Here is a 57,671-nt window from a genome sequence, read left to right on the forward strand (position 1 = left end):
GTACGTAAAAAACGGCAAAAGGCTCAATATAGTACGCCGAAAATAGCAAAAGTGAAGAGTGGTACGCCAAAAACAGCAAAAGTGATCTTGATTCACCTAAAAAAAGGGAAAAAAATCACTTCTCTGATCGCTGTAAATAACACAATGAATTTCAATAGTACGTCAAAAATGGCAAAAGCTATTTTTAGTACGTGAAAAACGTCAAAAACGACCTGGTAGTACGCTAAAAACAGCAAAAGTTATCGTTTGGTACGTTAAAAATGGCAAAAGCTTTATATATGCTGCGAAAAAAATAAAAAATGGGGTTTGAAAAGGCAATAACAAAGGGAAAAGCAATGTTTAGTACGCAGAAAACGGCAAAAGTAGTGAAGGAGTACGTCAAAAACGGCAAAAGGTAGGATTGTTTTACGAAAAAAAGAGAATAATTAACAATTAATAAGTGATGACGAGTAAATAAAATGAATTTAGTACGTCAAAAACAGCAAAAGAAGCAAAGTAGTACGTCAAAAACAGCAAAAGACAGTAATTAGTACGCAGAAAACGGCAAAAGTAGCGGAGGAGTACGTAAAAAACGGCAAAAGCTTTTGTGTAGTACGTTAAAAATGACAAAACTTCCAAACTATGAAATGAAAATAGAGGGAGATTTTGTATCAAAAAGACGAAAATGGCAAAATGTCAAATAAAAAAGGAAGGGAATGATTTACCCTTCCAATGTTTCTCTATGTTCTCCTCCAAAATAGTCTTGAATTTCATAATTTTGAAGAGGAATAAAAGAGATTTCAAATCCTTGAAGTTTTTGCTGATAACTTTGGATCAGTACTTGATTGCTAACAAATTCTGCTAGAGATTCATTAATTAATTTTAGGTTTACATCAATTTTCTTTGAACGAAAACGAACTTTTGAAGCAAAATATTGATACGGGTAAAAATGAGTGTAAGACTTTTCTTGTAAATAACAGTCTAAACGCTCTTTTTGAAATGCATACAGCAGCAAAGAAGACAGCGAGTTATCTTTAAACTTTTTAATAACGTCACTGTAAATTTGTACAAACTGCTGATTTAAAAAGCCTTGATGCGTATCATCGCTAAATACAATCGTTGCATATCGTCTGCCCGTTACTTCATCGGTTTCAATAACAGCCTTTTGAAAGAAGTTGATCGCAAATTTTGTATCTCTGGAATTTTTCTTCTTTGCTACACCTTCTACGTGATATCTGGCAATTTTCATAATGCGGGCTTCAACGGCTTCATAGTTTTTTACACCTTTTGAATTATAAATTTCTTTCACGATATCCGCTAAATCAAGAGTCACCGTTTTTTCTTTATAAAACATCTCGTCGCGCTGTGAAAGAGCAAACTGGATAATTTGGGAATCCTTTGGGTCTAAAACCATATTTCGTTTGGAAAGAACCGTTTGATTATCATTCACAGGGATAATGGTGCGAATGAAATATTCTTCATCAACTTTATAGTCATTATATAAAACGACTTCTTGGGAGTTTGTTTTAACTTCCATATTGGTTTTAAGAGAATGACTTTCGTTTGAGAAGATAGGGGCCTCTACCCATGAATTTAATCGTTTATCAATCCAGTTACTCAGATTTCCGTTGTATTTTTCTAATATGATTTCAGCAATTAAAAAAGTAAAGTCCGTGTGAAATGCTTTCTCTATTTGATAATTCATTTTTGAATCTAAATAAGGAAAATCGGTAATGTTTGTTTTTTTACTTTTAGCCCATGCCTCTACTTCTTTTAACTTTATCTTTAAAATATCTTCAGGTTTTTCTACGCCAAACAGCTTTTTTAAGTGTTCGGTATCCACTTTTTTATCCATCACCTTTTTGGCCAATTCAATGTCTTCAAAAATAGGATTAGGCTTTTGTGCTTTAATATCTTTTTTTAACGTTTGCAGCCAGTTTTTCTTATTTGATTGTCTTCTTTTGTAGGCTGGGTTTCGTATTTCCTTAGGATTTATTAATTTATTCTCTAAAACAAACGTATCTTGCAATATATTTAAAATGTAGTCTTCTATAAAATCTTTTTCATTCGAAAAAAACGAATGAGAATCATATAAAAAGTCTATGCACTTTGCTTTGATATTGTCATCGATCGCATCGCTGATTTGTTTAATAAGATAAGGAGAAAAATTGGATGGTTCGTTCATGTTGACCTCCTCTGTATGTATTTAATCTGTAACACTCTTATTATATCTTTTTTGAACGATACTCTAAAGGCTAAAAGGAAAATTCGTTTGTGTAAGTACTTTTTTATAAGTTATATAACTTTTAAAAGATGCTTTATTTTTGTGAAAAAGCTAGAAGATATAAGCCAAATAGTATCTCAACAAGCGTGCTTAATGAGGTATGAAATAGGGGTTAATTGGTAAACATCAGTTGTTTAAACATGAATGATTAGTAGAGGACAAGTAAACTTATATAAAGAGGTTAAAAATCACTAATTGATTTTTAACCTCTTTTTTTTTGACATGATGTAAATGAAAAAAGTGCATAAAGAATTGCGCATAGTTGGTTAAGAGCCTGAAAGTCGTGATGCGACAAAAAAGATAAGATATGTATAAAGGTATTTTTATAACAATTTAATCTATGGAATAGCAATGCAGAAAGGAGTTGTAACACGGGTGCAACTTGGGATAATAGCAAAGCCAACAGAAGAAAATTTTCAAAATGCACAGCAAAAAGAACTGGATTTTGTAGAGCTATGTATAAATGAAGGTCATGACGTAGAGGAGTTTTATCGAAATAAAAAACAATTAGCACAATGGAAGGATAAATACGGTGTTAACGTTGGATCAATTGGAAGATGGAAGTCGATTCGAATCAATCCACAAGGGCGTGTAATTGAAGATGAGCTTCAAAAATGTTTTAAGTTAATTGATGTGGCAAGTGAACTAGAGTGTGCTAATTTTGTTAGCGGTTGTAATTATGTAGAAGAGCTTTCTTACTATGAAAATTGCTCCGCTGCAATCGATTTTTTCTCTATTTTAATTGAATATGGTAAAACAAAAGGCGTGAACATTTCATCGTATAATTGTCGGAAAGTAAATTTTGTGCATAATCCGGAAGTTTGGAAGACTGTTCACGGGCATTTAAAGAATTTAGGTATAAAATTTGATCCGTCACACAGCCGTTATTTTGGTGGAGATTATCTTCAAGAGACGTTAGAGTGGGGGAAACGCTTTAACCATGTGCATTTAAAAGGATCTCTTATAGTGAACGGTAAGCGCGTAGATGATCCACCTGCAGGTTTGGACCAAACTGATTGGAAAACGTTTATATCACTACTAAGAGTGAACGGATACACCGGTGGATTAAGTATTGAACCACATTCACCAGTATGGACAGGAGACTTAGGAGAAAAAGGTATTGATTACACGATTAGCTACATGAAGAATTTATTATTTTAACAATAGGAGGGAGAAAATGAAATGGCGAAGAGAAAGTTAAGGTACGGGTTAATTGGTGCAGGTAGTAATGCCGAAAAGAAGCATCTAAATAACTATATGAATCTTCCTCATGTTGAAATTGTTGGGATTTGTGATGTCAATGTTAATAATGCGAGAAAGCTAGCGAATAAATGTCAGATTACGAAAGTATATACGAGCTACGTAGAAATGATTCTCACAGAGAATTTGGATCTTGTGAGCATATGCACGCCTAATTCTATTCATGCTGAAATTGCGGTTTATGCCTTATTAAATGGAGTCAACGTTCATTGTGAAAAGCCTTTGGCTGTCAATGCAGTTGAAGCGCAGAAAATTGTGGATGCTAAAAATCAATCAGGTAAAAAAGTGATGGTAGGACTTAATAATCGCTTTACGAATCAAGCTGTGTATTTAAAAAAATATATTGATGCAGGATACTTGGGGACGATTTATCAAGCAAAAGCCGGTTGGGTTAGACGCAGTGGAATTCCAGGCCGTGGCACTTGGTTTACGAATAAAAGCCTTGCAGGTGGAGGTGTAATGATTGATTTAGGTGTTCATTATTTAGATTTAGCACTTTACCTTATGGGAATGCCTGAGCCTTCTTATATTACGGGTTCTATACATCAAAATTTTGATCAAACAACTACTCGAAATCGAAACGGATATAAAGGAGACCCACATGGCATTTTTAATGTAGAGGATAGTGCCACTGGCTTTATTGGACTTCAAGAAGGGGGAACTGTACACTTTGAATTTAGCTGGGCTTCTAACATTGAAAAAGATCAAACATATATTGAAATTCTTGGAACAAAAGGTGGGGCAGTCATTCGTAATGGAGAACTAAAGATTTATTCTGAAATGCTGGATACATGTGTTGATATCGTGCCAGACCTGAATTCGGCTTATCCGATTATGAATGAATTTGAACATTTTACGAATAGCATTCTTTATAATAATGACTTACTAGCTCCAGCTGAGCACGGAGTGTATATGATGAACATTATTGATCATTTTTATCAATCAGCTAATAACTGTGCTCCAGCATTTTTTCAAAAAAACAAAACAACTCTTTCATTACTATCAAATTGCTAAGTTTATATATTCAACTAGAAAAAAAGGACGTGGTTCTATGAAGCTAGGATTTAACAGTGCTATTTTGGAGGGGTGTACGTTTGAAGAAGTAATAGATTTTGCTGCTGACAATGGTTTTTCCTGCGTCGAACTATGTGCTTGGCCAAGAGGAAAAGCGCTTCGTAAGTATGCCGGAGTGACGCATTTAGACGTTGATTATTTAGATGTCGACTATATTAAAAATTATACCGAAGAAAAAAGAGTAAATATTTCAGCTATTGCATATTATCCTAACCCCTTAGATAAAGATACAGAAGGTAGCTCCCTTGCTATTGCTCATATTAAAAAGTGTATTGAAGCAGCTCATAGGCTCAATATAAACTTAGTTAACACATTTATCGGTAGAAATCAGCATAAAACAATTGAAGAAAATCTCAATACAGTCCAAGAAGTTTGGAAACCTATTGTTGAATTTGCAGAAGACTTAGGTGTGAAAATAGCTATTGAAAACTGTCCAATGCTTTTTACTTCAGACGAGTGGCCGGGCGGGCAAAATTTAATGACAACACCAGCTATTTTTAGAAAAATATTTGACTTAATTCCAAATCGGAATTTTGGACTAAATTTTGATCCGTCGCATTTTGTGTGGCAGCAAATGAATTATATAAAGCCTATTTATGAATTTAAAGAGAGAATTCATCATATTCACTTTAAAGACATTAAAGTCTATAAAGACCGTCTGGATGATGTTGGGGTAATGGCAACGCCCCTAGAGTATATTTCACCTAAGCTACCGGGTCTTGGTGATGTAAACTGGGGACAATACATATCAGCACTGACTGATATTGGCTATTGTGGCTATGCGGTAATTGAAGTGGAAGATAAAGCATTTGAAAGCTCATTAAAAGCACGGAAAGACTCAATTAACCTTAGTAAAAATTATCTAAGGCAGTATTTCCCTATTTAACAATGATGAAATTTTCAAGATGCAATAAATAAATTTGTAGGGGTGTCACTCAAATAATTTGTTGAACAACAAGCAGGAAATGGTGAGAGAGATGGAGTAATAAAAATAACTATAAGAATAATAGAGCGCTTACTTGAACTAAAGAGCTATGCTAAAGAAGGAGGAATAGATAATGTTTGAACAATACATGATTTGCGAAGATGGGTTTAAAAACGTAGAAGAAAATAACGAAATTATTGGCTTTGAAATTCAGCTTCGTATTCCATACTATAGAGGAATTGCGCTTTCACTAATCAATAGCATCGATTTAAGCGTGGATGATATCGCCATTTCGCACAGCGATCTTATTTTTAAAGTAGAAACAGGTGAGTTTCTATATAGTGAGCTGCCGACTGTAATTAATAATCGGTGGGAATTTGGAGAAAAAGCGCGTTTATTTGTAAATAAAAAAGGTGGATTAACTGAGGGAAAGCATAAGGTGAATGTTAATATGAGTTTGCGAATTTCATATTTACCTTGGCCAAACGTAGGAGAAGATACTAAAGAGCTTGTTATTGCTGGATAAAACGTGAGATGGGGGAATTAAAATGAGCGAAAAAGGAAACATCAAAAGAGGAGTTTCTTTATACAGCTATCAAGAAGAGTTTTACAAAGGTGAGCTAACACTTGAACAATGTATTGCTGAGGTGTCTAAAACTGGAGCGACTGGTATCGAGTTATTGCCTGAACAAATGCTGAAAGGTTTCCCAAAGGCATCAGATGAATTTGTTGACCAATGGTTTGGCTGGATGGATCAATATAGAGTAGAGCCCGTAGCCTATGATGCATTTCTAGATAATAAGTTGTTCGCAAATCGCTTGCTTACTTTAGAAGAAAATGTGAACATGATGGTACGAGATTTAAAATTAGCTAATAAGCTAGGGTTTAAAGTATTAAGAACGCTCGTGTCAACACCACTTGAAGTAATTGAGCATAGTTTACCTTATGCTGAAGAATACGGCGTAAAAATTGCTCTAGAGGTTCATGCGCCTTTTACGTTTGGTACTCCTTGGTTTGAAGAAAGAATGGAATATATCATAAAAAGCAGAACTAAATGGTTTGGGATTATGCCCGACTTAGGAATCTTTGTGAAGAAAATGCCGCCAGTGATGGAAGAACGTTACATCCGGGACGGTGGCACGCCTAAAATTATTAAGTTTGTAAGCGAAAGTTATGCTAAAGGTGTTAACAAAGATGAAACGTTTGAAGTTGTAAAAGGGATGAAAGAAGCTAATAGTGTGGATATCGCTTATGCTGAGCTAGCAAGACATATTATTTACACAGATCCTATTATACTAAAGCAATATATTCCTTATATTATGCATGTTCATGGTAAATATTACGATATCACAAAGGATTTCCAAGAGCCTAGTATCCCATATAAAGATATTGTTCAAGTTTTACAGGACGCTGGTTATAATGGATATATTAATAGTGAATATGAAGGAAATCGACATATTCAAGATTTTAAAAAGGTAGACAGTGTGAAACAAGTCAAGAATCATCAGCAATTATTAAAATCCCTTGTTGGTTCATAATACTTTATTCAGAACCTGTTTGCTAATGAGCAGGTTCTCTGTTGCTTTTAAGTATATAAAGAAGAAGTTTGCTGGAGGTATTCTATGATTATTACTCAACTATTTCAAACACCTATCGATGCAAAGCTTATTGATATTTTTACCATGCAAGAGAGAAGTACTTTAAATCATGCACATAAGGAAATTGAGCTGATTTACCTTATAAAGGGTACTTTACGCGTAAAAGTGAGGGATGTAGCGTATCAATTAAATAAACAAGATTTTCTTATCATAAACTCAAATGAACCACATTCTTTTGTATCCAATGCAGATAACTTGTTTATTATAATTCATTTTAATTACCTCCAATTATCTTCTCTCTTGTCTCAAGAAAATATTATATTTGCGTGTAATTCAAGTGAAGTTCGCCAAGCAGAAAGCGAGCAGCTGCGAAGGGGGATTGAAGAGCTACTTTCGGTATACTTAAAACAGCCTCATTCTTCAGTCGTAGAGGTGTTGGAGAAAGCTTTTAAATTAATTTCGATTCTGCAATCTTTTTATCTAAAAAGTCAAAGAAATGTAGCAGTAAATGTAGCAGTAAATGTAGACTCTTTAGAAAGAGGAAATAGTCAAAGGCTAAATGAAATACTTGGGTATATTCAGGCTAATTTTCGAGAGCCACTGTCGTTGGAAGAAGTAGCGAGCGTTCAGTACATTACTGTTCCATACTTATCCAAATTCTTTAAAAAGCAAACGGGAAAGACTTTTTCTCAATATGTCAATAAAGTTCGACTAGCCTATGCAGTTAACGAGTTAGTGACTACAAATAAATCCATTACGCGAATTGCTTTAGACAACGGTTTTCCTAATTTAGCTGCGTTCAATCGAGTTTTTAACGATCATTATCAAGAAAAACCGGTTGAGTATCGCAAAAAGAAAATGCAAGTATTAAAAAGAGAAGAGAATTCTGTTATAGAAGAGGCGGCATATGAAAATAATGAAGTTTTACAAGAGTTGCGCTACTATCTAAAACAGACAGAAGCGCAAACTGTCGTGTTGTATAACATGGAACCAAATAGAGAAACGCACATAATTAAAATGGGTAAAATGAAAGCCTTCACAAAATATTGGAACAAAATGATCAATTTAGGCTATGCAACGGATCTGTTAAGTTCAGATATGCAAGAACAGGTCGTGCTTTTACAAAATGAGCTGGGTTTTACATACGGTAGATTTTGGGGTGTATTTAGTGATGAGATGCATATCGAAGATTGTTCTGGAGAAAGCATTAGCTACAATTTCTCGAACGTAAATAAGGTATTAGATTTTTTAGTAAATCATCGATTAAAACCTTATATAGAACTTGGACCAAAGCCTAAAATTCTTTCAAAGAAATTTAATCATTCCCTCTTTTTACAAACGAGTGGCAAAAAGACACTAGCAGAGTGGAGAGGGTTAATAAAAGCTTTTCTATTGAACTGTGTTGAGCGGTATAGTGTAGAAGAAGTTGAAACGTGGTATTTCGAAATTTGGAGTCCGGAAATGGACCCTATGCGTGAGCAAAGAGACGAGGAGCAAAAGCGTTCGAGTAATCGTCATAATCCTGGTCAGTTTGAAGAATATTTTACTCTGTTTGGCTGCTTAAAAACCGTAATAAGTGAAATTGTTCCAACTGCTAAAGTGGGTGGATGTGGTTTAACGATGGATTTAGAAAAAGACCGGCTTGAATTTTTTCTTAAACAGTGGAAAGAAAAAGATGTACATCCAGATTTTCTTTCTGTTTATTTATATCCCATTGAACTTGATTCCAATAGCTCTAATATTAAGAAAAAAAATGTGCTGTCTGTAAATCCTGATTATATTCAAACTAAATTAAAACAAGTGACAAATGCTTTAGAACACTCAGGATTTGAGAACCTTGAGTTGAACGTCACAGAATGGAACATATCAATTTCTAATCGAGAGCTATTAAACGATAGCTGCTTTAAAGCTACTTATATAGCAAAAAATATTATTGATAATTTAAACGGTTACGTGAATATGATGGGATATTGGACGTGCTCCGATATTTTTAGTGATTTTAAAGATGCAAAAAGCTTAATTTACGGGGGGGCCGGACTATTAACAAAAAGCGGTATCCGGAAGCCTAGCTATCATTCTTTTATGCTACTAAAGCAGTTAGGAGAAATTTTAGTAGCGAAAGGTAAGAATTATATCGTTACTAAAAAGTCTGGGGATCGCTATCAAATCATTTGTTTTAATTATAAGCATTTTGATTATGCATATTATCTGTATCCAGAAGGAACTGTCAACGTTAATGAACAGTACGATATTTTCGAAGATAATGAAGAGCTAAGGCTTTCACTAGAAATACAAGGGGTTAGTAATGGAAAGTACCGAATAAAAGAGCGAAAAATTAATCGTTGTCAAGGCAGCGTGTTAGATGAGTGGCTGAATTTTGGCTCTGTCGATGATATAAAGCCTGATGAAGTCAACTATTTAAAACAAAAATGTGTCCCTTATATGAAGGTTGATCATGCGGTGGTCGATAATAATTCCGTTATCTTAACAGGAGAGTTACAGCCACACGAGGTACGGCTGTATGAGTTGACTTTATTATTTAGAGGTTAAAATCTGTTTGCAAGATTTTAACCTCTTTTTGCTATTTAAATACTGCTGTTGTTTTGTATTAAAGGTTAAAAATCACGCGTTCTTTTTTAACCTCCTGTTTAATCGTTAGAAAAAGCTCTAAAAAAAGGCGAAAATCCAATGTTTGAACATTAAAAACAAAAAAGAAAAAAGAGAAAATAAAAGTTAAAATAAAAATTGTAAACGGATTCAATATAAATTAAAGAAATGGAGTGTTTGTATAATGAAAAAATTACGAATTGGTATTATTGGCTGCGGGGGCATTGCACATCAAAAACATTTTCCGGCTTTATCTGGGTTAAAAGATACGTGCGAAATGGTTGGCTTTTGTGATGTAGTCGTAGAGCGAGCACAAAAAGCGGCACGTGAATTCGGATCTGAAGATGCGAAGGTATACGAAGATTATCAGGAGTTACTCAAAGATGAAACGATTGATATTATACATGTTTTAACGCCAAACGTTATGCATAGCCCAATTACAGTTGCTGCGTTTGAAGCTGGTAAGCACGTCATGTGTGAAAAGCCGATGGCGCATAATACGGAAGCAGCACAAAAAATGATGGACGCATGGAAAAAATCAGGAAAAAAATTTACGATTGCGTATCAAAATCGCTTCCGTGAAGAAGTCCAGGCGCTACATAAATCGTGCGAAAATGACGAGCTAGGTGACGTTTATTTTGCCAAGGCTCACGCAGTGCGCCGCCGTGCTGTGCCGACATGGGGTGTATTTCCGGATAAATCGCAGCAGGGTGGCGGTCCGCTAATTGATATCGGTACACACGCGCTCGATATCACGCTTTGGATGATGAATAATTACAAACCAGTGTCAGTAACTGGTTCCGTATTTCATAAATTAGGTCACTTACCGGAAGCGACAGAAGGAAATCTGTTTGGTGCGTGGGATCCTGAAACGTTTGAAGTAGAAGACTCAGCATTTGGCTATATCAAAATGGAAAACGGGGCAACGGTTTACTTAGAATCTTCGTGGGCTCTTAACATATTAGACGCTAAAGAAGCGGCAACAACGCTTTGTGGAACAAAAGGAGGAGCAGAAGTTATTTCTGGAATGGGCTTTAAAGACCGTGAGCTAGTGTACAACTCCTCTCATCATGGACGATTAGTGGAAGAACGCAAGTCACCGGTCGGCAATATTGCTTACTTTGAAGGCGGAAGTAATTCACCAGAGGTATTGGAAGCGAAGCAGTGGTTAGAAGCGGTAAGAGAAGACAAAGATCCGCTTGTGAAGCCAGAGGAAGCGTTCATTGTAACCAAGATTTTAGACGCGATTTACAAGTCAGCGGAAACAGGTAAGGAAGTCGTGTTTGAACAAAACAAAAATATTGCAGTATACAAGTGAAGAATTGGAGGAAAGCTCATGACTTTTGTAATGAGGTTGGATTTTGTCGATACGGTTTGTGATAATAGCTTAGTTAACACATATATAAACGACAAAAAGTTGGGATATGAGTTTCAAGTTCGCCTTAGCTACTATCGTGGACATTACCTATCTTGTATTGAAGAACTAACAGTAGTTGTAGATGGTAAAAAAATTGATTCGAATGATATGACTTTTTGTTTAAACGATAAAGAATTTACAATGGCTCAAATTCCATATTTAATTTCAGAGTTTTGGAATGTAAACGAAGCAGCAACTATTAAAGTATATAATCCAAATGGACTGGACGACGGGGAGCATACGATTGAAGTAACTCTTTTATTAAGAAATGCTTATATGTTTGTTCCTGGTAATACGCCGCAACATAACTATGCTGTACTAGATTCTTCTGGTAGTAAAACGCTATCGGTAAAAGATGCGGAAGGGAGTAGAAGTAGATGAGCCCAATTAAGCTAGGAGTTTCGCTATTTAGTTTTTCAACGGACTTCGTAAAAGGCAAGCTTTCACTAGAAGACTGCATTGCTTCAGCTGCTGAAATTGGCGCTGAAGGGTTTGAACTTGTTGGAGCAACGATGCTACGATCATATCCATATGCTACTGATACAGTCATTAACGAATTTAAAGCGATGACAAATCATTACGGAATTAATTTTGTATCTTATGGAGCGAGCACGGATCGTGGAGTCATGACTGGAAGGGACTTAACAGATGATGAGTTGGTACAGTCAGCTATTCTGGATTTAAAAACAGCTAATAAACTAGGGTGTAAAATGATGAGAGCACAGCCTCATTTATCACCTGGTGCAATTGAAAAAATAGCTCCGTACGCAGAAAATTACGGAGTAAAAATAGGTGTTGAGATTCATAATCCAGAGCTCCCATCGTCTCCAAAAACGCAAGCATATGTGGAAATGTTTGATAAAGTTGGTTCTGACTATATCGGTTTTGTTCCTGACTTTGGCTGCTTCGCTACAAAACCAAATAAAGTATATTGGGATGAAGCGTTAGAAAAAGGAGCACCTCTTGAGCTCCTAGAAATGGCTGCAGGCTTACGCTATGATGGTGTTCCTAAAGATCAAGCAATGAAACGTTTAATTGAAGAGGGTGCTAATGAAGCAGTTATGGGAGCTTTTCAAGGAATGTATGGATTCGTCACGTTTTCACGTGAGCCAGATTTGCAAGGTCTTAAGAATATTATGCCATATGTTGTATATTTTCACGGCAAGTTCCACTACATGTTTGAGCACCTTGAAGAAGCAAGCATACCTTATGCTGACATTTTACAGGTAATTAAAGAAGCAAACTTTAATGGATATATTATGTCAGAGTATGAAGCATCAGATAACGCGGTTGAGATGACAAGACGCCATTTGCAAATGGAAAAAAAGCTATTAGCAGAACCATGCAAGCTATAACGTTTAGCTCTGCCAATCTACTTAATAAAAGCAGATTGGCAGAGCTTTTTTAGTTATTAAAAAATAAAAGCTAGTGTGTAAGAGCATTATATCAATTATTAATCTGCTTTTTGAAGACGGAAATGGTAACAGGTTAAATATTAGTCGTTATCGGTGTAAGAAATATATATCGAGGGACTATTAATCTATATACAATGAAATAAAGAAAGCGTTTTCTTTTTTGGGAAAACGAAAGGATTTAATCAAAAATTGTTATTGTGGGTTAATTACAAATAAGGGGTGAGGGGAATGGAAAGCAAATTAAATACGAGCAGTGTGATAACGGAAAATATTTATCCAGAGTCTGCTGTTGTTTCAACTGAAAAGTTATCATTTTCGACAAAGGTCAGCTATGGGTTAGGAGATTTTTCTAGTCAATTATTCTGGACATTTAGTGGAACTTATTTGACAATCTTTTATACGGACGTTGTGGGATTTACACCTGCAGTTGTAGCAATGATTATGCTGTTTGCGCGAATACTAGACGGGGTTAAGGATCCTGTAATTGGAATGATAGCGGATCGTACAAAATCAAGGCATGGACGGTTTAGACCATATATATTATACGGTACACCGCTTTTAGCTTTGTTTAGTGTCTTAACTTTTACCGTACCGAGCTTCGGAGGTAATATGGAAGCAAAAATTGCTTGGGCAATCATTACTTACATTGGCCTTGGTGTTTTGTATACCGTTGTCAATTTACCTTATGGCTCGTTAGCAGCTGTCATGTCAAAAGATCCAAGTGAACGAACGGCACTTAGCTCTTTTAGAATGTTCTCTAGTAATTTAGGAACGATTTTATTAAGCACTATTTCAATGCCTTTAATCATCTTCTTTAGTTCAGGAACTGGAGAAAAGGTTACTGCACGTGGTTATACAATGACTGCGTTCATATTAGCCGCCATTGCTATTCCTCTATTTTATCTCGTATTTATTAAATGTAAAGAAGTCGTTCAACCTGTTCATACTGGAAAGATTTCTATTAAGCAGTCTATTTCAGCTATTATAATGAGCAAATCACTTATTTGCATTTTCCTTATATTATTATTATCGTTAACTGCGTTTTTTGGTAGAATTGGGGTTCAAATCTACTATTATCTATATGTTATTAAAAGAATGGATTTAATTTCTCTTTTAATGCCCCTACCAGCTATTGGTGCAGCCATAGGAATCGTTCTTTTTACACGCCTTGCTAAAACTTTTGGAAAAAAGAAAATGCTTTATTTTGCTTATACAGGTTCAGCAATAGCGCTAGGTTTCTTATACTTTATCGATTATAGTAATTTACCACTATTATTCATTGGTACGTTTGTGTTCGGCTTAATGCAATATTCAACACCAATTGTTATTGCTATGGTGCCAGACGCTATCGATGAAATCGAATGTCAAAAAGGTATTCGACTTGATGGAACCGCTTATGCTGCAACAAGTATATCTACCAAATTTGCTAGTGCATTAGGAGGAGCTGGAACTGTAGCTCTCCTAGGTTATTTTGGATATGTCGCAAATGCTGAGCAAACGGCAGAAGCAATCCATGGAATTAACATAGTTGTGAATATTGCACCAGCTGTTCTGTATCTCTTAGCTATTATCCCCGTTATGATGTATAGCTTAACGGACGAGAAAACAAAAGCGATTCGCGATGAATTAGACCAAAAACAAGTTCTAAAATGATGCTTACTAATTAAATAGTTGATCTTAATAATACACGCCTCTTTCTCTTTACGAGAGAAAGAGGCGTGTATTACTTCACGAGAAGTACAGGTTAAAAAACAATGTGAATTTTTAACCTGTGCTTTTTTTGTTGATAATGGAAGACAAAAATTCACGTTTATTTTTAAAAGAATAAGAAAGTTATTTATTTAAAGTAGGAGTAGAATAAATGAAAGACGGGATGAAAAAAATATATAGGAGTTGATTAAATGAATAAACAAATTACAGATCCTTCTTACAATAGGCCGTTGCTAATGATTATTTTACTAACAGGCGTATTTTTAGCTTTATTGAATCAAACAATTGTCATAACGGCGCTACCACAAATCATAGGTGATTTTGGTATAGAAGCTAGCAAAGCACAGTGGCTAATTACATCGTTTATGCTTGTTAATGCCATTATTGTGCCAATATCAACTTTTTTTATCGCTAAATTTTCAACTAGACAACTATTCTTTGCAGCCATTAGTGTTTTTTTAATTGGTACAGCGCTTGGAGGAGTTTCGATTACCTTTTCAATGTTGTTAGCCGCACGTTTTATTCAAGCGGTTGGAGCAGGTATTATGATGCCGCTAGTATCAAATATCATTCTATTAATCACACCTCCAGAAAAGCGAGGGAGCGCAATGGGGCTAATGGTTCTTGTTATATGCTTTTCACCTGCAATTGCTCCTACATTAGCAGGCAGTATCGTCGATGTGTTATCATGGCGCTATCTTTTCTATGGTACTATTCCGCTAACTATAGCTGTTTTTATCATGGCGCTATTTACGTTGAAAAATGTTACAGAAACAAACCAAAATGAAAAGCTGAATTTCGTCTCCATATTTTTGTCCACGCTAACGTTTGGTTCTATTGTGTATTCTTTAAGCCTCGCAGGAGAATTAGGTTGGACGAACGGTACAACGTTAATCTGGGGATTAGTGGGTATTATTGCGTTAATCTTACTAATTGTAAAACAGTTAAACTTAGCGCATCCGATGCTTGAGTTTCGAGTTTTTAAGTATAAAATGTTTACTTATTGCTGTTTATTACTAACCGTGGCATTTGGAACAATGCTGGGAATCGAAACATTAATTCCGATTTATACGCAGGAAGTAGAAGGTGTTTCAGCTTTTGAGTCTGGTTTAATTCTCTTACCTGGTGCGGCGCTGATGGGGGGGATATCTCCATTTGTAGGACGCGTTGTAGATAAAATAGGAGCTAGACACCTTGTAGTATTAGGCTTTATTATTATTGCAATTTCCACGATTCCATTAGCTATTATGACAATTCCGTTATCTATTGATTTACTTGTAATTTTATACACGCTTCGAATGGTAGGGGTTGGATTGGTTATGACACCACTACAAACAGCAGCTATGAATGCTATTCCTCAACATTTAATTTCCCATGGAGTAGCGGTATATAGCACTGTAAACTCCATCGCAGGATCAATTGGAATTTCCCTTATTGTTAGCGTATACACGAATATCTCTAATAAATCAACCGTTATTACTGGGTTATTTCCGGAAAAATATGCTATAGGAATCACATTTATTGTGATTACAATTGTTAGCGGTCTAGCAGCGATTTTAGCCTTTAAACTAACGCAAGAAAATCGGAAATCTGTGTTGCAGTCTGAAACAGTGAGTGGAAAATAATACAAGGTATTAGCTATTTTAATAGATTCTATTACAAAAAGAAGAGGAAAAAGGGTTTGCATGTATATATGTAAATCCTTTTTTCTCTAGAATAAGTCGTGGGTAGAATTATATTTAAAATCGGAGGAATCAGAATGAATTACCCGTATGAACAAGTAGTTGTAAACGAAGATTTACCCGCATTTACGCTTATGACTACCGTTAAATATGTCGCGAAACATTGGCACGATCGAATTGAGTTTTTGCTTGTTTTAAAAGGGACGGTACACGTGTTTATAGGAAGAGAAAAATATAACTTATGTGAAGATGATTTGTTACTAATTAATAGTAACGAAGTGCATGGAGTGGAAGGTGATGGAAATAACAAAATCTTAATAGTTCAAATTCCAACTCTATTTATTAGAAAATGCTATAAAGAAATCGACCAGGAAAAATTTGAATGCAAATCCTTTCTTTATGAAGATCAAGAGCAGTACGGTAAGATAAAATCCCTGCTGTCCCGCTTATATTTAACGATGAAAGAAAAAAAAGACCATCACGACTTGAAAGTTCATTCCCTTTTATTGGATATTATTTATCAATTAGTCAGTCATTATAAACTAAAAAATGGTCAACAGCCTAAACCTAATAATAGGAAAAACATTGAACGTATGAGCAGAATAACAGAATATATTCAAAAAAATTACATGCATCCCCTTACACTTGAAGAACTTGCAGCAATGGAACAGTTAACGTATCCATACTTATCAAGATATTTTCAACAACATATGGGACAAACATTCCTGAAATATGTGAATGAAATTCGCCTTGAACATTCTCTCCATTATTTAATAGAAACAGATTTACCTATTATCCAAATTGCTATGGAGTGCGGTTTTACGAATTTAAATACATTTCATAAATTATTTAAGAATACATTCCACACAACACCACATCAATACAGAAAAAAACAGTCAAAAACAGTGAATTTATCACAAAAGAAAAAAGACATGAAGGACTATGACTTTATAGAGGAAAACGATAGTAGCCATGTATACAAATATTTGTAAAAAGATAAAAATCGATATGATTTATCTTAAAAAAGTAAACGTTTTCAAAATGAACCTTCTCTATAATTAAGATAAGTACAACGCTTGTTAAGAAAAAACTTATTATTGGAGGAGAAACCTATGTATAAAAATCCACATTATTTTTCACACCTTGCTCATGTTGAATTAAAGAGCCCAAAGTTAGAAGAGTCAGCTGAATTTTTTAAAAATGTAATTGGTTTAGAGGAATCTGGACGTCAAGGAAACTCCGTTTATTTTCGTGCTTGGGGAGAACATTATCATCACAGCTTGAAAATTACAGAAGCCTCTGAACCTGGACTTGGTCATATAGGCTGGCGGGCGGATAGTCCCGCGGCTTTAGAAGAAGCAGCGGCTCACCTTGAAAAACTTGGCCAAGGGATTGGCTGGATTGAAGGAGATTTAGGGCATGGCCGTGCGTATCAATTTCAATCGCCTGATGGGCATTTAGAAGAGATTTTTTGGGATGTTGATATTTATGAAGCGCCTGCAGTGCTGCAAAGTAAATGGAAAAACCGTCCGCAAAAAAATCCAGGACGAGGCATTTCGCCTAGGCGTCTCGATCATATTACACTTCATAGCAATGATGTCGCAAAAGATCGTGAATTCTATCAAAATATAGGATTTCGTTATAATGAAGGAATCTTTTTAGATGCAGAAGAGCCAGGGAGTCCAGAAATTGGTGCATGGCTTTCAGTTACGAATTTATCTCATGATATTGCATTTTTAAAAGCACATAATGGCAAACCGGGCGGATTTAACCACGTTTGCTACGCAGTAGAAAGTAGAGAAGAAGTGTTGTTAGCTGCTGATCATATTATGGAAAGTGGCTACGAGTTAGCCATGGGTGGACCGACACGTCATGCACTTGCCGAAGGATTTTTCTTTTATGTGGATGAGCCCGGCGGAAATCGTTTTGAACTTTATGCAGGAGCACATCTTGTGTTTGCACCAGACTTTGGTCCATATCGATGGAGTCTTCAAGAAAATCCAAACGATGCTTGGAGTCGTGAAATGCCTTGGGATAAGTCTGGAAAAATCATTAAATGATTCAAATACAGAAAAGAAAGGATAGATATCAATGTGGCGTTTTTTTCCTGAAAACTATATGTGGTCTTATCAAGTTGTAAGAATGATTAGTCAATCGTATTTTGGAGGCGGTGAAGTGAATGAAATTTTAGATGCTGCCGGCCGAATGAAGCTAGGTGATTTTGATAGCTTTCATCATGAATGGATGAATCTTGGGTATAAGACGTTGTCTACAGCAAACGATGCGATGGATAAGGGTCATAAAGAAACGGCTCGTTCAGGGTATTTACGAGCAGCCAACTACTTTCGTACAGCGGAGTTTTTTCTACAGCCAGACGACAAAAGAAAACTTCCTACGTATTTAAAGTCAGTTGATTCATTTAGAAAAGGTGGAGAATTACTTGATAACCCACCACAAGCAGTTAATATTCCATTTGAGCAAGCTTCGCTTCCGGGCTATTTTTTTGAAGCACCTGGTCAAAAGAAAGGGCCGATGATGGTAATGTTTGGTGGATTAGACTCAACGGCTGAAGAATTATACTACGGCCCTGCTCAATTCTTGAATGAAAGAGGTATTTCGCTTCTAGCATTAGATGGACCTGGGCAAGGAGGGGCACTTCGTCTACATCATATTCACTCTCGACATGACTATAATGTAGCAGGAACGACTGCATATGAATGGGCAGTTCAACATCTAGATGTTGATCCTCATCGTATTGGGGTAATGGCCGTATCCATGGGAGGATACATGGCTGCAAGGTGCGCAGCTTTTGAACCAAGATTCAAAGCGTGTGCCATTTGGGGAGCTGTTTATGACTATAACGACGTATGGGAAAAGCGTCCGGATCATCATCCGTTAGCTGAAATTTTGCAGCACATTTTTGGTGTAGAAGATATGCCTGCTGCCAGAGTGAAGCTGCAGCACTATAACCTAAGAGGCGTAGCTGAAAAAATTCAGGCTCCGACTTATATTGTTCATGGTGAAGACGATCATCAAAATAAAGTGGACAATGCTTATAATGTCTATAATGATCTTACTTGTCAAAGAAAAATGAAAATCATTCCAAAAAGTAGTCCTGGTTCAGCTCATTGTCAGGTAGATAATATTACGGAAACCTATGAAATGTACGATTGGCTAAAAGAACAATTAATGAGCTAATCAGGAGGTAAAGACATGAAATTCGTTACTTTTTACAATCTAGAAAGGGAAGTGCGTGCAGGATGGTTGAAGGATGGAAGGGTCATAGATATGGCCCTTGCCTCTGAAGGTTTTTTACCTAATAATATGGCTGAGTTTATCAAAAATGAAGCGAAATACATGCCGGTGGTTCAGGATTTAGCAAATCAGACAAACCTTCCTTTTTTATCGCTTGGACAAGTTCGTCTAACAGCTCCTTTACCTAACCCGGCAAACTTTCGGGATTTTGTTGCATTTGAAACACACGTGAAGAATGCGACAAAACGATCAGGAGATAAAGTGGCACCTGAATGGTACGATATGCCGATTTTTTATTTTTCAAACCCGAGTGCTATGAAAGGACCCGAAGAAGTGGTAAAACGTCCTTCTAACTGTGTGCGTCTTGACTATGAACTTGAACTTGCTTGTGTCATTGGAAAACAAGGAGAGAATATACAAGCCAAAGAAGCAGAGGAATATATTTTTGGATACACAATTTTAAATGATTGGTCGGCGCGTGATATTCAAATGAAAGAAATGAAGGTACTTCTAGGTCCTGCCAAAGGAAAAGATTTTGCAACGTCAATAGGTCCCTATATCATCACAAAAGATGAGCTTAACCCTTATAAGGTAGAAGATAAATTTGACTTGGAAATGTCCGCTTCTGTTAACGGACAAGTTCTTTCTAAAGGGAATTTTAAAGATATTTATTATAGCTTTGGTGAAATGATTGAACGAGCATCCAAAGACGTTACGCTGTATCCTGGAGATATCATTGGGTCAGGTACAGTAGGATTTGGCTGTATTATGGAGCTTGGTCAAGAGGTACACCGCTGGCTTGAGCCGGGCGATGAAGTAGAACTAAAAATAACAGGACTTGGCACTCTGAAAAATACAATTGGTTAGAGGGGGAGTCTATATGCCTAAAATAGTAGATTTGAGTGTAGCAATTGAAGAGGAATTAAAAGATCCTCTTCCATTTTCTATTCGCTACGAAACGCATGAAGAAGGGGCTGAATTTGGAGCCAAGCTAGTTGGGGTTACGCCAGAAGATTTCCCCGAAAGGAAGGGGCTGGCCGGTGAATTTTTAACGATAACGAGTCATGCCGGTACACATGTCGACGCGCCGTGGCACTACTGGCCTACATCAGAAGGGAAACCTTCTCGTACAGTTGATGAGCTGCCCCTCGAATGGTTTTTTAACGATGGAGTAGTTCTTGATTTCTCAGACAAGCCCGCCGGTTATGCGATAACAGTGGAAGATTTACAGGAAAAGCTACAGGAAATAGATTATCACCTGAAGCCTTTTGATATCGTTATGATTCGTTGTGACGCGGATAAAAAAAGGTACGAATTAAATTATAGCGAGGTTCATGCAGGAGTTTCAGCTGAAGCTACCCTGTGGTTAATCGAGCAAGGTATTAAGGTAATGGGGACTGACGGATGGGGATGGGATACACCACTATCCTTTCAAGCAAATGACTATAAACAAAACCCTCGTTCTGGAGTACTTTGGGCAGCTCATTTTGTTGGAAAAGAAAAGGAATACTGTCAAATTGAAAAACTAGCTAATTTAAACCAATTGCCGAATTTCGGATTTAAAGTATCTGTTTTTCCAGTGAAAATTAAAGGAGGAAGTGCCGGCTGGACGCGTGCTGTTGCTATTATCGATTGAATTATTTTTCAGTATCGAGAGGAGATTAACATGACAAATCAATATGTGAAAAAAGTTTTGATTGTAGGAGGCGGAATTAGCGGCTTAACAGCAGCCATTGCTTTGAAAAAAGCAGGAATTGAGGCAGAAATCGTTGAAAAGGAAAAAGAGTGGAATGTGTACGGAGTCGGGATCATTCAGCCGCCTAATGCACTTAGAGCACTGAATGAAATCGGGTTAGCGGATGAGTGCATAAAGCAGGGTACGCCCTACTCAGGATTTGATTATTACACCGGAGAAGGGCATTTTCTATATCATGGCGTTTCTCCTACAGTTGAAGGATATCCGGGTGTAAACGGCATTTCTAGAAGGAAGCTCCATTATATTTTGCTAGAGTCGGTTCAAAAAATAAAAACAAAAATTCATATGGGGACAACTATCAGCACACTGAAGCAAGTTGCAAATGGTGTATCGGTGGAGTTAAACAGTGGTACCTCTCAAACATATGACTTAGTAATTGGGGCAGATGGCAGCAATTCAAAGGTGCGGGAGCTGATTATTGGAAGTATTGATCAGCAGTACAGTGGCCAAGGTGTTTGGCGCTACACTCTTTCTCGTCCTAAAGATTTAGAAAATGGTATTTTTTATTACGGGAAGAAGGCGAAGGCTGGATTAGTTCCAATGTCTGATCGTGAGATGTATCTGCTTGTAACTACATATGAACCCGGCAATCCTAAACTTCCTGCCGACCAGCTACATGTACTTTTACGTGAAAGGCTTGCAGAATTTGGCGGAGCCATTGCTGAAGCAGCTAAGCAAGTAACAAATGCGAATGAAGTCGTCTATCGACCTATATTTACTCATCTGATACCAAGTCCATGGTACAGAGGAAATGTACTTCTCGTTGGCGATGCTGCGCATGGGACAGCTCCTCATCTTGGCCAAGGTGCCTCAATAGCTATTGAAGACGTTATTGTATTAGCGGATATTTTGAAACATAATCTTTCTATCTCTGAAACGCTGAAAGCCTTTATGGAAAAGCGGTTTGAACGCTGCAAATTAATTGTTAAAAACTCAGACCAGCTGGTTGAGTGGGAATTGCAAACTTGGAATAGCGAAATGAAGAGTGACGTGAATATTGGTATGTATGTTAAAGAAACATTGGAAAAAATGAACGAACCTTTTCTAACAGAATTAAACCTCCAATAAAAGTGTTGTACAGACAAGAAAAGCCAAAGAATTTGAGTATTCTTTGGCTTTTCTTGTCTGTACATAAATAGGGCGGGGCTTGGAATAGCTGTCCGAGGTTGCGTTCATACCTTTTTACTTTCAATCATAAAAGTTGAATTTTTCAAAGGCATACTTTTACCTAATTAGAATGAATAAATGTACAAAGGAGGTAGAGTATGAAGGGAATAAAAATATTACAATCATACTGGGAAGCCAATTTGTCTTTCAGCTAGGAATATGGTTTGGAACCATTGGGAATTTACAGTTTCTACAAATTCATGTGCCCTCTCACATGCTTCAAGCTTTCTATTTGGTAAGTGGAGGCGTAGTAGGTGTTCTAATCGGACCTTATGCAGGTCGTTATATAGATTTAACCGCTAAAGTAAAAGTATTAAAATTAGTTGGATTAATGAGGATAGGAGCAGTTTTTGCTATGCTAATAGCTATCTGTACAGGCTCTATCTATTGGATGTTAATCTACAGCATAGGAATTGGCTGTTCTACTGCTTTTTTATGTCTGCGATTCAAGCAATTTTACCTTTGTTAGCAGATAAAGAAAACTTAATTACTATAAATGCCATCAACATTGTAACGTTATCGCGAATCTTTGGAGCAATTTTAGCCGAGCTTCTACTTACTGTAGCGTCCTTATATGCCTTATTTCTAGTAGCTCTATTTGCTTATGTGATTCTATATGTATTCAGCATTTATTTAACTGTTCCAGAAATAGTAATAAATAAAAAGAAAACAAAAGCACGTTTTAGAGAGATTTTTCCTATTATCTCAAAAAAACGTTCGATCAACATGATTCTAGCTATATCTATGATTCCTTTATTATTTATTTCTGGTTTTAATTTGTTTGTGATGGAAATAGGAAAAGGAAAAGCGGATTGGTTTATAGGTATGCTGTATTTTATAGAAGGAGCAAATGTATTATTAGCGGGTATGGTGGTTAAAAAAGTATTCAAAAAATATAAAAAGCAAATAAAGGTTTTATTAGTAACTTGGGGAGTTATGGGAATTGCTCAACTATCCCTTTCGTTCTCAACTCTCTACCTAACCGCTATAGGATTTAGTTTATTTGGTATCGCATATGGAATATTTAAACCGTTGTTGTATACATACTTTCAGCAAAAGGTTCCTCCAGATATTCACGGGAAATTTTTTGCGTTTAAGAAGATGATTGATCGCACAATTATGCAAATATGCTTAGTGTTAATAGGTGTATCTCTTGATATGATTGGATATGAAAGGTTAATGATAGGTCTCGGTATCTGTATGTTGCTGGGAGTGTGCGTAGTTTTATTTAGCTTTAAAAATGAAGAGATAAGAGAAGAGGATGTGTCAAGTATTAGCTGAAAATGTTTATATTTACTTACCTTTAAAATAAATGGAGTAGATATTACTTGATTTAGGTAGTAGATAAAGAAAGAATAATAAAGTGGTACATTCATTGAGTTTGAAAATGGAAAAGTTTATACTTGCCAAGTACACTCTTTTTACAAATAGGGGGAATAAATATGTTGTTAAAACCTAAAGCAATTTTTTTAGATATGGACGGTACGATATTAAATCGCTCCAACAAAGTAAGTATTCAAACAAAAGAAACCATTGACGAATTACGAAAACAGGGAATTTTTGTTTTTATTGCTACGGGAAGAGCGTTTGATGAAATAGAAGAGTTAGTTCCTGAAGGCTTTCAAGTAGATGGATTTATCACATCAAATGGTATGGCAGGATACGTAGGAAAAGAATCAGTCTTTCAGCATTCGCTTTCGCTTCAATTGGTGGAAACTATTATTGAAAAAGCAAGAGCGAACAAGGTATACTACGAGCTTTTCCCGTATGGCACACCTCGCGTGACGTTAAAACAAGATCAGTCCTATGTGGAAAATGAAATTAGAGAGCCGAAGCCAGACAGTGTGGAAATTAACGAATGGCTTTCTCGTAAACAAGCGATTAAAGAAGAAATTGACTGGAAAGATTCCGTAGAAGGAAGCGAATTTTCAAAGTTCTATTTCTTTGCAAGAACGCACGAGCATATCGATAAATGGAAAGAAGAGCTTGAAAAACTCAAGCAAGAAACAGACTTTACAACTTCTACTTCATCTAAACACAATGTCGAAGTGATGGTGGCAAACGTAAATAAAGCAACGGGAATTCAGCAAATGCTAAAACATTTTAATTTGCCCGAGCAAGACATTCTAGCAATTGGCGACAGCAATAATGATTTACCAATGTTTCAGTTTGCCAGCTATGCTGTAGCGATGAAAAATGCGCCGGATCATATTAAAGAAATTGTCGATGACGTAACGGAATTTAACTGTGACGAAAACGGCGTATCCCATTATCTTTCTAAATTTTTATTGCAAAAATCTACTAGAAGTAATCCCGTTTTATAAAAATTAATCTATTTCACCACAATGCATTATAACCAGCTCTTCAAAACATCGTCTTTTAGGCGGTGTTTTTAGTATACATAAGATGAAAAGTAAACCGTTCATTATTTTTATTTATAAACAACATAATTATATAACTATCCTCGTAACTATCCCTGCAAAACACCTCTCAGCCCTGATGAGTCCCGCCATGCCAAAGCATAAAACATTTTAAAATCTAAACTTTTTCTTTCTTTAAACTTTTTATAAAATGCGCAGAAAAGGGATTGTATCTCCGTATATTTAATGCTAATATAACATTTAATGAAAATAGTATAACATATTTAGTTTTATTTTATAATTAGTATGACATAAATGTTGAGTTCAATCGTTTTTTTTGAAGTGTTTATAATCACAGTTTCCACAATATTAGTCCACTCATTACCAATAAAATATGTATCTTGCAAGCTACTAAATGATAGTTGAACAAAAAATGCTAGCGTTATTAAACTATTAAAATCAAAGAATAGGAAGATTTAATGTGAATAAAAGAAAAATTGTCTATATAGTTTCCGACTCATTAGGTGAAACGGCTGAGCTGATGGTAAAAGCAGTTTTAACTCAATTTAGTGGAGAAGATATTGAAATTCAAAATACTTCTTACGTAGAAGATGAAGGAAATATTGATAATATCATTGCTGAAGCAAGGTATAATGAGGCCATCATTGCGTATACCATCGTCATCCCATCTTTAAAACAGTATCTTGACCAAAAAGCACAAGAAGAAAGAATTGTAGCCATTGATTTAATGACTCCTCTTATGAGTGCCTTTAGCCAAACCTTTAATAAGGAACCTAATCTTCAACCGAGATTAACGAGAAAATTAGACGATAACTATTTTCGAAGAGTAGAAGCAGTTGAATTCGCTGTTAAATATGATGATGGACAAGACTTCAGAGGCATCAAGCGAGCTGATCTAGTGTTGATTGGTGTTTCGAGAACATCTAAGACGCCACTTTCTATGTATTTAGCTCATAAAAGTCTTAAAGTAGCGAATATACCGTTAGTTCCAGAAGTGACTCCTCCTGATGAACTTTTTACTATTCCGAAAAATAAATGTATTGGTTTAGTTATTACACCGGATAAGCTCAATGAAATCCGAAAAGAACGATTAAAAAATTTAGGTTTAGCGTCTCAAGCCAATTATGCCAATGTAGATCGAATCCTTGAAGAGCTGGACTATGCTGAGAAAATTATGAAGCGCATTGGCTGTCCTATTGTTAATGTCTCAGGTAAAGCAGTTGAAGAAACCGCTGAAGTGATATTGAGCATGTTAAAAAAGGACAAAATGAAAGGGTATGTATAAAAATGCCTATTATGTAAGACAGATAACTTGTCAGACATACTTAATCTGTAGAGAGTCAGGTAGAACAGGCGTGTTGCTAAAAGGTGCTTTTTAAAAATATAAAAGATAAGGAAGATTGTGATGAGCAATGTATATAAAAAAACAGACGTTATCTTAATTGGGGCCGGAGTGATGAGCGCAACGTTGGGATCTTTACTAAAAGAGTTAGCGCCGGAATGGGAAATCAAAGTATTTGAGAAACTCGCAGATGCAGGAGAAGAAAGCTCGAATGAATGGAATAACGCAGGGACTGGCCATGCTGCACTGTGCGAGTTGAACTATACATCTGAACAAGCTGACGGATCTATAGATATTACGAAAGCAGTGCAGATTAATGAACAGTTTCAGCTTTCAAGACAGTTCTGGTCGTATCTTGTAAGCAGTAATTTAATTCATCATCCGCAAGAGTTTATTATGCCAATCCCTCATATGAGTTTCGTACAAGGAGAAAAGAACGTATCCTTTTTGAAAAAACGTTTTGAAGCGCTATCAAATAATCCATTGTTTCAAGGGATGGAATATTCGGATCGTCCTGAAAAGCTAAAAGAATGGATGCCGCTTGTTATGAAAGGCCGTACATCGACTGAAGCAATTGCGGCAACCAAAATCGACTCAGGGACGGACGTGAACTTTGGAGCTTTAACTCGTATGTTGTTCACACATTTAAAAAGTAAAAGCGTAGAAATAAACTATAACCACAGCGTTGAAAATCTGACACGTACCGCAGATGGCTCGTGGAAAGTAAAAGTACATAATATTCATACCGGCAAACAGGAATATCACACGGCGAACTTTGTTTTTATCGGAGGAGGAGGCGGAAGTCTGTCTTTACTCCAAAAAACGGGTATTCCTGAGTCCAAACATATTGGAGGGTTTCCAGTAAGCGGATTATTTATGGTATGCAATAACCCCGAAGTTGTAGCGCAGCATCACGGGAAAGTGTACGGAAAAGCAAAGGTTGGCGCTCCGCCGATGTCGGTTCCGCACCTTGATACACGCTATATCGACCGCAAAAAAACACTGCTGTTTGGACCTTTTGCCGGATTTTCACCAAAGTTCTTAAAAACGGGTTCAAATTTGGATTTAATCAATTCTGTAAAAACGAATAATATCTTAACGATGTTAGCAGCAGGCGTTAAAGAGCTGGGCTTAACGAAATACTTGATTCAGCAGGTGCTGTTGTCCAATGAAAAGCGTATGGAAGAACTTCGCGAGTTTATTCCAAACGCAAAAAGCGAAGACTGGGATATCGTCGTAGCGGGTCAGCGTGTACAGGTAATCAAAGATACGGAAGCCGGAGGTAAAGGCACTCTTCAATTTGGTACAGAAGTTGTGAGTTCAGCTGATGGTTCCGTTGCTGCATTGCTCGGGGCCTCGCCAGGTGCTTCGACTGCCGTTCATGTCATGCTTGAAGTGCTGGAAAAGTGTTTCCCGCAGCATATGAAGAAATGGGAATCAAAAATAAAAGAAATGATTCCTTCTTACGGCTTGTCACTGGTAGAAAATCCAGCGCTTTTTAACGAAATTCATGCTTCTACAGCACAAACGCTTGATTTAAGTAAAAAAGAACTTGTGTACCGATGATTTTAGGAAGCCTTTGACACATATGCTTTAGATTAAAAGAATTTTTTAGATAGTTAAAGCATTTAAACGACATGTGAAATCTATAAGAAAAAATGAGGGAAGTTCGTTATATAACGGACTTCTTTTTATTTATTTCCTTTACTAGCAGAATTTACTTCGTATTCATGATATAATTACTTATTAGTAAGCGTTTACATATAATGGAGTGGGAAATTGGAAAATAGCTATTTCGAGGAGCCGATAAAAGATGATTCTAACTAATACATCTTTACTAACGAAAGAACAAACGATTTTTAACCATACAGGGAATAAAATTAAATTAGAAGACAGAGAGATTGATATTGTTGCTCGATTTGAAGAGCCTCTTGTTCTAGTTTTAGGAAATGTCCTAAGTAACGAAGAATGTGACGAACTTATACAGCTATCCAAAGATAAAATGCAGCGATCAAAAATTGGTGCTGTACGTGAAGTAAACAGTATTCGAACGAGCAGCGGCATGTTTTTTGAAGAAAGCGAAAACGAGCTTGTACATCAAATCGAAAGACGACTTTCTAAAATCATGGGACCATCTATTGAATATGCTGAAGGTCTTCAAGTTTTAAAATACTTGCCTGACCAAGAATACAAAGCACATCACGACTATTTCACTTCTGCAAGTAAAGCATCTAAAAATAACCGTATCAGTACATTGGTTATGTACTTAAATGATGTGGAAGAAGGAGGAGAAACTTATTTTCCTAAGCTGGGTCTTTCCGTGTCTCCGACAAAGGGAATGGCCGTGTACTTTGAATATTTTTATAGTGATGCTGAACTTAATGACCGTACTCTCCACGGGGGAGCTCCTGTTATAAAAGGAGAAAAGTGGGTCGCTACCCAGTGGATGCGCAAACAAAAAATTCGATCGTAAAAACAAAGGTTTGAAGAGCCCTATTAGCTATTGTTAATGAGGGCTCTTATTTATGTTACAAAAAAATAGCAATCATGTTAGCCAGTTATTATATTGAAATATTCACACTTATTCTATTTGTGCGGCTATTCCTTATTCTTATAAGGCGGTAGACGATAAATGTATTTGTAGTGTAAAATATCCTCATGATTAAAAATCTGGATACACGAAAATGAAAAATGTGTTCGAGAGATAAAAATAAAATAAATGCTATTTAAAATAATGACTTTAAAACAGGTAACCAATTTTTATAACAGTTGCACGAAAAAACTCGTGAAAGGTATTTTCACGAGTTTTTGTTTTTAGGTGATTTACACTATTTATAAAATCATTTTACTTTTATATAGTAGATAGGGAACGTGTTAAAGGAGGACCCGGGTTTTGAAAGAAATAAAAGCAATTATTTACGCGATGCTCGCGACGTTTATGCTGCTTCTTACTGGATGCAGCGATGAGCAGGCAAGTCATTCAAGCACATCTTCTACCGATACAAAACAAGCAGTTCAAGTAGAAGATTCATCAGATCAAGAAGACGATCATAGTCCTTCTAAAGCAAATCGTGAAGATGTAGTAGGTGAGGCGGCTACGGTAGAAAGAGTAGTGGACGGTGATACGCTTAAAGTAAAAATGCTGAACGGAAAGAGAGATCGCGTGCGATTACTTCTTGTTGATACCCCCGAAACAAAGCATCCCAAACTAGGCGTACAGCCCTTTGGTCCAGAAGCATCTGCTTACACAAAAAAAAGGCTAGAAGGACAGGAAATCACCCTTGAATTTGATGTGCAAGAAAGTGATCAATATGGACGTTTGCTTGCTTATGTATGGATAGACAATGAGCTGTATAATGAAGAGCTGCTAGCAAAAGGGCTAGCCCGCGTAGCGGTATTTCCTCCTAACACAAAGTACGTAGACGAATTTAAGAAAATACAGGAGCAGGCTCGAAAAAGCGAAAAAGGCATCTGGAGTATTGAAAACTATGCCCAAGAAAAAGGATATAATACGGATGCTGTAAAAAATCAGTCCTCTTCTAATCAAAAAGATACTCAATCTGCCACAAGCTGCGAAGGTAAAATAAAAGGAAATCAAAACTCTAAAATTTATCACGTGCCAACAGGGGCACACTACAATCAAACAATGAACAACGTCATTTGGTTCTGTACTGAAAAAGATGCACAAGAAGCAGGATACAAAAAGGCAAAGAACTAACAAAGAAATTCAGTAATTGCTGAGTTTCTTTTTTTATGAGCTCACTAAAGATTTGTATAGGAGTGGCTAAATACCATCCAACAAAGAGCGGCCGATCCGTATAAGAAGACGCAGTGGCCATATGAGCAGCTGAGGCACTTGAAAAAGAATTTCTGCTAAAACTCCCCATCCACTCACTGTATTATCTTTCTGCTGACGGCTTTTTTTCATAGTCATCATCCATTCATTTGAAAATATACATTAATTATACAATGAAAGGAAGATTAGGAGTTAATTTTTTCTTTCTTTTCTTTTTCGTGTTAAAGTAGATAGGTAAGAAGTTTTGCTACAAATAACGCAAGCGAAGAGAATAAAGGGAGTTTGAAAATCGTGAAAATAAGGAAAGCAAGAAAAGAAGATGCTTCTGCTGTAACGGAATTACTTTATGACATGCTTGGCAGTATTGCACGCTCTCATACGGCGGCTACAACGAATGAAGAAGCGCTTTTAAGACTTAAAGCGTTTATTCTGTCTGAGAAGAATCGCTATAGCTATCATCATATTACAGTCGCAGAAGTCGATGAGAAGGTAGTTGGACTTATGCTTTGCTACGAAGGAAGTATGTTACAAACGCTTTATGAACCAGTTAAGCGTTTTGTACGTGCGAAACTTAATAATCCAGCGTGGGAAATTGATATAGAAACTGAACATGGAGATTATTATATTGACTCTCTATGTGTAGATGAAGCTTACCGCGGAAAAGGGATAGGAACGGCTCTTTTAAATGTAGCTAAGCAAGAAGCCAAAAAGCGTAAGATGTTTTTATCGTTAAACGTTGAATATAATAACGTAGAAGCCAAAAAATTGTATCAGCGTATAGGCTTTCAAGAGCATAAAACCATTTTTATTGATAAAAAACCATTTTTTTATATGAAGACTGCCTGATCATCTTTACGGTAGTATTTTTTGTGATAAAATGGATATATAAGTAAAATAATAAGAACCAACAGCTCAGCACTTTTGCTGAGCTTTCCTGTAAATCGTGTAAACGTATCAAAATGGAAAGAATCCTACATCCAATGGACCATAAGCAAGCGGTCATGAAAGTATGTTTGCTGATGTGCCACATGAAAGGAGCGTGCATGAACATCAGAGATCTTCCGTTTAATATGAGTTATCGATTTAATGAACAGCTTCGAGAAGTTCCGGTTAACCCACACCAAATGAAGCAGGGAATTATCTATTTAAAGAAACGAGCTCTTGAAGAAGAAGATGAGTGTGCCGCTGCTAAAACATATGGACATATTGGTGTATATGAGCGCATACTTGGAGAATTAACGAGCAGTGAAAGACACTTGCAGCTGGCCATTTATCTATATGACCGACATGCTGATACAATAGGTGAATTTTTGAATACAATCCGGCTTGGACATACATATCACTGGCAAGAACAGTGGGATAAAGCGAATGAAACGTTTCAGCTACTCATTGAACAATTAAAAGCGGATGAAGACCTTCACAGATATGAAGACTTTGTCTATCAGCATTATGGAAAATGTTTACTTGATCAGCGGATTGTTTCCAGAGCACATCACTATTTTCAACGCGCGTTAGAAATTCGATTGAAAAAAGGCGATAAAGAATTGATTGAGTCGACTAATTCCTGCATCCGTCTTTGCTTAAATAAATTAAAACATTCCTAGTATACATAAAAGATAAATGACTCATAGCCTTGGTTACACATAATGCATAAACTTTCCGTTTGACAAACGTATGTGAACATATTATAGTCATACATGGCAATTTAAGAATACGTAATATAAAAACTAAACATAAGCGTCTCTTCTCTTTTGGAGAAGGGGCTTTTTTATGTGAATTTTTATGCCGAGGAGGGTTTAATCGATGAGTAAAACAGTAAAAGATGTCATCTTTTTATTAATAGGTTCGTTTGTATTTTCACTTGCCGTTAACATGTTTGTCATTCCAATAGGACTAGGTGAAGGCGGCGTTACGGGTATATCCATTATTTTATATTATACAACGCATCTTTCAACGGGCGTCACTAACTTTATTCTAAACGGTATCTTGCTTATCGTAGGGTATAAATTTTTAGAGAAAAAAACGATCGTCTATACGATGATTACGATTATCGCTACATCTATTTTTCTTCACGTAACTGAAGGCTGGGGTCTTCATCTTCATGAAGAGCTCATTGGCATGGTTTTTGCCGGTGTACTGCTGGGCGTTGGAATTGGGATGATTTTGCGCGTTGGTGGAACAACAGCAGGTTCAGCCATTATTGCTCGAATTCTAAATAAGTTTTTAAACTGGAAAGTCAGTCATGCACTTTTAATGGTTGATTTACTGGTGGTATTGGCTTCTTATTTTATTATTGGAATTGAAAAACTACTATTTACCATCGTCATGCTTTATATTACAACAAAAGTAATTGATTTCGTTATTGAAGGATTCGATGCCAAAAAGGCCGTTACCGTTATTTCAAGCAACAAAAATGAAGTAGCGGATCAAATCAATGAACAGCTTGATCGCGGAGTAACGATTCTAAACGGTCGAGGGAACTATACAAAAGAATCAAAAGAAATCTTGTATGTGGTCATTAATAAACAAGAGCTTCTTAAACTTAAAAAGCTGATTAAAAAAATTGATGATGAAGCATTTGTGATTGTACACGATGTACGAGATGTAATTGGAAAAGGCTTTCTAAGCGCATAATGCTGTAGTTCTTGGCAATTTTTTCTGACGTTGGTGTTCTGCGAAAAAGTATGATATAAGTGTGTCTAGAGACAATTCAATATACGAAAGGAAGAACCCATATGCGTAATAAAAGGCATGTAAAGCGTCTTCTTCAACGTCGAATTCGTTCTTTACGATACGTTGTCTTGATTTTATTTACGATACTGATCTTAAAGTACGTTAGTGAAATTATGTAACTTTTTTGTATGAGTCTTACCGCTCATTTGGAGTGCTTTTTCTTTTAAATTAGTAAACCAATTTGTATAATAGGTTTTAAGAAGGAGGAGTTCCATGAGCATTCCCAAACCATTAGTTCAGCTTAATCAACTCTTTATCGTTATAACGGTTTTGATCGCTTTACTTGCGGCAAAGTGGCTTTTACTTTTGCCTTTTCTCTTTGGAGTAGTCACACTTGCAACAAAGCGGAATCCTGTAATTATGGCAGGGAAAACTCTTCTCCGAAAGCCTGCTTCTTCTTATCAAATGGAAGACCGGGCTCAGCAGCTTTTTAACCAATGGATTGCAACGATATGTATGGGAGTTGCTTTCATTTCCTTTTTAATGGGTTATACGCTTGTCGGCTATGTATTTAGTATAATGGTGATTCTTGCTGCGGGTGTAGCGCTGATGGGGTATTGTATAGGCTGCACGATTCGTTATCGATATATGATGTGGAAATATAAAAGAAAAAAACACGCTGCATAAACAAAGCCTCGCGAAGGCTTTGTTTTTTTTTGCTCATTTGTATACGTTATCAATAAATTCAATCATCATAACGGGTGAAAACAAGTGTTAGAGCGTCTATATCCTTTAAAAACCTTTGTTGACAAAGTAAGGTAAACAAATTAAACTTTTTATGATAATAATAATCGTTACGATTTAAAGGAGGTAAGTTATAGTTAGAGACAGTACATAAAAAAGGATAGCTTTTAATAAAGGAAGGGTTTATATGAGAAAAAAGATAAGTCTGCTATGCTTAACGCTTGCTACGATAGGTATGCTAGCGGCATGTTCGAGTAAATCCGCGAGTACCGGACAAGAGAGTGAAACGAAATCACTTACTTTTGTATCAAATTTTCCAAGTGACACGCTCGATCCACAGCTAAATTACACAACTGTACGAGCCGGCATTGCCGAAACACTAGTCAAAGTGAATGAGCAATTACAGATTGAACCATGGCTCGCAAAGAAATGGAAAACAGAAGATAATGGGACGACCTGGATATTTGAGATTAGAGACGGGATTACGTTTCAAAATGGCAAAGTTCTGAATGCTGAAGCCGTGAAACATTCGTTAGAAAGAACGATAAAAGAAAGCGAAGCAATGAAAAGTGCACTTAAAATAAAAGAAATGAAAGCCAGTGGCCAAATCTTGACCATTACAACAACAGAGCCGCTTGCCACGCTGCCTTCTGAACTTGTTCATCCAAACACGGCAATTATTGATGTAAATACTTCAGATATAAAAAGTAAACCAGTGGGAACGGGACCATTTAAAGTAGCTTCGTTTAAACCGGATAATGAAATGAAAGTAAAAAAATACAAAGAATACTGGGGCGGGGAACCAAAATTGGATGAAGTTGTGTTAACATTTAATGATGATGAAAATGCACGAACGTCCGCTTTGCAATCGGGTGAAGCTGATATTGTATATCGTCCGGCAATTGAAAGCTTAAATACATTAAAACAAGATTCGTCTATTGTAGTAGATATACAGCCGAGCCTCAGAAATCAAATGCTTTTCTATAATTCAAAGCAAGAAGCGTTTAAAGATAAAAATGTGAGAAAAGCGTTTGATGTATTACTGAATCCAAAAGATGTTGTGGACACAGCGCTTGCAGGTCAAGGGTCACCAGCAAAAGGTCCATTTTTAAAGAGTTTGGATTTTTCGAACGATCAAAAAACGAAAACCTACGGACCAAGTGAAGCTCAAAAATATTTAGAAAAAGCCGGTTATATACTCAAGGATGGAAAAGCAATAAAAAATGGAAAACAGCTTTCTTTTAAGCTTGTTACATATCCTTATCGTCCAGAGTTGCCTTTAATGTCACAAATGCTTCAGTCAGAAGCCAAAAAGATTGGTGTAAAAATAGATATTCAACAAGTTGAGAATATGGACGAATATATGACGACAAAAGATGATTGGGGAATCGTTACATATAGTCTAGTAACCGCGCCGCGAGGAGACGCAGGATATTTCTTTAATGCTCTTTATATGGAGGGAGGAGCATTTAATGTTGGGCATTTTCATGAACCAGCATTAACTTCCATTATTAATGAGCTTAATAAAACCGTTGATCAAAAACAGCGCAATAAGTTAGCAAGACAAGCCGGAGAAATAGCAGAAAAGGAAACGCTGCACTCTTCGATTGTTCACCCGAACAATTTTGTAGCCTATAAAGACAATGTGAAAAATTGGGTTACAACCAAAAGTGAATACTATGTGATAACAAAGGATTTAGATGTGAAGTAGATATGAAATTAATTGGTAAAAGAATAATAGAATTACTCATCTTTTTAGTTATCCTATCGTTTCTCAGCTTTGTTTTAATGAAACTAGCTCCAGGAGATCCGGTTAAGCAAATGCTTCGCGTAGACGACGTGGCAGTGTCTGAGGAACAAATAAATAGTTTGAGAACAGAGCTAGGGTTTAATGAACCCGTATATATTCAATATCTAAAATGGCTGACGCGTTTTTTTCAGTTTGATTTAGGGTCTTCGTATATGACAAAAGAGCCTGTCATCGATGAATTGGTAGAGAAGTTTCCGGCTACGCTGAGCTTGACCGCTGCATCTTTGGTTGTGATGCTGTTAATAGCTGTGCCGCTCGGAACGCTATCAGCACTATATCCAAATAAGTGGATTGATTACCTCAGCAGAAGTATTTCCTTACTTGGAGCGTCTATTCCAAGCTTTTGGCTCGGTCTTTTGTTTATACAGCTGTTCTCTGTACGTCTTCAATGGCTTCCTTCAATGGGTACAGGCACAGCAGCTCATCTTGTGCTGCCTTCTTTAACGCTTGGTTTTGCCATGTCCGCTGTGTATATGCGAATGATTAGAGCTAGTCTGCTAGAAGGATTGAAACAAGATTTTGTACGATCCGCTCGAGCAAGAGGAATCAGTGAAAGCCGCATTTTTATTTTCCATGCGTTTCGGTATAGCTTAACACCCATTCTTACCATTTTAGGGACGAGCTTAGGCAGTTTACTTGGAGGAACGGTTATTATTGAAGTGCTTTTTGCTTATCCTGGAATCGGAAAACTAGTTATTGATGCGATTATGAATCGTGATTATCCTGTGATTCAAGGGTATATTTTGTGGATGGGCCTGTTTGTTGTTTTAATTAATTCACTTGTGGATTTGAGCTACAAATATGTAAATCCCCAGCTCTATGTAAAGGGAGGGGATAAAACGTGAAAAAACCGCAGCTTCCTTTTGTAGTAATAAGCGTTTGTGGTATTGCGCTTGTTTTATTTTGTCTGTTTGGAAGTCAGCTAACACCAATGGATCCCACACAAGTCAATATGCAAGACCGGCTTCAAAAAGCCACCAGTGATCACTGGCTAGGGACTGATCACTTAGGCAGAGATCTTTTTTCACGAATCGTAGCTGGAGCCCAGACTACGATTGGAACTAGTTTTCTTGTCTTAGCACTCTCTCTTTTGATTGGAGTCCCGGTTGGTTTAGTTTCAGGGTATATTGGAGGAAAGATAGACCGCTTTTTAATGAGAATTGTAGACGCTTTTTTAGCTTTTCCTGATTATATTGCAGCCCTTGTCTTAAGCGGGCTGTTAGGGCCCGGATTATTTAACTTAATTGCTGCAATGGTTATTGTAAAGTGGGTTAGTTATGCAAGGGTAGTGCGGAGTATTGTGCTTCAAGAAAAGTCAAAAGAATATGTGCTGATTGCTAAATTAAACGGAGTGGGAACACTGCCTTTAATCCTTCGCCACTTTCTTCCTCACGTCGGGGGACATATTCTTGTTCTTGCTACGCTGGATATAGGGAAAATCATTTTAATGATGGCCTCATTATCCTATATTGGACTAGGGACTCAGCCGCCTACTCCGGAATGGGGAACGATGCTAAATGAAGGCAGGGCTTACTTTTACAATGCTCCGCAGCTAATGTTGATACCAGGTGTGGCCATTATTTTATTTGTGCTGACGTTTACAGCTTTAGGTGAATATATTCGAGGGAAATATCAAGTTAATCGATAAAAGAGGTGATCGTCATCGTTTTAGAAGTAAAGCATCTAGCCATTTATAATAAAACAAAACAAATCATAAAAGACGTTTCTTTCACAATCGAACAAGGACAGTGGATGGCGCTCGTTGGAGAAAGCGGAAGCGGGAAAAGCATCACTGCTGCTTCGATAGGAGGACTGCTGCCTTCAGGTGTAACGCTTAAAGAAGGCTCTATCACCTTTAAACAGAAAGGAGAGGCTCCTATCCTTGGAAAAGATATTTCGTATATCTTTCAAGATTATCGAAGCGCTTTTACGCCTTTTTTAACAATTGGAAAGCAGTTTGATGAAACGGTTCGTACTCATAGTGAGCTGTCTAAAAAAGACAGGAAAGCCGCCATTTTTCAGGCTTTAAAAGCGGTGAATTTACCTAATGAACGCGTGTATAAAAGCTATGCTGCTCAGCTGAGCGGAGGACAGCTTCAGCGAGCAGCGATTGCTTTAGCGCTGGTGATGAAGCCTGCCTTGATTATCGCAGATGAACCAACTACGGCTTTAGATAGCGTGGCAGCAGCTGAAGTTCTTCAGCTGCTGTATAAGCTGAAAGAAGAAGCTGGCTGTGCCATTCTGTTTATTACTCATGATTTGCGTCATGTGCGGAAATATGCGGACCGGGGAGCCATTATGCTAGCAGGAGAAATCGTGGAAGAAAACAGTATCGAATCTCTGCTTCACACTCCGCGTCATTTTTACACAAAAAAACTGTTTAACGCCATTCCTTCTTTACGGAAAACGCCTGATCGATTGTTAGATACGCAGAAAAAAGTGTTGATATAGGAGTGAGATATGAAAGAAAAAAATATATTACGCGTCACGCAGCTTGTAAAACAGTATAAAGACGTTAAAGCGCTAAATAATGTTTCCCTGCATATTGATAAAGGGGAATGTGTAGGGATTGTCGGAGAAAGTGGAAGCGGAAAAAGTACGCTTGTAAAAAGCGTGCTAAGGTTAACAGAGACTCAGCAGGGAGAAGTATGGTTTGCAGAGAAACCTCTTCACCGGTTAAAAGGGAAAAAACTGCAGCAAGCTCGTCTAGGCATGCAAGTGGTATTTCAAAACCCCGCGGCTTCTTTTAATCCGAAAGTGAAAATCATCGATTCTTTGCTCGAGCCTTTGCGGCAGCAGCGAACCGTTCCTTCATTTTTATCTCATGTGAGCAGAAATGAAAAAGAAATCGCTTTTTATTTGTTAGAAAAAGTCGGGATTAGCGCAGAATATGCGTTGAATTATCCTCATGAACTCAGCGGAGGACAGCTTCAGCGTGTAGCGATTGCGCGTGCCATTAGCGTAGGTCCGTCTCTGGTACTGTTAGACGAACCAACAGCGAGCCTTGATGTTACGGTACAGGCAAAGATTTTAAATTTATTAAAAGATTTGCAGGAGACGCTTCAGCTGTCTTATCTTTTTATTTCGCATGATTTAGCAGCAGTAAAATTTATGAGCAGTCGCATGATGGTTATGCAGCAAGGCGAGGTTATCGATCAATTTGACCGTTCACAGCTATTTGATAAAAACAGGCATCCCTATACAAAAAAGCTTGTGCGTTTATTTGAATAGAAAATAAACGCACAAGCTTTTTTATACATGAGAATGAGACAAAGTCACGGACGAGGCGGTGGAGTATGCATATGGATAAAGTGATAGCCTGCTTGGCAAAGCATGATAAAACTAATGGTGAGTACAACGAGAGGAATTAGCTTGTTTCTTCCTCGTTCTTCATATAGTCCGGCTGCGCTTAACAGGAAGCCAATAGTAGCTAAAGGAGGAGAGGCGCGAAAGAATAAATCTGCAGCGGTAAACGCTTGGTTTGTATATTTATAATAAAAAAATAGACCTGTAATCAATAAAAATAGTCCAATCCAAAACAGCGTAAGTTTTCCAAAAAGGGTTTTAGGCACTATGATCTCACTCCTTTTGTCAGTCAAGTACCATAAAATACTAGCATAAAACGTTTTGGTTTGCATTAGAGAAAAAGAACGTGAATTATACAATAAGTGTAAAAAAACAGATTTGAAGTAGGAGGAGATGAAGTATTCAAAGCGCTTCATGTAAAAAAATACATATCGTTTGATCTGTTGGAAGTGGAAAAACAACTCTTGCTCGATTATTATCCCATGAATTAAAAGTTCCTCACTACGAACTCGATAATATTATGTGGGAACGAACATATGAAGGAGATAAAAGAAGAAGTGAAGCGGATAGAAAAAAGTGTTTACATCATATTTCAGCTTCACAAGGATGGATCATAGAAGGCATACACTATACGTGGGTGAATGAAAGCTTTAATGAAGCTGACCTTATTATTTTTCTCGATATCCATTATCTAAAAAGAATATGGTTTATTATCAAAAGGTATGTTCTGCAAAAAGCTAAAATCGAAAAAGCGAATTATGCACCCACGTTTTCTATTTTCATTAAAATGGTTCAGTGGAATTCAGATTTCAAAAAGCAAAGTAAAACTGAAATTTTGCATATCCTTCGTACGTCATATAGCGATAAACTTATAATAGTGAAAAAGAGAAAAGAGATAGAGCATTTTATATCGTAAGAAAAAGTCGCTCAGTTGATGAGCGGCTTTTTTTGGTTTTTATTCTATCAACATAGACCCGCATTTTTTTTTCACAAGCTTTTGCAAGGTTTTTGAGAAGCTGATTAAGAAACTCTTTGTCCATTTTAAGCCACTCTTCCTTTTGCAGTCCTTCTACGATATAGGAAGAAAAAAACCACACGTCGTTTTTGATGGCAGAGCGATTTGTTTCAGCGATTACAGTTAATGCCTTAATGACAGCAGATATCACGGAAACATCTTCTTTTCCATAATGGCGAATTTGATAGAAAGCTCCCGTACCATGATTTAATAAGTTCGGACTTCTTTTAGTATGAAGAAAAAAGTTAACCATACTTATCCACCTATTATTACCCTCACCTGCATGTGAAAAACTTCTTTAAGAAAAGTTTTATCATTCATTTGTAAAGGGTAGAGATCAAAAAGGAGGGAAGAGCCGTGGCATTTGATTATTCACTTGACTTTGAACATATCGATTTTAGAAAACATCCTGAAAAGTATAGAGTAGGAAAAGGAGAACAAGGAGTTCTCCTTGTTGAGCCATATAAAAGTGAAATTCTTCCTCACTGGCGTTTTCGTACACCTGACATTGCTGAGGAATCCGCCGACGCCATCTATCAGCTTTTTTTAACCTACAAAGAAAAAAGCGATTTTGTTGGAATGGACATGGCCCGGAAATTTCTCCAAATGGGATACACGCGATCGAGGCGCTACGCGAACTATAAAGGCGGAAAGAAATACAGCAAAGACGGCGAGCGTAACGAACGGCAAATTGATGAACAAAAAGCAGAATCGGCATCAATTTTTATGGGAAAATGGAAAGAGGTACGAGAGAATAAAGAGTACTTGAAAATGAAAAAAGAGCATCAAAAAAAGTACGGATAATCAGCTGGGATCCGTACTTTTTTCCTTTGTTATTTCGATTCGTTTAATATGGTGATGTTCAATATCAATGACTTTAAATGAAAAACCTTCGTTTTTGATGCTATCACCTTTAGCAAGATCAAACTTTTCGGTCAGCATCCAGCCGCCAATGGTATCAACGTCTTCTTGTTCAATAGTTGTTCCGAGTAAATCATTTACTTCTTCAATCAACACCTTCGCATCTAGTACGTAGTGATTTTCATTAATTTTGTGTACGTCCGGTATTTCATCATCATCAAATTCATCACGAATTTCACCAACAATTTCTTCTAAAATGTCTTCAACCGTTACAAGCCCCGTTGTTCCTCCATACTCGTCTATTAAGATGGCCATATGAATTCTGTCCCTTTGAATTTTAAGCAATAAGTCGTAAATAGCGATGGAATCAATGACTTGAATGATGGGTTTCATATACGTTTGCACGGTACGTGGTTTGATATCATCTTCTTTTATGTAATCCGCTAATATTTCTTTAATATTAACTAATCCCACCACTTGATCTTTGTTTCCATCTATAACTACTGGGTAGCGAGTATATTGCTCTACTCTAGCCATTTTTAAGAATTCTTCTATCGTTTCATCTGCTGATACGCTAACAATTTCTGTACGAGGCACCATGATTTCTTTAGCCGTACGATTATCAAATTCAAAGATATTATTCATGAACTTAAATTCCGATTGATTAATTTCACCGCTCTCATAGCTTTCAGATAAAATAATTCTAAGTTCTTCTTCACTATGAGCTACTTCATTTTCGGAAGCTGGCTTCAGGCCGAATAATCCGACAACGCCTCTTGCTGAGTGGTTTAAAAGCCAAATAAACGGATAAAGTAACTTAGAAAAAAGAATAAGAGGACGGGAAAATAACAGCGTCACTTGTTCGGCTTTTTGAATCGCCACCGTTTTGGGCGCAAGTTCTCCAGCTACCACATTTAAAAATGTGACAATCGAAAAAGCAAGAACAAAAGATATGACATGCGAAAGTGATGTAGCAAAAGGAAGCATGTCAATAAGCGGCTCTAATAAATGACCTACCGTAGGTTCACCTATCCAGCCTAGACCCAGTGCAGTAACCGTAATGCCCAGCTGTGTGGCTGAAAGATAGCCATCTAAATTTGATACTACTTTTTTTGCTGCTAAAGCGTTTCGGTTTCCTTCTTCAATTAATTGGTCGATTCTAGTCGACCGTACCCTAATGACGGCAAATTCCGTTGCAACAAAAAAGGCTGTTAATATGATTAATACGATGAATAAGATGACATTTACTGTTTCCAAATTTATCTCCTTACCCCGTTGAAACGGATAAGGGAACACCTCCTTTATAAAAGTTTGATGAGCTGATTTATATGGTAAATAAAGAATATCATGTATACTGTTCCCTTAATCTCCGTAGAAATAAACTTACCGAAAAGAAAGAGCACTTTTTAATAACCCGCAACATTTTTTGGCAGAAAAAGCGTAAACTAAACACTATAAAATGAACGAAAAGAGATAACTTGATACCTTTAAAGAGATGTAAATAGAAGTAGGAGTCGATTGTTTTTATGGAATTTTTTCTGACGATATTAGTCTTATTGGCTTTGATTGGTCTATCTAATATCATTAATCATTTTGTACCATTTATTCCTGTTCCGTTAGTTCAAATAGCTTTGGGAGCAGGGCTTGCTATCTTGCCGTTTGGCGGAGATGTCCATTTGGAGCCTGAATTATTTTTTATTTTATTTATTGCCCCGCTATTATTTAATGATGGGAAAAACGTGTCAAGAGCTGCTCTTTGGAAGCTTCGTACACCTATTTTATTACTAGCGCTGGGACTGGTTTTTGTAACGGTGGCAGTAGGGGGATATCTAATCAATTGGCTCATCCCTTCCATTCCATTACCGGCGGCATTTGCACTAGCCGCTATATTGTCTCCAACAGATGTAGTGGCAGTTGGAGCTATGGCGAGCCGAGTGAAGCTGCCTAAGCGAATTATGCATTTGCTTGAAGGGGAAGGACTGATGAATGATGCCTCTGGTCTCGTAGCGTTTCAAGTAGCAGTAGCTGCTACCGTAACGGGCGTTTTTTCAATCGTAGATGCTACATTTCAGTTCCTATGGGTAGCGCTGGGCGGTTTGTTTGTAGGAGCATTTATCGCTTTTCTGATTATCAGACTGCGTGTACTTGTTCGACGTTTAGGAATGGAAGATATTACGATTCATATGTTAATACAAATTCTAACTCCATTTGTTGTCTTCTACATTGCTGAACACTTTCATTTATCGGGAATCTTGGCAGTTGTAGCAGGCGGCATTGTGCATGCGATTGAGCGCGACCGAGAGGAATCACCTAACCAGCAGCTTAAAGTGGTATCAAAAAGTACTTGGACGGTTATTTTATATTTGTTAAATGGCTTGGTTTTTGTGCTGCTTGGTCTGCAAATACCAAAAGTGGCGAAAGCAATTATTCAAGATCCAAACTTTAATAATGGACAAGTGCTTCTTTATATTTTGATTATTACGGTCTTTTTGCTTGTACTACGATTTATCTGGGTGATGGTATCATGGTCAGTAGGCTGGTATTACAAAAATAACAAGCATCTAAAACCTGAGCCTCGGTCTATTGGTATTATTACGGTTTCAGGTGTACGAGGAGCTGTTACGTTAGCTGGAGCGTTTTCGATTCCTTATACGCTTGATAACGGCAGTGATTTCCCGGAACGCTCTCTGATTATTTTTCTAGCAGCAGGCGTTATATTGTTAACCTTAGTTGCGGCAAGCATTCTTTTACCTGTTATTGCGAAAACAGAAAAGGCGCCGAAGAAGCCTGAGCGCAATACAAAAGAGGTTAAAGCACGCATTAAAGTGCACAAAGCTGCTATTCAGCGGTTAAAAAGAGAAATGACCGAGGAAAATCGTGGAGCAGCGCTTTCGTTAATTTCAACGTATAATACAACGATTAATAACATCATCGTTAAAACGCATCCTTTAGAAGCCTCTGAAAACAAACAGTATGAAGAAGAAATTCGATTGCTGGCTCTTCAGGCCAAGGGGAAATTGGTGGAAAAGCTATTAAAAGAGGAAAAAATAGACCGTGAGACAGCGTATATTTGTTTGGAACATACGCACAAGCTTGAAATGGCTGTAACCAATCGTGTAAGGTACAAATTATTGGTGAGCTGGATGAGGTTTAAAAAAGTTTTATTATTACTAGTCCGAATTTTTTCACCGAATAAGCAGGCTTTAAGAAAACAAAGCCTGCGCAGAAGAAGTAAAGTGAACAAAGTACGTATTCAAATGATTGAAGAAGCGATAAAGGTCATTAAAGAAAATATGAACGAAGAAAATCGAATGATTTCACTTGCTATCATTAGTGAATACCATAGATCCATGGCAAGACTTAGAAAAGAGAGTACGGAGTATAATTCAGGTAAACGTAAAAAAGCAACGAGAGATTTATGTTATAAAGCGTTTCATACCGAGCGGGAAACGGTGCAAGAACTTTATGAAAAAGGAGAAATCACACGTGAAATCGCTCATAATATTCGAAAAGATATCGCTTTGCGTGAAGCATTAACAATTGAAGAAAATGGTTATTAAAAAGTCGCAGAGAGTAGTCTCTGCGACTTTTTCTAATAAGTTTCATTCTCTTGCTTTTCAAAAAGATAAAGCTTTCCGTTAACAGCAATATCAAACCGAGGCCCTTTAAAGCCGCGTTTTATAAGTTCTTTACGCATAAATTTCATAATGCCTCCGTGGCTGACAATCAGCAAATCGTCTTCTGACTCGGAAATAGCGCGATCTAGCACTGCTGCTACTTTTCTCTTAGTCTCAGCCATATCTGTACGAGCTTGTTTGTTGATGAGTCCGGACATGCGAAACAGTAATGCCCAGAGGATAAAAGGAAGTTTAAATTTTACTGGAATAATAGGCATGGGTACTTCTCTAAGTTCCGGAAGAAGAGTGATCTCTTGTTTATAAATATGCTTTGCCGTTTTGTGTGCTCGCGGCATATCGCTTGAAAAACAGCGTTTCCATTCAATATTATTTAAATCAGTCTCTCCATACGTAATATCTGATTCATCATATTCCTGAAACCAAGCCACTAGTTCATCGGTGGATAAGCGGTAGTTTTCTGGAAGTCCTTTGTTTACTTTGTAATGACGCACTAATGCTACTTTCATTGTGAAATCTCCTTAAAATTTAAGCGCCAAAAATACTTACTCGGCGCAGCTTGATTTTCTTATTTAACGTTATTTTCATCATGCTGCACCTCCTTTCAAATATTTGTAAAATAAGTATAAAATGGATTGAGAAAATTGTAAATAAGGTATAGGAGAAGATTTTGAGATAGAATAATTGGAAAATGAAACCTTTTTATAAGATAAAACGTATTACTTATAGATAATTCAAACAAATTGAAATACATATAAAAGGGTGGATTACAATGATGGATACAGAGAGAAAAGTGAATATCAGAGAAGAGTTTGGAACTTTATTTGCAGAAGGGGATTTTAAGAAGCTTTATGATTGTGTAAGCGAAGAATTTAAACGTCAAGTTTCGCTTCAGCAATTTTTGGAGCAGAGCAAATTGTTTAATCAAGGAGAACAGTTCTACAGACTAGAAACAAATCTTTATTTAACCCCTCAAATTGAGCAGTTTATTTGGATAAATTCTACGCAGAGAAAAGCCATCAGCGTTATGTTTGATGAACATAATATTATACAAGCACTTGTGCTTGCTCCTATAGAATCATTTTCAGAGAGAGAGAGATGGAGTACAAACAAATATACGATGCCGATTCAAAGTGAATGGTTTGTCTATTGGGGTGGAAAGCATGAGGTGTTGAACTATCACCATCCAGTCGCAAGCCAAAGGTATGCATATGATTTAGTCGTGCGAAAAGGAAAGCAAAGCTATAAAAATGATGGAATGAAAAACGAAGATTACTATGCTTATGGAAAAAAGGTTGTAGCTCCGCTTGAAGGAGTCGTTATCGCAGCAGCTGATGGCCAAGAAGATAATGAAATTGGACACACGAATAAAAAAAATCCTTTAGGAAATCACGTTATCATTGAACATGAAGGGAAAGAATACAGTGTGCTTGCACATTTGAAGCAAGGGTCGGTTTCTGTGAAAAAAGGAGACGTGGTTCGTAAAGGAACGCTGCTCGGAAGGTGTGGAAATTCCGGGAATTCATCCGAACCTCACATTCATTTTCACGTCATGGATGCCTCTGACATCGAAACGTCAAAAAGTTTGCGAATTCAGTTTCATGCAGCTGTTGAACCGATTCGCGGAGATACGGTTATTCCATTTTTCTATTGATTAAAAAGAGACTAGGACAAAAGTATTTTAGCCCAAGTGAAAAACGAACCATTGATCAACATGTTTGATGAGTGGTTCGTTCTTTTGGTTATGGTGAATATAGCTTCATGGGTTTCGTTCCTTCTAGCAGTTGATTGAAGGGCAAGGCGAAGACTCCTGCGGGAAAAGCGGGACAGAAGACCCCGCAGGAGCGCAAGCGACGAGGAGGCTCAGCGGCCGCCCGCGGAAAGCGAAGCCTTGCACGGAAATCAACTACGGTGTCATAAACGGTTCAGCTCATGTATCTCATTTATTCGTCTTTAGGTGGGCTTTATTTCGTTATGTCCCAGCCTCTTTTTATGCATGATTTTCTTCAAATATAAAGTCAAGAAGCCGCTGAAATAAGTAAAGGATAATGGCTACGGTAGTCATGACAAGGAAAAGTCCAAAATGACTAATTTCATAAAGATTATAAAGCCCAATTTTAGCGAGAAAAGGAACTATAACATAACCATGAATCAAATCCAAAATAATGTTAACCATTATGTACAAGATAAACCCGGGATACGTAAGGTAAAAGACAAAGATCGTAATCACAATATGAAGGCAATAAATCGTTGCTCCCATGCTAGTAAGAAAAAATACGTTTTCTTGAACCGTCCACCAGTGCATTTTTTCCGCTACTTGATAGGCGATTGTCATCATTAATGCAGCAAAAAACCCTACAGTAAAAAATCGTTTAACCCGCTGTTTATCAAGCAGCAGCAGTAAAAACCATGGAATAACAAGAATTCCCCATAATATAATTTGATTCATCCATCTTCCCACCTTTTATTTATCAGTAGTTCTTAGTGTAAGAAAGAATTGTAAAAATATACATTTTTTAAAGAGAGCGTTTACATTAAGGTTTCTTATCTATATACTAAATCTTGAATACTTGTATACAAGTTGGTTAAGGAAGTGATGACATATTAAAAGAGTAACCTACCCGGAAAGATGGCTTCGCGGAGCCTCGCTGGGAGAACAAGTGGTAAGCAAATTAAGAATTCAAATTATGAGCGGCGAGCTGAAAAAAGGAACCATACTATCAGAAAATCAGCTCTCGGCAGAGTTTGGAATGAGTCGATCTCCTATCAGAGAAGCTCTGCGGATCCTTTCAAACGAAGGGCTCATTGATTTACAGCGAATGGGAGCAGTTGTTATTGGTTTAACAACTAGGGATTTAAACGAGCTGTACGATGTTCGTCTGCTTTTAGAACACTTTGTCTTAGAACGTTTATCTGAAGTCAACCATGATTCGCTTATTAAAAAGCTTGAGCAAAGCATTGATCAAATGAAGATGGCAGCTAAATACGATGACTATGTAGAGTTTGCTTATCAAGATTTGCGGTTTCATGAGTTCGTGATTATCGAAGCAGACCACAAGCGGATATTAAAATTGTGGGAAAGCATCCGTGAAATTATTTTAGCTGCTCTTTTAATTACGACTGAAAAAAGATTTCGAGATGATAAAGCAGCTGTGCTCCCACTGATTAAGCAGCATCATGAAATGGTTAAGGCATTAAAGTCTCAAAATACAGAACGCATTCAAGATGAAGTGAAACGTCACTTTGAAGACACGCGAAATACGATAACAGCTTCACTTTTGAATGAAGCATAAAAAAAGGGATAAAATATTCGAAATATTTTTGAATATTTTTCTTTTCAACTTGTCGACAAGTATACAAAGGGGGATGGAGAAATGAAAGCAGGTGTCTACGTTTCAGAAACAAAAGCCGTTATGCAGCAAAAAGCGAAACCGGTTATAAAAAAAGGAGAAGCGCTTGTAAAGGTATCTCATGCTGGAATTTGCGGAACGGATATGATGATTTATTTTGGAAAACACCCTAGAGCACAGGCGCCACTCACTATGGGACATGAATTCAGCGGAGTGATAGAGGAGATTCGAGGGGAAACGGAATTTTCTTTAGGTGACCGCGTAGCAGTTGAACCTACGCTTAGCTGCGGAACGTGCGAAGCCTGTGTAAGAGGACAGCTTCACGTTTGTAAACAGTTAAAACTAATCGGCATTGATCAAGATGGAGGGTTTGCGCAGCACGTGGCTGTTCCAGTGAACCGCCTTCACCTCTTGCCAGAGAAACTGTCTAGCGAGCATGCCGCTCTTGCAGAACCTGTAGCTGTTGCCGTACATACAGTGCGACGCTCGCGGTTGAAAGTAGGAGACCAAGCTGTCATTTTAGGGGCAGGACCTATTGGACTGCTGATCGGGATGATTGCGAAACGAGCAGGAGCAAAAAAAGTAATGATCTCAGATATTAGTTCTTATCGCTTAACTAAAGCGAAAGAACTGGGCTTTATACCAATTGATGCAATGAAAAAAGACGTCGTAAAAGAAGTGCGGTTGCTTACGAATGACGTTGGTGCAGATGTTGTATTTGAAGTAGCCGGAAATCAAATTACAGCAAAACAAATGGTTGAAACAAGCCGTATTCAAGGTGAGATTGTAGTGGTGAGCGTATACAAAAACGCTCCAGAAGTAGATTTAGCAGCGATGCACTTTAAAGAAATTTCATTAACTACAACGAGATGTTATACAAGGGAAGATTTTCAGACGGCTATTGATTTACTGGCAAACGGTGAAATAGCAGCAGATTCCCTAATTTCTCATAAACTGCAGCTTGAAGATATTCAAGCGGGGTTTGAGTTTATGCAGCGGCCTGATGAATCACTTAAGGTTTTATTTGCACCAAACGGAGAGGAGAATGAACAATGACAGTAGATTTGTTTTCTTTAGATGGTAAAGTAGCAGCGATTACAGGAGCAACCAGAGGAATTGGAAGATCAATGGCCATTGCTTTGGCAGAAGCAGGTTCGGATATCGCTCTGCTGCAGCGATCAAAGGAATTTCTTGGAGTAAAAGAAGAAATTGAACGTCTCGGAAGAAAATGTTTTATTATTAATTGTGATCTAGAAAATGCTTCTGAAGTAAGCGAAGCGATCTCATCGGTTGTTGCTTATTTTGGCAAGCTCGATATTTTAGTGAACAACGCGGGCATTCAAAGACGTTCACCCGCTGTAGACTTTGCAGAAGAAGATTGGGACGCTGTTATGAACGTTAATTTAAAAACCGTATGGTTGTTATGTCAGCAGGCGGGCCGCCAAATGCTTAAACAAGGAAGCGGAAAAATCATTAATATGGCATCTTTGCTTTCTTACCAAGGAGGCATTACCGTTCCAGCTTATGCCGCGGCAAAAGGCGGCGTTGCTCAGCTTACAAAGGCTTTGTCTAATGAATGGGCAGCAAAAGGCGTAAATGTTAATGGAATTGTACCAGGGTACATTGCCACTGATATGAATGAAGCACTTATTAACGATGAAACGCGCAGCAGACAAATCATTGAACGTATTCCTGCAGGCAGATGGGGACAGGCAGATGATTTTAAAGGAGCGGTTGTCTTTTTAGCATCTGATGCGTCTGCTTATATTCACGGACACTTGCTTGCCATAGACGGAGGATGGCTAGGAAGATAACGCATGAACCAATAAATCTTTTCATATCATGAACAAACTCGATTAAAAGGGGCGTTCATGGTATGAAAGTGTGGATATTAAATGTTGGTATTGCTGTCACAGTGCTTGTGACGGCTTGGGCGGTGTATACACAGCCTGAAGAGAAAGAAGCTTCGCTATTTTCTTACGATCAGCTCTCCATAGCTGTTCCAAAAGAAAGCACAGACTTTGAAAAAGCGTTAAAAGCTGCCTTGACGCAGCATGGTTTTCAAGAAGTTAGAGTGCTGAATGACTATGCGGAAGCTCAAGTTCTGGTTCTTCTGCCCGCCGAACAACTTTTTTCCTATAAGAAGAAGGACATTCAGCAAGTCGTAAATCAACTTACCAAGCAATATAACGTTAATCCTGATGTAGTTCAGATTCAGTTATATGAAAAAAAGTAAAAGCCTTTTAGAAAGGGGAATCCCTCTCTATAAAAGGCTTTTTTTACTCTTTTTTCTTCTCTTGTTGAGCGAGCTCTTCTTGTCTTTTAAAATGTGATTTTCCTAACGCATACACAAAACTAAAAAACAAAGGAAGTAAAATAGTCAGCAGCACAAGGCGAGTAAGCATATCGCCTAAGTCATTTCTCGTTAAGTAAATATTAATAGCTGCGATGACAATATAAATAAAAATCCCGAGGTTTCGCAAAAATCTCTTTAGCATAGATGCATTCATTTTTTTCACCTTACTTTTATATACTCACATTTAAGGTAAAGGAAACGATTAATAAAAGCAACCTATTTACTACAAAGCAAGAAGGAATACAGAAATTTATGATGAATGTTTATATGTTATCTGAAAATTACGTAAATAAAAATGCTAACATGAAGCTGCTTTATTCAGCAGTCTGCTTTTAGTACACCTAATCAGTATGAACAGTTGCCTTCTCTTCAATTAGCTTTATTTTTTAAAAAGGTAAGGTGATGAGATGAAAAGAGTGCTGGTAATGGGCGTTTCTCCAGGAGTAGGAAAGTCCACATTTGCTAAGAAATTAGGGAAAAAGCTTGATCTAGACGTACATCATTTAGACAGCCTGTATTGGCAGCCGGGCTGGAGGGAAAGAGACAATGATAGTTTTAGAGAATTGCAGGAGCACATTGTAAAAAAAGACAGCTGGATTATCGACGGGAACTACAGCAATTCGTATGATATTCGAGTGAAGCGTGCAGATACCATCATTTATTTAGAGCTGCCTCTAATCGTTTGTGTGTACCGAGTGATAAAGCGGAGGATTGTATATGCAAGAAAAACGCGTGAAGATATGGCAAAAGGCTGCCCTGAGAAAGTAGATTGGTCATTTTTTACATTTATTCTTACGACGTATCGAGAACGGCAAAAAAAGATGAGAAACCAGTTTGAAAAGCTTAGAAACGATGAGGATTGCAAGGTTTTTATGCTGATGAACAGAAAGGACATCGAGAACTATATACAAAACCTATAGGTGGAGTAGAGCTGAATTTTGAACAAAAACAGCCACGTAACAAGTTCGCTTGTTACATGGCTTTATTGAAAAAACAATCATTCTTGCGTAATCTTCAGCATTCCTTTTTTATCTAACGCAACTGCTAGAGAATGATTAACCTTCACCGTTAATGGATGAACTTCAGAGTCTCGGTCCGAAAAAAACCACCGTCTTTTAGGCGCCCCTACAAGAAAAAACGCACTGTCGCTTCCTAAAAAGTTAAAGTTCTCGTTTAATGGCCTGTTGTTGCGCACGGTGATACCCGAGTTAATAAGCTGTGTCCCTACAGAGCGGACATGAGGCGTTGTCAAGTTGATTTCTCCTATGCTTAAAAGCGACTTAGAAGAAAAGGGGTCGTTGGATGGCGGGCAGTCTGAATGTCTTGAAATGTATTCAACAATATTATGAGCAGGGTCTTCAAAATAAAACGAATGAGCATCAAATGCTTCAAAATAAATCTCATCTTTCTTCTCTTCTGTATTGAGGAAGACTCTTTGAGTAGCCCATTGTTTCGCTTCCATAAAGCGGTTTGCTGGAACATTAAAAGCAAAATGATAAAAGGGCTTTGTATGTAGAGAACTTTCTTTAAAGGTTAGCTCACTTTCACCAACCTTGATGGAAAAAGAACGCGGTGAAGCGGCGGTTAATGGGAAATCGAGAGAATTTACATAAAAATCCTTCATTGTGTCCAATAAGTGGGTGTACAGGACAGCTTGATTAATGATCATAAACCATTCCTCCTCGTTTAAGCGTTGTCTAAAAGGGTATTACACAAATTTTTCGCTCTCTTTTTGATTACTGCTTTTCAAGTAAAGCTGAAAAGAGCCTTTATGCTCAGAGCCTACAAAATTAATACGATATCTCCTCGTTTTTTCGGGTGTTAGATAAAGAGAGTTATTAGTCATCTCAAAGAAACGTGTACGTCTTGGATCTTCTACATATAGAGAAAGGTCTCCACTTTTAGTGTTTTTAGATAGCGTAAAAGCGTAGGTTACGCCTTTTTTGAGTTTAATGCTCCGAGAGTAGCGGCCTGTAAAGCTGTCATATTCTCCAAAGAAAACCTCACTTCGCTCTTTTTTTATTCTCCCACCTACAATTTGATTTTCCTGGCCGTTAAAGTTAATAAGTAAAAAAGAAATAAGAACAATAAGAAAACTATATTTAAACATAAAAACCTCCATCTACTAAATTATAGATAGTTTTGGATTTCGTCAAATAGTGTTATAGTTCAAAAGGGAAAAATTAACAAAAAACGAATTATCTTTTTGCATGTTACGTCTAACAGAAAGGAGAAAAGAATTGACTCAGCGTTTTTATCTTTTAGCAGCAAGTCAAGTAACTGAAAATGTAGGTTTTGTTCTTTATACAATGGCTGTCACTTCCTATATAAAGGAAAACACCGGTTCAACAGCTCTTGCGTCGATGATTACGATGACGAGCTTACTTGCACGGCTCCTTAGCGGCCTTAGCGTACCTTTACTAGCCGATATGTATAAATCCATTCACATTATGCGGTTTGTTCAAGTGATGCAGATAGGGATGCTTGTTGGATTGTATGTGCTGCTTACACAAGAATTTACAGTCACAGTACTAACGATGGGTTTTATCATTGTTGGAATCATTTCTTTTTTTAACGGCTTTTTTTCCATTTTTAAAACGTCAGTTGTACGCAGCTTAGTAAATGATAGTCAAAGAATGCAGGCGAATAGCTTGCTTTCAACAATTGATCAAACTTTTCTGTTTGCAGGGTGGTCGCTTGGTGGTTTCGTTTTGTCCTTAACGGGATCCACTCAGTCTCTATTTATAACGGCAGGCCTTCTATCGATCTCATTTGTTTGCTTACTGTTTATAAAAGAAGCCCACACATATAAACAAACACAAAAGCGAAGAGCGGCAAAACTAATGGAAGGATGGCGCTTTTTATGGATACATAAACGCATCAGAGCCCTCGTTATATTGGACATCATCGAGTCGCTTTTTGGAACCATTTGGATTGGAGCTATTACTCTTTCTTTTGTGAAAGAAGTGCTTGAAAAAGGAGAAGCGTGGTGGGGATATATAAACGGTGCGTATTATTTTGGAAGCATAGTTGGAGGAATTATTGTGTACCGCATGTCTTCTATGGTAAAAGGAAGGCTTTTGCTTTTTATGTTCTTAGGCTCAATCGGTTATGCTGTTTTAACCGGTTTTTACGGTCTAGTAACGAACCCGTATCTAGCTTTAGTACTTTTGATAATGATGGGTCCTGCCTATCAGCTTCGAGATGTAGCTCAGGAAACCATTTATCAAAATACCTGCAGCAACGGGATGCTTCCTAAAGTAATAGCGGCAAAATCAACTCTTGTACAGGCTGTGTTTATACTTTCCATCGCATTTGTAGGGACAGTAGCCGATCTGTTTGGGGTAAGGTTTGTATATCTATTTTCAAGCTTCATGCTACTTTTAACGGCTCTAATAGGCATGGCAGGATTAATGTATAACAAGCATTCTATCGAAATAGACAAGACACCTGCTGAACGGAGAGGAGGTATATGAGAATCATTAGGCTAACGTATCTTGTGGAGCATGATATAAAAGAGCTGTTAATAGAAAGCGAGGAGGCAGGCTTTTTCTTTCTTACCAAGCTAGTAGCGGAGTATAAAAACGGGCAAAACGTATTTAACAAAACAGGCGAAAGATTGTGGGGAGTTTACGGTGAAAAAAACAAATTAATTGGCGTAGCCGGCCTTAATCAAAATCCTTACAGTCAGTATGCTAACGCTGGGAGAGTAAGGAGGTTTTATGTTTCAGCTCAGTTTCGCAGAAAGGGTATAGGCAAACAACTTTAAAAGAAATTATTCACTATGCAGAGAATTATTACGACAGTCTCGTTCTCTATACAGACACGGACAAAGCGAAACTATTTTATGAACGAAACGGTTTTAAACGCGTATAAAATCAGCATAAAATCACTCATGAATATAAACTAAAAAATGTTCATTAATCAAACTAACGAGCGTTTAATTCAAGTAGGACATTAAAATAATATACGAATAACGCCCAGAAAAAATCTGAGCGTTATTAGCATAAATCAACCGAACCCGTTACTCTTGTTAGTTTGCTTTTTTAAGTTTAAGAGCTGTTTTAGGAGCAGGGCTTTTTTTGACAATATACAAACCGCTAAAAATAATAAGTCCTCCAAGCAGCTGCATAGCATTGATGGTCTCTCCAATAGTTACAGCAGCAAAAACAACGGCGAACAAAGGAATAACATACATGTAAACCATTACTTTTGTAGATCCAATTTTTCCAATTCCTACGTACCACATTACCAGCCCGTACACCGTCACGAACAAAACAGAGTATGCCAAAGAGCTCCAGCTGCCTATATCTGTTGGCCAGGTAAGTGTTTGATAGGTGAAAAGACAGTAGACAGTAAGTGGAATAGCTCCGATCAAAGCAGACCAGGCAGTCACGCGCAAGGCAGAATATTTTACGACTAAAGGTTTTGCTAAAATTGGATACCAGCCCCACGCAACGGCCGCTACAATCCCCATGATATTTCCGAACCATGCAAGCTGCGATAGCGCATGACTAGAGTGACCAAACAGCAGTACAAACGCAGCCCCGAAAAAAGCAAGCACAGAGCCTAGCTGTGTTTTTAATGAAAAAACTTCATGCTTATATAAGATAGCTAAGATTCCTGTGAAAATAGGAGACATCGAAATAAGTAAAGAAGCATTGGTAGCTGTCGTATACTTAACAGATACCATAAACAGCGTTTGATAGAGCGTAACGCCTACTATACTGACCGCTATTAAACGTCCCCAGTCTTTTTTTTCAATACGAATGCCTCGCTCTATTATTCCTGTGATAAGTAAAAGAATAGGAGCAACCATTATAAAACGCAGTGCGCTAAATTGAATGGAAGACATATGAGCAACTCCAAATTTTCCGATTGTATAATTGGCTCCCCAAATTAACGCCACGGATAATAATACCCATTCCAGCCAGCCTTTTTTCATGTAATCACCTCGAGTAAGTATAGAAACTAAATAAGTGCGAATATCCTTAGTTACAAAGTATACAGGAAGAAATTATGTAAAAGGCCAGCCAATTCAGCTATTTTTATCTCATCCACTTGTTTATAATACAAATAAAAAAGCAGCTGCATTAGCTGCGTTCATGACTGTTATCCACATTGTTCTATCTCGTCTAATCGCACAAGTTCGACTTTAAAAGCATGATCAATCGGTCGGATTTCACAGTATCCTGAATCATATACGTGAATCAGTACAAAGCGTTTTCCTTTATATAATACTTCTTTGTAGGCTGTCATGAGATACACCCTTTCTTTTCATAGGTTTGTTTTTCATTCTATGAACAAAAAACGGCGTAATTGCCTAATATAAAAAGAATTTTTAAGGTTGATAAAATTGCTTGGCAAAACGAGTTCGCTTATACTGTACTGTGATTCTAGTTACGTATAAGTTCTAATTACTAGAACAGCTTTAGCATATAGACAACGAAACCAAACAGCAGTACATAAGGAGCAGCATATGGATATTAACTATTTATATACATTCAAAGAAGTAGCGAAGTGGGGGAGCTATACACGAACGGGCGAGGAGTTGGGGTATGCTCAGTCAAGCGTTACCACTCATATAAAAAAATTAGAGGATCATTACGGTCAAAAACTATTTGAACGAACAGGACAAAAAATGAAGCTAACTCAGCCTGGTGAAGAATTGCTTTATTATGTGAATCAAGTAACCGAGTTATTAAATGAAGCAAAAGAGCGCCTTACTACGAACGAAGATGCTAGAGGAACGGTTTCAATAGGAACCGTGGAGTCGCTGGCCGCCTATTTTATTACACCGTATATTCGTGAACTAAAAAAGCAGCACCCTTCTCTAAAGATTATGCTAGAAGCGGGTTTATGTCCAAATTTAACACAAGGAATTATTGACGGAAAGTATGACGTAGCCGTTTTACTTGATCGCCTTCAAACATCTTCAAGCTTAGAAGTGATTCCTATTCGAAAAGAAAAGATGGTTATGATTGCTTCGCCTTCCCATTCTTTTAGTAAAAGAAACAGCATTCTAATGGAAGAGTTTGAGGGAGAGACCATCATTTTAACTGAGAGCGGCTGCCCTTATCGCACGCTTTTAGAAGAGATGATGCGCAGCAGCGGTATTCATATGCAATCGGTCATCTCGTTTAGCAGTCTTGAAGCGATTAAACAGTGCGTAGCGGATAATTTAGGTATTGCTCTTGTACCGGAAATAGCGGTAAAACAAGAGATGGAAAGTGGAAAACTGATTAAAGTCCCGTTTGACCATGAAGAATTTTATCTTTATTCACAGCTCATATTCAAAAAGAAAAAATGGCTGACGGCACCTATTCAACAATTTATTTCACTTGTACAAGAAGGTTATCAAAAATATTGATAATAGATATAGAGAATCTTCAATAATGATGAAGCTGCTTTCGTGATACACTTTTTACAAGAAAAGAAAACTAGAGGTGTAGAACATGAATATATTTTTGCAGCACAATCCTACCAAATTATACTTTGGAAAAAATCAAATTACGAAGCTATCGCAAGAGCTTGCTTCTTATCATAAACAAGTAAACGTTCTGTTAGTATACGGAGGAGGAAGCATCAAACGAAATGGCGTATACGACGAAGTGAAAGCTGAACTTCAGTCTATTAACGCAGTTGTTCACGAGCTGTCTGGTGTAGAACCGAACCCTCGTTTGACTACGGTTGCTAAAGGCGTTGACATATGTAAAAAAGAAAAAATTGATTTTCTCTTAGCCGTTGGGGGAGGAAGTGTGATCGATTGTACAAAAGCTATTGCAGCTGGAGCCGTGTATGAAGGAAATACATGGGATTTAATTACACGTAAAAAAGAGATTACAGATGCGCTTCCTTTTGGAACGGTATTAACACTTGCAGCAACAGGATCTGAAATGAATTCAACTTCTGTTATTACAAATTGGGAAACAAAAGAAAAGCTAGGTTGGACGTCTTCTCACGTATTTCCCGTCTTTTCTATCTTAGATCCGGCGTACACATTTTCAGTGCCGCGCGATCAAACCGTCTATGGAATTGTTGATAGTATGTCGCATGCGCTTGAACACTATTTTCATCGCACGGAAAATACGCCGATGATCGACGGCTTTATTGAATCATTGCTAAGAACGGCTGTACAAGAAGGTCCTAAGCTTCTTACAAACCTGACTTCTTATCAGTATCGTGAAACGATGATGTATATCAGCACGACGGCATTTAACGGAAGCTTAGCAAACGGAACGGACGGGGGAGACTGGGCTACTCATCGTATTGAACATGCTTTGTCGGCCGTGTATGATATTCCCCACGGAGGCGGCCTTGCTATCTTGTTCCCTAATTGGCTGGAGCATGTGCTAAAAGAAGATCCTTCTCGTGTAAAACAACTGGCTGTAAACGTATTTGGCATCAACCCAGAAGGAAAAAGCGATGAAGAAACAGCAATGGAAGGGGCAAAAGCGCTTCGCACTTTCTGGAATGACTTAGGAGCCCCGAACAGCTTGCGTGACTATGATATTGATGACTCTGAATTTGATGCGATTGTTGAAAAGACCTTTGTAAAACCAGGTGTTGGTACTTATAAAGAGCTTGATTATGCAAGCGTTCGAGATATTCTAAAAAGATCCAAATAAAAAGACGAGCTGCCTGCTCGTCTTTTTTATATGTACTTAATAATCCATTAGAAAATAAAGAAAGAGAAAAAAGCACAGCAAGATGCAGCCTGCTCCTACCGTTATTTCGGAAAAACCTTGAATAAACGTATTTTTGGGAATGCCTCCTTCATTTTGTAGCTGAAATACGCGTTTTCTTTTGCGCTCATGAACGATTACCAACGAACCAAAAGCAACCGATAATAATGTAAAGAGCGGTACCACAATTAAAAACAGCTTAATAGAATACGCCCAGTACGATATATAGAGCGTATAATACATTGCTCCAGTACTTAAGGCAAAGAGTAGTAAAGAAAATAAAAACCACTTCGTAAAACGGTTTTTGCTCATGTATGGTTCACTTCCTTTTATCAAGTGCGTCTTATGATGTAGACAATAAAACACGTCTATCATTTTACCAAAACTTTTTGATGCATTCTATTTTAAAGGGAAAATAGGGTTTGCAAGTTTCTTAAAAGTGGTATAGTTCTTAAGAACTATCCGTGTATACATACAAAAACTGATGATAAATGAGGGAGAAGATGAGCTATGGGGTGCGACGCGTGTCTGCCAATTAGGACAGGATATACGGTTTCTTTTCAGCAATCGAGGGATGTAAAGAAATTG

The 57,671-nt window shown here is 37.3% G+C and carries 60 protein-coding genes (1 of these 60 cut by a window edge); 47 read left to right on the plus strand and 13 right to left on the minus strand.

From position 1 onward, the window contains the following. Window positions 1-700: 700 nt before the first annotated feature. Window positions 701-2,164, minus strand: coding sequence for a hypothetical protein (locus ACH0CI_RS09935; RefSeq protein ID WP_328127248.1), 1,464 nt, complete (start codon window positions 2,162-2,164; stop codon window positions 701-703). A 474-nt stretch (window positions 2,165-2,638) separates the two neighbouring features. On the opposite strand from ACH0CI_RS09935, the gene ACH0CI_RS09940 reads away from it, so the two are divergent. The 24 genes from ACH0CI_RS09940 to ACH0CI_RS10055 all read left to right on the plus strand — a co-directional run bounded on the left by ACH0CI_RS09940 (window position 2,639) and on the right by ACH0CI_RS10055 (window position 29,570). Then, the gene (locus ACH0CI_RS09940) at window positions 2,639-3,424 is read left to right on the plus strand and encodes a sugar phosphate isomerase/epimerase family protein (protein ID WP_335707617.1); all 786 of its coding nucleotides are present in this window, start codon (window positions 2,639-2,641) and stop codon (window positions 3,422-3,424) included. A 21-nt stretch (window positions 3,425-3,445) separates the two neighbouring features. Beyond that, window positions 3,446-4,537 (plus strand): Gfo/Idh/MocA family protein, encoded by a 1,092-nt coding sequence (locus ACH0CI_RS09945; protein ID WP_335707618.1) that lies wholly within the window; start codon window positions 3,446-3,448, stop codon window positions 4,535-4,537. A gap of 37 nt (window positions 4,538-4,574) precedes the next feature. Continuing rightward, window positions 4,575-5,483, plus strand: coding sequence for a sugar phosphate isomerase/epimerase family protein (locus ACH0CI_RS09950; RefSeq protein ID WP_335707619.1), 909 nt, complete (start codon window positions 4,575-4,577; stop codon window positions 5,481-5,483). Window positions 5,484-5,655: 172 nt separating this feature from the next. After that, window positions 5,656-6,048, plus strand: coding sequence for a C-glycoside deglycosidase beta subunit domain-containing protein (locus ACH0CI_RS09955; RefSeq protein WP_311264666.1), 393 nt, complete (start codon window positions 5,656-5,658; stop codon window positions 6,046-6,048). A gap of 22 nt (window positions 6,049-6,070) precedes the next feature. After that, on the plus strand, window positions 6,071-7,060 hold the full coding sequence (locus ACH0CI_RS09960) for a sugar phosphate isomerase/epimerase family protein (protein ID WP_406901337.1): 990 nt from the start codon (window positions 6,071-6,073) through the stop codon (window positions 7,058-7,060). Window positions 7,061-7,144: 84 nt separating this feature from the next. Beyond that, window positions 7,145-9,670 carry a GH39 family glycosyl hydrolase gene (locus ACH0CI_RS09965; RefSeq protein ID WP_406901338.1) on the plus strand — a complete coding sequence of 842 codons (2,526 nt, stop codon included), beginning with the start codon at window positions 7,145-7,147 and terminating at the stop codon, window positions 9,668-9,670. Between the two features lie 241 nt (window positions 9,671-9,911). Beyond that, window positions 9,912-11,045 carry a Gfo/Idh/MocA family protein gene (locus ACH0CI_RS09970; protein ID WP_335707622.1) on the plus strand — a complete coding sequence of 378 codons (1,134 nt, stop codon included), beginning with the start codon at window positions 9,912-9,914 and terminating at the stop codon, window positions 11,043-11,045. Window positions 11,046-11,063: 18 nt separating this feature from the next. Beyond that, window positions 11,064-11,525 (plus strand): C-glycoside deglycosidase beta subunit domain-containing protein, encoded by a 462-nt coding sequence (locus tag ACH0CI_RS09975; RefSeq protein WP_335707623.1) that lies wholly within the window; start codon window positions 11,064-11,066, stop codon window positions 11,523-11,525. Next, a complete protein-coding gene (locus ACH0CI_RS09980) occupies window positions 11,522-12,499 on the plus strand; it encodes a sugar phosphate isomerase/epimerase family protein (protein WP_335707624.1) in 978 nt (325 codons plus the stop codon). The genes ACH0CI_RS09975 and ACH0CI_RS09980 overlap by 4 nt, the downstream gene beginning before the upstream one ends. A 288-nt stretch (window positions 12,500-12,787) precedes the next feature. Beyond that, the gene (locus ACH0CI_RS09985) at window positions 12,788-14,212 is read left to right on the plus strand and encodes an MFS transporter (protein ID WP_335707625.1); all 1,425 of its coding nucleotides are present in this window, start codon (window positions 12,788-12,790) and stop codon (window positions 14,210-14,212) included. 248 nt (window positions 14,213-14,460) lie between these two features. After that, the gene (locus ACH0CI_RS09990) at window positions 14,461-15,894 is read left to right on the plus strand and encodes a DHA2 family efflux MFS transporter permease subunit (RefSeq protein WP_335707626.1); all 1,434 of its coding nucleotides are present in this window, start codon (window positions 14,461-14,463) and stop codon (window positions 15,892-15,894) included. 134 nt (window positions 15,895-16,028) lie between these two features. Further along, a complete protein-coding gene (locus ACH0CI_RS09995) occupies window positions 16,029-16,943 on the plus strand; it encodes an AraC family transcriptional regulator (RefSeq protein WP_335707627.1) in 915 nt (304 codons plus the stop codon). A gap of 120 nt (window positions 16,944-17,063) precedes the next feature. Next, window positions 17,064-18,011: a VOC family protein gene (locus ACH0CI_RS10000; RefSeq protein WP_311264657.1), complete on the plus strand. Its 948-nt coding sequence runs from the start codon at window positions 17,064-17,066 to the stop codon at window positions 18,009-18,011. 31 nt (window positions 18,012-18,042) lie between these two features. Further along, window positions 18,043-19,149 carry an alpha/beta hydrolase family protein gene (locus tag ACH0CI_RS10005; RefSeq protein ID WP_335708422.1) on the plus strand — a complete coding sequence of 369 codons (1,107 nt, stop codon included), beginning with the start codon at window positions 18,043-18,045 and terminating at the stop codon, window positions 19,147-19,149. A gap of 15 nt (window positions 19,150-19,164) precedes the next feature. Beyond that, entirely contained in the window at window positions 19,165-20,073 is a 909-nt protein-coding gene (locus ACH0CI_RS10010; protein WP_335708421.1) for a fumarylacetoacetate hydrolase family protein, read from the plus strand. 13 nt (window positions 20,074-20,086) lie between these two features. Then, entirely contained in the window at window positions 20,087-20,842 is a 756-nt protein-coding gene (locus ACH0CI_RS10015) for a cyclase family protein (protein ID WP_335708420.1), read from the plus strand. 30 nt (window positions 20,843-20,872) lie between these two features. Further along, entirely contained in the window at window positions 20,873-22,030 is a 1,158-nt protein-coding gene (locus ACH0CI_RS10020) for an FAD-dependent monooxygenase (RefSeq protein ID WP_406901339.1), read from the plus strand. A gap of 313 nt (window positions 22,031-22,343) precedes the next feature. Next, window positions 22,344-22,598 carry a hypothetical protein gene (locus ACH0CI_RS10025; RefSeq protein WP_311283427.1) on the plus strand — a complete coding sequence of 85 codons (255 nt, stop codon included), beginning with the start codon at window positions 22,344-22,346 and terminating at the stop codon, window positions 22,596-22,598. Next, window positions 22,565-23,410: an MFS transporter gene (locus ACH0CI_RS10030; RefSeq protein WP_335708418.1), complete on the plus strand. Its 846-nt coding sequence runs from the start codon at window positions 22,565-22,567 to the stop codon at window positions 23,408-23,410. Before ACH0CI_RS10025 ends, ACH0CI_RS10030 begins: the two co-directional genes overlap by 34 nt. A gap of 161 nt (window positions 23,411-23,571) precedes the next feature. Further along, the gene (locus ACH0CI_RS10035; protein ID WP_335708417.1) at window positions 23,572-24,453 is read left to right on the plus strand and encodes an HAD family hydrolase; all 882 of its coding nucleotides are present in this window, start codon (window positions 23,572-23,574) and stop codon (window positions 24,451-24,453) included. Window positions 24,454-24,970: 517 nt separating this feature from the next. Beyond that, on the plus strand, window positions 24,971-25,795 hold the full coding sequence (locus ACH0CI_RS10040; RefSeq protein WP_335707150.1) for a pyruvate, water dikinase regulatory protein: 825 nt from the start codon (window positions 24,971-24,973) through the stop codon (window positions 25,793-25,795). Between the two features lie 120 nt (window positions 25,796-25,915). Further along, entirely contained in the window at window positions 25,916-27,418 is a 1,503-nt protein-coding gene (locus ACH0CI_RS10045; RefSeq protein WP_406901340.1) for a malate:quinone oxidoreductase, read from the plus strand. Between the two features lie 247 nt (window positions 27,419-27,665). Then, the gene (locus ACH0CI_RS10050; RefSeq protein WP_335707149.1) at window positions 27,666-28,325 is read left to right on the plus strand and encodes a 2OG-Fe(II) oxygenase; all 660 of its coding nucleotides are present in this window, start codon (window positions 27,666-27,668) and stop codon (window positions 28,323-28,325) included. Between the two features lie 420 nt (window positions 28,326-28,745). Beyond that, complete coding sequence (locus ACH0CI_RS10055) at window positions 28,746-29,570, plus strand: thermonuclease family protein (RefSeq protein WP_335707148.1); 825 nt, start codon at window positions 28,746-28,748, stop codon at window positions 29,568-29,570. Between the two features lie 66 nt (window positions 29,571-29,636). Here ACH0CI_RS10055 and ACH0CI_RS10060 read toward each other — a convergent pair whose 3' ends face one another. Next, complete coding sequence (locus tag ACH0CI_RS10060; protein WP_335707147.1) at window positions 29,637-29,780, minus strand: hypothetical protein; 144 nt, start codon at window positions 29,778-29,780, stop codon at window positions 29,637-29,639. Window positions 29,781-29,939: 159 nt separating this feature from the next. On the opposite strand from ACH0CI_RS10060, the gene ACH0CI_RS10065 reads away from it, so the two are divergent. The 9 genes from ACH0CI_RS10065 (at window position 29,940) to ACH0CI_RS10105 (ending at window position 38,106) form a co-directional block, all read left to right on the plus strand. Beyond that, a complete protein-coding gene (locus ACH0CI_RS10065) occupies window positions 29,940-30,494 on the plus strand; it encodes a GNAT family N-acetyltransferase (RefSeq protein WP_013057535.1) in 555 nt (184 codons plus the stop codon). Between the two features lie 197 nt (window positions 30,495-30,691). Continuing rightward, window positions 30,692-31,252, plus strand: coding sequence for a hypothetical protein (locus tag ACH0CI_RS10070; RefSeq protein WP_335707146.1), 561 nt, complete (start codon window positions 30,692-30,694; stop codon window positions 31,250-31,252). 199 nt (window positions 31,253-31,451) lie between these two features. Further along, window positions 31,452-32,282, plus strand: a complete 831-nt coding sequence (locus ACH0CI_RS10075; protein WP_071273582.1) for a YitT family protein — start codon at window positions 31,452-31,454, stop codon at window positions 32,280-32,282. Window positions 32,283-32,594: 312 nt separating this feature from the next. Beyond that, window positions 32,595-33,008 carry a DUF4395 domain-containing protein gene (locus ACH0CI_RS10080; protein ID WP_406901341.1) on the plus strand — a complete coding sequence of 138 codons (414 nt, stop codon included), beginning with the start codon at window positions 32,595-32,597 and terminating at the stop codon, window positions 33,006-33,008. A 244-nt stretch (window positions 33,009-33,252) separates the two neighbouring features. Then, on the plus strand, window positions 33,253-34,776 hold the full coding sequence (gene nikA, locus ACH0CI_RS10085; protein ID WP_406901342.1) for a nickel ABC transporter substrate-binding protein: 1,524 nt from the start codon (window positions 33,253-33,255) through the stop codon (window positions 34,774-34,776). A gap of 2 nt (window positions 34,777-34,778) precedes the next feature. Next, the gene (gene nikB, locus ACH0CI_RS10090; RefSeq protein WP_406901343.1) at window positions 34,779-35,720 is read left to right on the plus strand and encodes a nickel ABC transporter permease; all 942 of its coding nucleotides are present in this window, start codon (window positions 34,779-34,781) and stop codon (window positions 35,718-35,720) included. Next, window positions 35,717-36,523: a nickel transporter permease gene (gene nikC, locus ACH0CI_RS10095; protein ID WP_335707141.1), complete on the plus strand. Its 807-nt coding sequence runs from the start codon at window positions 35,717-35,719 to the stop codon at window positions 36,521-36,523. Before nikB ends, nikC begins: the two co-directional genes overlap by 4 nt. 5 nt (window positions 36,524-36,528) lie before the next feature. Continuing rightward, window positions 36,529-37,326 carry an ABC transporter ATP-binding protein gene (locus ACH0CI_RS10100; protein WP_251439865.1) on the plus strand — a complete coding sequence of 266 codons (798 nt, stop codon included), beginning with the start codon at window positions 36,529-36,531 and terminating at the stop codon, window positions 37,324-37,326. Window positions 37,327-37,335: 9 nt separating this feature from the next. Then, the gene (locus tag ACH0CI_RS10105; protein ID WP_335707140.1) at window positions 37,336-38,106 is read left to right on the plus strand and encodes an ABC transporter ATP-binding protein; all 771 of its coding nucleotides are present in this window, start codon (window positions 37,336-37,338) and stop codon (window positions 38,104-38,106) included. Window positions 38,107-38,150: 44 nt separating this feature from the next. Here ACH0CI_RS10105 and ACH0CI_RS10110 read toward each other — a convergent pair whose 3' ends face one another. Together ACH0CI_RS10110 and ACH0CI_RS10115 are read right to left on the minus strand one after the other, a co-directional pair. After that, the gene (locus tag ACH0CI_RS10110) at window positions 38,151-38,447 is read right to left on the minus strand and encodes a hypothetical protein (protein WP_335707139.1); all 297 of its coding nucleotides are present in this window, start codon (window positions 38,445-38,447) and stop codon (window positions 38,151-38,153) included. Between the two features lie 639 nt (window positions 38,448-39,086). Then, window positions 39,087-39,449, minus strand: a complete 363-nt coding sequence (locus ACH0CI_RS10115; protein WP_335707138.1) for a hypothetical protein — start codon at window positions 39,447-39,449, stop codon at window positions 39,087-39,089. 104 nt (window positions 39,450-39,553) lie between these two features. Here ACH0CI_RS10115 and ACH0CI_RS10120 point away from each other — a divergent pair, with 104 nt between their 5' ends. Continuing rightward, window positions 39,554-40,000: a DUF4385 domain-containing protein gene (locus ACH0CI_RS10120; protein WP_406901344.1), complete on the plus strand. Its 447-nt coding sequence runs from the start codon at window positions 39,554-39,556 to the stop codon at window positions 39,998-40,000. On the opposite strand, the gene ACH0CI_RS10125 is transcribed toward ACH0CI_RS10120, so the two are convergent. Continuing rightward, window positions 40,001-41,314: a hemolysin family protein gene (locus ACH0CI_RS10125; RefSeq protein WP_033579360.1), complete on the minus strand. Its 1,314-nt coding sequence runs from the start codon at window positions 41,312-41,314 to the stop codon at window positions 40,001-40,003. 269 nt (window positions 41,315-41,583) lie between these two features. Here ACH0CI_RS10125 and ACH0CI_RS10130 point away from each other — a divergent pair, with 269 nt between their 5' ends. Next, entirely contained in the window at window positions 41,584-43,617 is a 2,034-nt protein-coding gene (locus tag ACH0CI_RS10130; RefSeq protein WP_028412925.1) for a Na+/H+ antiporter, read from the plus strand. 32 nt (window positions 43,618-43,649) lie between these two features. Here ACH0CI_RS10130 and ACH0CI_RS10135 read toward each other — a convergent pair whose 3' ends face one another. Continuing rightward, complete coding sequence (locus tag ACH0CI_RS10135) at window positions 43,650-44,201, minus strand: histidine phosphatase family protein (protein WP_335707136.1); 552 nt, start codon at window positions 44,199-44,201, stop codon at window positions 43,650-43,652. A 263-nt stretch (window positions 44,202-44,464) separates the two neighbouring features. Here ACH0CI_RS10135 and ACH0CI_RS10140 point away from each other — a divergent pair, with 263 nt between their 5' ends. Continuing rightward, window positions 44,465-45,346, plus strand: a complete 882-nt coding sequence (locus ACH0CI_RS10140; protein ID WP_406901345.1) for a M23 family metallopeptidase — start codon at window positions 44,465-44,467, stop codon at window positions 45,344-45,346. A 134-nt stretch (window positions 45,347-45,480) separates the two neighbouring features. Continuing rightward, window positions 45,481-45,612 (plus strand): hypothetical protein, encoded by a 132-nt coding sequence (locus tag ACH0CI_RS10145; protein ID WP_406901346.1) that lies wholly within the window; start codon window positions 45,481-45,483, stop codon window positions 45,610-45,612. 70 nt (window positions 45,613-45,682) lie between these two features. Here the strand turns inward: ACH0CI_RS10145 and ACH0CI_RS10150 are convergent, their stop codons facing one another. After that, window positions 45,683-46,141, minus strand: coding sequence for a hypothetical protein (locus ACH0CI_RS10150; protein ID WP_335707133.1), 459 nt, complete (start codon window positions 46,139-46,141; stop codon window positions 45,683-45,685). A 211-nt stretch (window positions 46,142-46,352) separates the two neighbouring features. Here ACH0CI_RS10150 and ACH0CI_RS10155 point away from each other — a divergent pair, with 211 nt between their 5' ends. The 4 genes from ACH0CI_RS10155 to ACH0CI_RS10170 all read left to right on the plus strand — a co-directional run bounded on the left by ACH0CI_RS10155 (window position 46,353) and on the right by ACH0CI_RS10170 (window position 49,278). Beyond that, window positions 46,353-46,985, plus strand: coding sequence for a GntR family transcriptional regulator (locus ACH0CI_RS10155; RefSeq protein WP_335707132.1), 633 nt, complete (start codon window positions 46,353-46,355; stop codon window positions 46,983-46,985). Between the two features lie 81 nt (window positions 46,986-47,066). After that, complete coding sequence (locus ACH0CI_RS10160; protein ID WP_335707131.1) at window positions 47,067-48,098, plus strand: zinc-dependent alcohol dehydrogenase; 1,032 nt, start codon at window positions 47,067-47,069, stop codon at window positions 48,096-48,098. Then, window positions 48,095-48,856: a glucose 1-dehydrogenase gene (locus tag ACH0CI_RS10165; RefSeq protein WP_071273627.1), complete on the plus strand. Its 762-nt coding sequence runs from the start codon at window positions 48,095-48,097 to the stop codon at window positions 48,854-48,856. Before ACH0CI_RS10160 ends, ACH0CI_RS10165 begins: the two co-directional genes overlap by 4 nt. Before the next feature lie 62 nt (window positions 48,857-48,918). Continuing rightward, window positions 48,919-49,278, plus strand: coding sequence for a hypothetical protein (locus tag ACH0CI_RS10170; RefSeq protein ID WP_406901347.1), 360 nt, complete (start codon window positions 48,919-48,921; stop codon window positions 49,276-49,278). A 43-nt stretch (window positions 49,279-49,321) separates the two neighbouring features. On the opposite strand, the gene ACH0CI_RS10175 is transcribed toward ACH0CI_RS10170, so the two are convergent. After that, window positions 49,322-49,552: a hypothetical protein gene (locus tag ACH0CI_RS10175; protein WP_243494801.1), complete on the minus strand. Its 231-nt coding sequence runs from the start codon at window positions 49,550-49,552 to the stop codon at window positions 49,322-49,324. Window positions 49,553-49,805: 253 nt separating this feature from the next. On the opposite strand from ACH0CI_RS10175, the gene ACH0CI_RS10180 reads away from it, so the two are divergent. Continuing rightward, window positions 49,806-50,318 carry a P-loop NTPase family protein gene (locus tag ACH0CI_RS10180; RefSeq protein WP_406901348.1) on the plus strand — a complete coding sequence of 171 codons (513 nt, stop codon included), beginning with the start codon at window positions 49,806-49,808 and terminating at the stop codon, window positions 50,316-50,318. A gap of 77 nt (window positions 50,319-50,395) precedes the next feature. On the opposite strand, the gene ACH0CI_RS10185 is transcribed toward ACH0CI_RS10180, so the two are convergent. Further along, window positions 50,396-51,067 carry a glyoxalase gene (locus ACH0CI_RS10185; RefSeq protein ID WP_335707128.1) on the minus strand — a complete coding sequence of 224 codons (672 nt, stop codon included), beginning with the start codon at window positions 51,065-51,067 and terminating at the stop codon, window positions 50,396-50,398. 39 nt (window positions 51,068-51,106) lie between these two features. Further along, window positions 51,107-51,508: a hypothetical protein gene (locus ACH0CI_RS10190; protein ID WP_406901349.1), complete on the minus strand. Its 402-nt coding sequence runs from the start codon at window positions 51,506-51,508 to the stop codon at window positions 51,107-51,109. Between the two features lie 130 nt (window positions 51,509-51,638). Here ACH0CI_RS10190 and ACH0CI_RS10195 point away from each other — a divergent pair, with 130 nt between their 5' ends. Together ACH0CI_RS10195 and ACH0CI_RS10200 are read left to right on the plus strand one after the other, a co-directional pair. Beyond that, entirely contained in the window at window positions 51,639-52,874 is a 1,236-nt protein-coding gene (locus ACH0CI_RS10195) for an MFS transporter (RefSeq protein ID WP_406901350.1), read from the plus strand. Further along, window positions 52,871-53,167, plus strand: coding sequence for a GNAT family N-acetyltransferase (locus ACH0CI_RS10200; protein WP_406901351.1), 297 nt, complete (start codon window positions 52,871-52,873; stop codon window positions 53,165-53,167). The genes ACH0CI_RS10195 and ACH0CI_RS10200 overlap by 4 nt, the downstream gene beginning before the upstream one ends. A 264-nt stretch (window positions 53,168-53,431) precedes the next feature. Here the strand turns inward: ACH0CI_RS10200 and ACH0CI_RS10205 are convergent, their stop codons facing one another. Together ACH0CI_RS10205 and ACH0CI_RS10210 are read right to left on the minus strand one after the other, a co-directional pair. Continuing rightward, complete coding sequence (locus ACH0CI_RS10205; RefSeq protein WP_406901352.1) at window positions 53,432-54,343, minus strand: DMT family transporter; 912 nt, start codon at window positions 54,341-54,343, stop codon at window positions 53,432-53,434. Between the two features lie 167 nt (window positions 54,344-54,510). After that, window positions 54,511-54,657, minus strand: a complete 147-nt coding sequence (locus tag ACH0CI_RS10210; protein WP_013057506.1) for a hypothetical protein — start codon at window positions 54,655-54,657, stop codon at window positions 54,511-54,513. A 220-nt stretch (window positions 54,658-54,877) separates the two neighbouring features. Between ACH0CI_RS10210 and ACH0CI_RS10215 the strand changes: the two genes are divergently transcribed. Next, window positions 54,878-55,768: a LysR family transcriptional regulator gene (locus ACH0CI_RS10215; RefSeq protein WP_406901353.1), complete on the plus strand. Its 891-nt coding sequence runs from the start codon at window positions 54,878-54,880 to the stop codon at window positions 55,766-55,768. Window positions 55,769-55,853: 85 nt separating this feature from the next. Then, window positions 55,854-57,026, plus strand: coding sequence for an iron-containing alcohol dehydrogenase (locus ACH0CI_RS10220; RefSeq protein ID WP_335707123.1), 1,173 nt, complete (start codon window positions 55,854-55,856; stop codon window positions 57,024-57,026). 36 nt (window positions 57,027-57,062) lie between these two features. Here the strand turns inward: ACH0CI_RS10220 and ACH0CI_RS10225 are convergent, their stop codons facing one another. Next, window positions 57,063-57,395, minus strand: a complete 333-nt coding sequence (locus ACH0CI_RS10225; RefSeq protein ID WP_033579345.1) for a hypothetical protein — start codon at window positions 57,393-57,395, stop codon at window positions 57,063-57,065. A 198-nt stretch (window positions 57,396-57,593) separates the two neighbouring features. Here ACH0CI_RS10225 and ACH0CI_RS10230 point away from each other — a divergent pair, with 198 nt between their 5' ends. Next, window positions 57,594-57,671: the 5' portion of an EAL domain-containing protein gene (locus ACH0CI_RS10230; RefSeq protein ID WP_406901354.1), read on the plus strand. 960 nt of this gene lie beyond the right edge of the window; only the first 78 of its 1,038 coding nucleotides appear in the window; the start codon lies at window positions 57,594-57,596; the stop codon falls past the right edge of the window.

It is taken from the genome of Priestia sp. 179-F W1.4 NHS, from assembly GCF_045369295.1.
GTDB lineage: Bacteria > Bacillota > Bacilli > Bacillales > Bacillaceae_H > Priestia > Priestia zanthoxyli.

Excerpts from the sequence above, each read along its gene's own strand:
- ACH0CI_RS09935 (WP_328127248.1), bottom strand. The coding sequence starts at position 2,164 with ATGAACGAACCATCCAATTTTTCTCCTTATCTTATTAAACAAATCAGC.
- ACH0CI_RS09945 (WP_335707618.1), top strand. The coding sequence starts at position 3,446 with ATGGCGAAGAGAAAGTTAAGGTACGGGTTAATTGGTGCAGGTAGTAAT.
- ACH0CI_RS09950 (WP_335707619.1), top strand. The coding sequence starts at position 4,575 with ATGAAGCTAGGATTTAACAGTGCTATTTTGGAGGGGTGTACGTTTGAA.
- ACH0CI_RS09955 (WP_311264666.1), top strand. The coding sequence starts at position 5,656 with ATGTTTGAACAATACATGATTTGCGAAGATGGGTTTAAAAACGTAGAA.
- ACH0CI_RS09960 (WP_406901337.1), top strand. The coding sequence starts at position 6,071 with ATGAGCGAAAAAGGAAACATCAAAAGAGGAGTTTCTTTATACAGCTAT.
- ACH0CI_RS09965 (WP_406901338.1), top strand. The coding sequence starts at position 7,145 with ATGATTATTACTCAACTATTTCAAACACCTATCGATGCAAAGCTTATT.
- ACH0CI_RS09970 (WP_335707622.1), top strand. The coding sequence starts at position 9,912 with ATGAAAAAATTACGAATTGGTATTATTGGCTGCGGGGGCATTGCACAT.
- ACH0CI_RS09975 (WP_335707623.1), top strand. The coding sequence starts at position 11,064 with ATGACTTTTGTAATGAGGTTGGATTTTGTCGATACGGTTTGTGATAAT.
- ACH0CI_RS09980 (WP_335707624.1), top strand. The coding sequence starts at position 11,522 with ATGAGCCCAATTAAGCTAGGAGTTTCGCTATTTAGTTTTTCAACGGAC.
- ACH0CI_RS09985 (WP_335707625.1), top strand. The coding sequence starts at position 12,788 with ATGGAAAGCAAATTAAATACGAGCAGTGTGATAACGGAAAATATTTAT.
- ACH0CI_RS09990 (WP_335707626.1), top strand. The coding sequence starts at position 14,461 with ATGAATAAACAAATTACAGATCCTTCTTACAATAGGCCGTTGCTAATG.
- ACH0CI_RS09995 (WP_335707627.1), top strand. The coding sequence starts at position 16,029 with ATGAATTACCCGTATGAACAAGTAGTTGTAAACGAAGATTTACCCGCA.
- ACH0CI_RS10000 (WP_311264657.1), top strand. The coding sequence starts at position 17,064 with ATGTATAAAAATCCACATTATTTTTCACACCTTGCTCATGTTGAATTA.
- ACH0CI_RS10005 (WP_335708422.1), top strand. The coding sequence starts at position 18,043 with ATGTGGCGTTTTTTTCCTGAAAACTATATGTGGTCTTATCAAGTTGTA.
- ACH0CI_RS10010 (WP_335708421.1), top strand. The coding sequence starts at position 19,165 with ATGAAATTCGTTACTTTTTACAATCTAGAAAGGGAAGTGCGTGCAGGA.
- ACH0CI_RS10015 (WP_335708420.1), top strand. The coding sequence starts at position 20,087 with ATGCCTAAAATAGTAGATTTGAGTGTAGCAATTGAAGAGGAATTAAAA.
- ACH0CI_RS10020 (WP_406901339.1), top strand. The coding sequence starts at position 20,873 with ATGACAAATCAATATGTGAAAAAAGTTTTGATTGTAGGAGGCGGAATT.
- ACH0CI_RS10025 (WP_311283427.1), top strand. The coding sequence starts at position 22,344 with ATGCTTCAAGCTTTCTATTTGGTAAGTGGAGGCGTAGTAGGTGTTCTA.
- ACH0CI_RS10030 (WP_335708418.1), top strand. The coding sequence starts at position 22,565 with ATGTCTGCGATTCAAGCAATTTTACCTTTGTTAGCAGATAAAGAAAAC.
- ACH0CI_RS10035 (WP_335708417.1), top strand. The coding sequence starts at position 23,572 with ATGTTGTTAAAACCTAAAGCAATTTTTTTAGATATGGACGGTACGATA.
- ACH0CI_RS10045 (WP_406901340.1), top strand. The coding sequence starts at position 25,916 with ATGAGCAATGTATATAAAAAAACAGACGTTATCTTAATTGGGGCCGGA.
- ACH0CI_RS10050 (WP_335707149.1), top strand. The coding sequence starts at position 27,666 with ATGATTCTAACTAATACATCTTTACTAACGAAAGAACAAACGATTTTT.
- ACH0CI_RS10060 (WP_335707147.1), bottom strand. The coding sequence starts at position 29,780 with ATGAAAAAAAGCCGTCAGCAGAAAGATAATACAGTGAGTGGATGGGGA.
- ACH0CI_RS10070 (WP_335707146.1), top strand. The coding sequence starts at position 30,692 with ATGAACATCAGAGATCTTCCGTTTAATATGAGTTATCGATTTAATGAA.
- ACH0CI_RS10075 (WP_071273582.1), top strand. The coding sequence starts at position 31,452 with ATGAGTAAAACAGTAAAAGATGTCATCTTTTTATTAATAGGTTCGTTT.
- ACH0CI_RS10080 (WP_406901341.1), top strand. The coding sequence starts at position 32,595 with ATGAGCATTCCCAAACCATTAGTTCAGCTTAATCAACTCTTTATCGTT.
- nikA (WP_406901342.1), top strand. The coding sequence starts at position 33,253 with ATGAGAAAAAAGATAAGTCTGCTATGCTTAACGCTTGCTACGATAGGT.
- nikB (WP_406901343.1), top strand. The coding sequence starts at position 34,779 with ATGAAATTAATTGGTAAAAGAATAATAGAATTACTCATCTTTTTAGTT.
- ACH0CI_RS10105 (WP_335707140.1), top strand. The coding sequence starts at position 37,336 with ATGAAAGAAAAAAATATATTACGCGTCACGCAGCTTGTAAAACAGTAT.
- ACH0CI_RS10115 (WP_335707138.1), bottom strand. The coding sequence starts at position 39,449 with ATGGTTAACTTTTTTCTTCATACTAAAAGAAGTCCGAACTTATTAAAT.
- ACH0CI_RS10130 (WP_028412925.1), top strand. The coding sequence starts at position 41,584 with ATGGAATTTTTTCTGACGATATTAGTCTTATTGGCTTTGATTGGTCTA.
- ACH0CI_RS10135 (WP_335707136.1), bottom strand. The coding sequence starts at position 44,201 with ATGAAAGTAGCATTAGTGCGTCATTACAAAGTAAACAAAGGACTTCCA.
- ACH0CI_RS10140 (WP_406901345.1), top strand. The coding sequence starts at position 44,465 with ATGATGGATACAGAGAGAAAAGTGAATATCAGAGAAGAGTTTGGAACT.
- ACH0CI_RS10150 (WP_335707133.1), bottom strand. The coding sequence starts at position 46,141 with ATGAATCAAATTATATTATGGGGAATTCTTGTTATTCCATGGTTTTTA.
- ACH0CI_RS10160 (WP_335707131.1), top strand. The coding sequence starts at position 47,067 with ATGAAAGCAGGTGTCTACGTTTCAGAAACAAAAGCCGTTATGCAGCAA.
- ACH0CI_RS10165 (WP_071273627.1), top strand. The coding sequence starts at position 48,095 with ATGACAGTAGATTTGTTTTCTTTAGATGGTAAAGTAGCAGCGATTACA.
- ACH0CI_RS10170 (WP_406901347.1), top strand. The coding sequence starts at position 48,919 with ATGAAAGTGTGGATATTAAATGTTGGTATTGCTGTCACAGTGCTTGTG.
- ACH0CI_RS10175 (WP_243494801.1), bottom strand. The coding sequence starts at position 49,552 with ATGAATGCATCTATGCTAAAGAGATTTTTGCGAAACCTCGGGATTTTT.
- ACH0CI_RS10180 (WP_406901348.1), top strand. The coding sequence starts at position 49,806 with ATGAAAAGAGTGCTGGTAATGGGCGTTTCTCCAGGAGTAGGAAAGTCC.
- ACH0CI_RS10185 (WP_335707128.1), bottom strand. The coding sequence starts at position 51,067 with ATGATCATTAATCAAGCTGTCCTGTACACCCACTTATTGGACACAATG.
- ACH0CI_RS10190 (WP_406901349.1), bottom strand. The coding sequence starts at position 51,508 with ATGTTTAAATATAGTTTTCTTATTGTTCTTATTTCTTTTTTACTTATT.
- ACH0CI_RS10200 (WP_406901351.1), top strand. The coding sequence starts at position 52,871 with ATGAGAATCATTAGGCTAACGTATCTTGTGGAGCATGATATAAAAGAG.
- ACH0CI_RS10205 (WP_406901352.1), bottom strand. The coding sequence starts at position 54,343 with ATGAAAAAAGGCTGGCTGGAATGGGTATTATTATCCGTGGCGTTAATT.
- ACH0CI_RS10210 (WP_013057506.1), bottom strand. The coding sequence starts at position 54,657 with ATGACAGCCTACAAAGAAGTATTATATAAAGGAAAACGCTTTGTACTG.
- ACH0CI_RS10215 (WP_406901353.1), top strand. The coding sequence starts at position 54,878 with ATGGATATTAACTATTTATATACATTCAAAGAAGTAGCGAAGTGGGGG.
- ACH0CI_RS10220 (WP_335707123.1), top strand. The coding sequence starts at position 55,854 with ATGAATATATTTTTGCAGCACAATCCTACCAAATTATACTTTGGAAAA.
- ACH0CI_RS10225 (WP_033579345.1), bottom strand. The coding sequence starts at position 57,395 with ATGAGCAAAAACCGTTTTACGAAGTGGTTTTTATTTTCTTTACTACTC.